This window comes from Streptomyces sp. f51 (assembly GCF_037940415.1).
GTDB lineage: Bacteria > Actinomycetota > Actinomycetes > Streptomycetales > Streptomycetaceae > Streptomyces.
Genome location: NZ_CP149798.1, coordinates 6,183,722 through 6,240,144, shown reverse-complemented (window position 1 = coordinate 6,240,144; position 56,423 = coordinate 6,183,722). Strand labels below are relative to the sequence as shown.

Annotated in this window: 49 protein-coding genes and 2 pseudogenes (1 of these 51 cut by a window edge); 18 read left to right on the top strand and 33 right to left on the bottom strand. The window is 72.9% G+C overall.

The genetic code is table 11. The features are described 5' to 3' along the window. The 4 genes from WJM95_RS27055 to WJM95_RS27040 all read right to left on the bottom strand — a co-directional run. Positions 1-738, bottom strand: partial view of a branched-chain amino acid ABC transporter permease gene (locus WJM95_RS27055; RefSeq protein ID WP_339135872.1) — the 5' portion only. Its footprint begins 351 nt before the window's first position; the window shows 738 of its 1,089 coding nt (coding positions 1-738); its start codon is at positions 736-738; its stop codon lies off the left edge, out of view. Between the two features lie 64 nt (positions 739-802). Next, positions 803-1,693: a branched-chain amino acid ABC transporter permease gene (locus WJM95_RS27050; RefSeq protein WP_339132407.1), complete on the bottom strand. Its 891-nt coding sequence runs from the start codon at positions 1,691-1,693 to the stop codon at positions 803-805. After that, entirely contained in the window at positions 1,690-2,475 is a 786-nt protein-coding gene (locus WJM95_RS27045) for an ABC transporter ATP-binding protein (RefSeq protein ID WP_339135870.1), read from the bottom strand. The genes WJM95_RS27050 and WJM95_RS27045 overlap by 4 nt, the downstream gene beginning before the upstream one ends. A 97-nt stretch (positions 2,476-2,572) precedes the next feature. Continuing rightward, complete coding sequence (locus tag WJM95_RS27040) at positions 2,573-3,379, bottom strand: ABC transporter ATP-binding protein (protein WP_339132406.1); 807 nt, start codon at positions 3,377-3,379, stop codon at positions 2,573-2,575. Positions 3,380-3,559: 180 nt separating this feature from the next. Here WJM95_RS27040 and WJM95_RS27035 point away from each other — a divergent pair. Continuing rightward, positions 3,560-4,790, top strand: a pseudogene (locus tag WJM95_RS27035) (helix-turn-helix domain-containing protein). 40 nt (positions 4,791-4,830) lie between these two features. On the opposite strand, the gene WJM95_RS27030 reads toward WJM95_RS27035, so the two are convergent. Next, positions 4,831-5,949: a glycerate kinase gene (locus tag WJM95_RS27030; RefSeq protein WP_339135868.1), complete on the bottom strand. Its 1,119-nt coding sequence runs from the start codon at positions 5,947-5,949 to the stop codon at positions 4,831-4,833. Positions 5,950-6,160: 211 nt separating this feature from the next. Between WJM95_RS27030 and WJM95_RS27025 the strand changes: the two genes are divergently transcribed. Together WJM95_RS27025 and WJM95_RS27020 are read left to right on the top strand one after the other, a co-directional pair. Next, complete coding sequence (locus tag WJM95_RS27025; protein WP_339132405.1) at positions 6,161-7,225, top strand: ADP-ribosylglycohydrolase family protein; 1,065 nt, start codon at positions 6,161-6,163, stop codon at positions 7,223-7,225. Positions 7,226-7,662: 437 nt separating this feature from the next. After that, entirely contained in the window at positions 7,663-8,154 is a 492-nt protein-coding gene (locus tag WJM95_RS27020) for an NUDIX hydrolase (protein ID WP_339132404.1), read from the top strand. A 139-nt stretch (positions 8,155-8,293) separates the two neighbouring features. Here WJM95_RS27020 and WJM95_RS27015 read toward each other — a convergent pair whose 3' ends face one another. Then, positions 8,294-8,581, bottom strand: a complete 288-nt coding sequence (locus WJM95_RS27015; RefSeq protein WP_339132403.1) for an SHOCT domain-containing protein — start codon at positions 8,579-8,581, stop codon at positions 8,294-8,296. Positions 8,582-8,834: 253 nt separating this feature from the next. Between WJM95_RS27015 and WJM95_RS27010 the strand changes: the two genes are divergently transcribed. Beyond that, a complete protein-coding gene (locus tag WJM95_RS27010; RefSeq protein WP_339132402.1) occupies positions 8,835-9,263 on the top strand; it encodes a hypothetical protein in 429 nt (142 codons plus the stop codon). Between the two features lie 133 nt (positions 9,264-9,396). On the opposite strand, the gene WJM95_RS27005 is transcribed toward WJM95_RS27010, so the two are convergent. Both WJM95_RS27005 and WJM95_RS27000 read right to left on the bottom strand, forming a co-directional pair. Continuing rightward, entirely contained in the window at positions 9,397-9,813 is a 417-nt protein-coding gene (locus WJM95_RS27005) for a DUF6325 family protein (protein ID WP_339135866.1), read from the bottom strand. 161 nt (positions 9,814-9,974) lie between these two features. Further along, complete coding sequence (locus WJM95_RS27000; RefSeq protein ID WP_339135864.1) at positions 9,975-10,619, bottom strand: GAP family protein; 645 nt, start codon at positions 10,617-10,619, stop codon at positions 9,975-9,977. Positions 10,620-10,983: 364 nt separating this feature from the next. Between WJM95_RS27000 and WJM95_RS26995 the strand changes: the two genes are divergently transcribed. Both WJM95_RS26995 and WJM95_RS26990 read left to right on the top strand, forming a co-directional pair. Beyond that, positions 10,984-12,402, top strand: a complete 1,419-nt coding sequence (locus WJM95_RS26995; protein ID WP_339132401.1) for a DUF2252 domain-containing protein — start codon at positions 10,984-10,986, stop codon at positions 12,400-12,402. A 13-nt stretch (positions 12,403-12,415) separates the two neighbouring features. Continuing rightward, positions 12,416-14,233, top strand: a complete 1,818-nt coding sequence (locus WJM95_RS26990; protein ID WP_339132400.1) for a glycoside hydrolase family 15 protein — start codon at positions 12,416-12,418, stop codon at positions 14,231-14,233. Here WJM95_RS26990 and WJM95_RS26985 read toward each other — a convergent pair. After that, positions 14,184-15,488: a chloride channel protein gene (locus WJM95_RS26985; RefSeq protein ID WP_339132399.1), complete on the bottom strand. Its 1,305-nt coding sequence runs from the start codon at positions 15,486-15,488 to the stop codon at positions 14,184-14,186. The genes WJM95_RS26990 and WJM95_RS26985 overlap by 50 nt on opposite strands. A 497-nt stretch (positions 15,489-15,985) precedes the next feature. Here WJM95_RS26985 and WJM95_RS26980 point away from each other — a divergent pair. From WJM95_RS26980 to WJM95_RS26965, 4 genes and pseudogenes are all read left to right on the top strand, one after another. After that, positions 15,986-16,609 (top strand): annotated as a pseudogene (locus tag WJM95_RS26980) (RNA polymerase sigma factor). Then, positions 16,602-17,615, top strand: coding sequence for a CU044_5270 family protein (locus tag WJM95_RS26975; protein WP_339132398.1), 1,014 nt, complete (start codon positions 16,602-16,604; stop codon positions 17,613-17,615). Before WJM95_RS26980 ends, WJM95_RS26975 begins: the two are co-directional and overlap by 8 nt. A gap of 245 nt (positions 17,616-17,860) precedes the next feature. Then, complete coding sequence (locus WJM95_RS26970; RefSeq protein ID WP_339132397.1) at positions 17,861-18,595, top strand: Sir2 family NAD-dependent protein deacetylase; 735 nt, start codon at positions 17,861-17,863, stop codon at positions 18,593-18,595. Between the two features lie 89 nt (positions 18,596-18,684). Continuing rightward, positions 18,685-20,112, top strand: a complete 1,428-nt coding sequence (locus WJM95_RS26965) for an alpha/beta hydrolase (protein ID WP_339132396.1) — start codon at positions 18,685-18,687, stop codon at positions 20,110-20,112. A 50-nt stretch (positions 20,113-20,162) separates the two neighbouring features. Here the strand turns inward: WJM95_RS26965 and WJM95_RS26960 are convergent, their stop codons facing one another. The 8 genes from WJM95_RS26960 to WJM95_RS26925 form a co-directional block, all read right to left on the bottom strand. Then, entirely contained in the window at positions 20,163-21,401 is a 1,239-nt protein-coding gene (locus tag WJM95_RS26960; protein WP_339132395.1) for a cytochrome P450, read from the bottom strand. 30 nt (positions 21,402-21,431) lie between these two features. Continuing rightward, a complete protein-coding gene (locus WJM95_RS26955; protein WP_339132394.1) occupies positions 21,432-22,823 on the bottom strand; it encodes an FAD-dependent oxidoreductase in 1,392 nt (463 codons plus the stop codon). Next, complete coding sequence (locus tag WJM95_RS26950; RefSeq protein WP_339132393.1) at positions 22,813-23,055, bottom strand: ferredoxin; 243 nt, start codon at positions 23,053-23,055, stop codon at positions 22,813-22,815. Before WJM95_RS26950 ends, WJM95_RS26955 begins: the two co-directional genes overlap by 11 nt. A gap of 109 nt (positions 23,056-23,164) precedes the next feature. Beyond that, positions 23,165-23,797, bottom strand: coding sequence for a hypothetical protein (locus tag WJM95_RS26945; protein ID WP_339132392.1), 633 nt, complete (start codon positions 23,795-23,797; stop codon positions 23,165-23,167). 139 nt (positions 23,798-23,936) lie between these two features. After that, complete coding sequence (locus WJM95_RS26940) at positions 23,937-24,422, bottom strand: methylated-DNA--[protein]-cysteine S-methyltransferase (RefSeq protein ID WP_339132391.1); 486 nt, start codon at positions 24,420-24,422, stop codon at positions 23,937-23,939. After that, a complete protein-coding gene (locus WJM95_RS26935) occupies positions 24,419-25,975 on the bottom strand; it encodes an AlkA N-terminal domain-containing protein (protein WP_339132390.1) in 1,557 nt (518 codons plus the stop codon). The genes WJM95_RS26940 and WJM95_RS26935 overlap by 4 nt, the downstream gene beginning before the upstream one ends. A 323-nt stretch (positions 25,976-26,298) precedes the next feature. Next, positions 26,299-27,228: a M48 family metalloprotease gene (locus WJM95_RS26930; RefSeq protein ID WP_339132389.1), complete on the bottom strand. Its 930-nt coding sequence runs from the start codon at positions 27,226-27,228 to the stop codon at positions 26,299-26,301. Further along, the gene (locus WJM95_RS26925) at positions 27,225-27,620 is read right to left on the bottom strand and encodes a BlaI/MecI/CopY family transcriptional regulator (protein ID WP_339132388.1); all 396 of its coding nucleotides are present in this window, start codon (positions 27,618-27,620) and stop codon (positions 27,225-27,227) included. Before WJM95_RS26925 ends, WJM95_RS26930 begins: the two co-directional genes overlap by 4 nt. 118 nt (positions 27,621-27,738) lie before the next feature. Here WJM95_RS26925 and WJM95_RS26920 point away from each other — a divergent pair, with 118 nt between their 5' ends. From WJM95_RS26920 to WJM95_RS26905, 4 genes are read left to right on the top strand one after another with little or no spacing between them, the layout of a single operon-like run. Then, positions 27,739-28,413 (top strand): DedA family protein, encoded by a 675-nt coding sequence (locus tag WJM95_RS26920; protein ID WP_339132387.1) that lies wholly within the window; start codon positions 27,739-27,741, stop codon positions 28,411-28,413. Further along, positions 28,410-29,033, top strand: coding sequence for a phosphatase PAP2 family protein (locus WJM95_RS26915; RefSeq protein WP_339132386.1), 624 nt, complete (start codon positions 28,410-28,412; stop codon positions 29,031-29,033). Before WJM95_RS26920 ends, WJM95_RS26915 begins: the two co-directional genes overlap by 4 nt. A gap of 9 nt (positions 29,034-29,042) precedes the next feature. Then, complete coding sequence (locus tag WJM95_RS26910) at positions 29,043-29,705, top strand: response regulator transcription factor (protein ID WP_339132385.1); 663 nt, start codon at positions 29,043-29,045, stop codon at positions 29,703-29,705. Beyond that, positions 29,702-31,129 carry a HAMP domain-containing sensor histidine kinase gene (locus WJM95_RS26905; protein WP_339132384.1) on the top strand — a complete coding sequence of 476 codons (1,428 nt, stop codon included), beginning with the start codon at positions 29,702-29,704 and terminating at the stop codon, positions 31,127-31,129. The genes WJM95_RS26910 and WJM95_RS26905 overlap by 4 nt, the downstream gene beginning before the upstream one ends. 72 nt (positions 31,130-31,201) lie before the next feature. Here the strand turns inward: WJM95_RS26905 and WJM95_RS26900 are convergent, their stop codons facing one another. The 3 genes from WJM95_RS26900 to WJM95_RS26890 form a co-directional block, all read right to left on the bottom strand. Beyond that, positions 31,202-32,050, bottom strand: coding sequence for a hypothetical protein (locus tag WJM95_RS26900; protein ID WP_339132383.1), 849 nt, complete (start codon positions 32,048-32,050; stop codon positions 31,202-31,204). Positions 32,051-32,119: 69 nt separating this feature from the next. After that, positions 32,120-33,040, bottom strand: coding sequence for a lysylphosphatidylglycerol synthase domain-containing protein (locus WJM95_RS26895; protein ID WP_339132382.1), 921 nt, complete (start codon positions 33,038-33,040; stop codon positions 32,120-32,122). A gap of 473 nt (positions 33,041-33,513) precedes the next feature. Next, the gene (locus WJM95_RS26890) at positions 33,514-35,019 is read right to left on the bottom strand and encodes a hypothetical protein (protein ID WP_339132381.1); all 1,506 of its coding nucleotides are present in this window, start codon (positions 35,017-35,019) and stop codon (positions 33,514-33,516) included. A gap of 233 nt (positions 35,020-35,252) precedes the next feature. On the opposite strand from WJM95_RS26890, the gene WJM95_RS26885 reads away from it, so the two are divergent. The 3 genes from WJM95_RS26885 (at position 35,253) to WJM95_RS26875 (ending at position 37,642) form a co-directional block, all read left to right on the top strand. Next, complete coding sequence (locus tag WJM95_RS26885) at positions 35,253-35,636, top strand: BlaI/MecI/CopY family transcriptional regulator (protein ID WP_339132380.1); 384 nt, start codon at positions 35,253-35,255, stop codon at positions 35,634-35,636. After that, a complete protein-coding gene (locus tag WJM95_RS26880) occupies positions 35,633-36,532 on the top strand; it encodes a M48 family metalloprotease (RefSeq protein WP_339132379.1) in 900 nt (299 codons plus the stop codon). The genes WJM95_RS26885 and WJM95_RS26880 overlap by 4 nt, the downstream gene beginning before the upstream one ends. 168 nt (positions 36,533-36,700) lie before the next feature. After that, complete coding sequence (locus tag WJM95_RS26875; protein WP_339132378.1) at positions 36,701-37,642, top strand: endonuclease/exonuclease/phosphatase family protein; 942 nt, start codon at positions 36,701-36,703, stop codon at positions 37,640-37,642. Between the two features lie 88 nt (positions 37,643-37,730). Here the strand turns inward: WJM95_RS26875 and WJM95_RS26870 are convergent, their stop codons facing one another. The 5 genes from WJM95_RS26870 to WJM95_RS26850 all read right to left on the bottom strand — a co-directional run bounded on the left by WJM95_RS26870 (position 37,731) and on the right by WJM95_RS26850 (position 43,726). Continuing rightward, on the bottom strand, positions 37,731-38,237 hold the full coding sequence (locus WJM95_RS26870; RefSeq protein ID WP_339132377.1) for an O-acetyl-ADP-ribose deacetylase: 507 nt from the start codon (positions 38,235-38,237) through the stop codon (positions 37,731-37,733). Beyond that, on the bottom strand, positions 38,234-39,643 hold the full coding sequence (locus WJM95_RS26865) for an NAD(P)/FAD-dependent oxidoreductase (RefSeq protein ID WP_339132376.1): 1,410 nt from the start codon (positions 39,641-39,643) through the stop codon (positions 38,234-38,236). The genes WJM95_RS26870 and WJM95_RS26865 overlap by 4 nt, the downstream gene beginning before the upstream one ends. Positions 39,644-39,935: 292 nt before the next feature. Then, positions 39,936-40,802: an inositol monophosphatase family protein gene (locus WJM95_RS26860; protein WP_339132375.1), complete on the bottom strand. Its 867-nt coding sequence runs from the start codon at positions 40,800-40,802 to the stop codon at positions 39,936-39,938. Between the two features lie 187 nt (positions 40,803-40,989). Then, complete coding sequence (locus WJM95_RS26855) at positions 40,990-42,810, bottom strand: gamma-glutamyltransferase (RefSeq protein ID WP_339132374.1); 1,821 nt, start codon at positions 42,808-42,810, stop codon at positions 40,990-40,992. 115 nt (positions 42,811-42,925) lie between these two features. Next, on the bottom strand, positions 42,926-43,726 hold the full coding sequence (locus WJM95_RS26850) for a DUF4232 domain-containing protein (RefSeq protein ID WP_339132373.1): 801 nt from the start codon (positions 43,724-43,726) through the stop codon (positions 42,926-42,928). Positions 43,727-44,118: 392 nt separating this feature from the next. On the opposite strand from WJM95_RS26850, the gene WJM95_RS26845 reads away from it, so the two are divergent. Beyond that, entirely contained in the window at positions 44,119-44,787 is a 669-nt protein-coding gene (locus tag WJM95_RS26845) for a hypothetical protein (RefSeq protein ID WP_339132372.1), read from the top strand. Between the two features lie 20 nt (positions 44,788-44,807). Here the strand turns inward: WJM95_RS26845 and WJM95_RS26840 are convergent, their stop codons facing one another. The 8 genes from WJM95_RS26840 to WJM95_RS26805 all read right to left on the bottom strand — a co-directional run bounded on the left by WJM95_RS26840 (position 44,808) and on the right by WJM95_RS26805 (position 56,370). Beyond that, positions 44,808-46,334, bottom strand: coding sequence for an NCS1 family nucleobase:cation symporter-1 (locus tag WJM95_RS26840; RefSeq protein ID WP_339132371.1), 1,527 nt, complete (start codon positions 46,332-46,334; stop codon positions 44,808-44,810). 127 nt (positions 46,335-46,461) lie between these two features. Next, the gene (locus WJM95_RS26835) at positions 46,462-47,484 is read right to left on the bottom strand and encodes a TIGR03842 family LLM class F420-dependent oxidoreductase (protein ID WP_339132370.1); all 1,023 of its coding nucleotides are present in this window, start codon (positions 47,482-47,484) and stop codon (positions 46,462-46,464) included. A gap of 18 nt (positions 47,485-47,502) precedes the next feature. Further along, entirely contained in the window at positions 47,503-48,903 is a 1,401-nt protein-coding gene (gene hydA, locus WJM95_RS26830) for a dihydropyrimidinase (RefSeq protein ID WP_339132369.1), read from the bottom strand. 196 nt (positions 48,904-49,099) lie between these two features. Next, positions 49,100-49,942, bottom strand: coding sequence for a nitrilase-related carbon-nitrogen hydrolase (locus WJM95_RS26825; RefSeq protein WP_339132368.1), 843 nt, complete (start codon positions 49,940-49,942; stop codon positions 49,100-49,102). A gap of 145 nt (positions 49,943-50,087) precedes the next feature. Further along, complete coding sequence (locus tag WJM95_RS26820) at positions 50,088-51,677, bottom strand: PucR family transcriptional regulator (protein ID WP_339132367.1); 1,590 nt, start codon at positions 51,675-51,677, stop codon at positions 50,088-50,090. 148 nt (positions 51,678-51,825) lie between these two features. Beyond that, a complete protein-coding gene (locus WJM95_RS26815; protein WP_339132366.1) occupies positions 51,826-53,109 on the bottom strand; it encodes an aspartate aminotransferase family protein in 1,284 nt (427 codons plus the stop codon). Next, positions 53,106-53,948, bottom strand: coding sequence for a nitrilase-related carbon-nitrogen hydrolase (locus WJM95_RS26810; RefSeq protein WP_339132365.1), 843 nt, complete (start codon positions 53,946-53,948; stop codon positions 53,106-53,108). The genes WJM95_RS26815 and WJM95_RS26810 overlap by 4 nt, the downstream gene beginning before the upstream one ends. A 238-nt stretch (positions 53,949-54,186) precedes the next feature. Next, positions 54,187-56,370 (bottom strand): hypothetical protein, encoded by a 2,184-nt coding sequence (locus WJM95_RS26805; RefSeq protein ID WP_339132364.1) that lies wholly within the window; start codon positions 56,368-56,370, stop codon positions 54,187-54,189. Between the last annotated feature and the right edge of the window lie 53 nt (positions 56,371-56,423).

The window sequence follows — 56,423 nt, the reverse complement described above, 5'->3', positions numbered from 1 at the left end:
CTGGAAGACCAGGGCGAGCAGCACCCCGGCCAGGCCCGCGTACATCGAGGACAGGACGAAGACGCCGGCGCGGTAGCGGGCGACGGGCACGCCGATCACCCCGGCCGCGATCCGGTGGTCGCGGATCGCGTTCATGGCCCGGCCGGGCCGCCCGCGCAGCACCCCGCGGGCGAAGAGGGCGCAGCCGAGGAGCAGCAGCAGGCCCACGTACCAGAGCTTCTCGGCCGAGCCGAACGGCACGTCGGCGACGACGAGCTCGCGGTCGTCGAAGGTGAGGCCGAAGAGGTTCAGCGGCGGTACGTCCCGGCCGTTGAAGCCTCCCGTCAGATCCCGGGCGTTGAACAGGACGTGCTGGCCGATGAAGATCAGGGCGAGGGTCGCGATCCCGAGGTAGGCGCCGCGCAGCCGTCCGGCGATCGGACTGAACAGGCCCCCGGCGATCCCGGAGACGGCCACGGCGAGGACGGCCGCGAGCCAGGCGGGCAGACCCAGGCCGACCGGCCCGTCGCGCCCGTCGGCGGCGAACACGCAGTAGCCGTAGGCGCCGACCGCGAGGAAGAACGCGTGGCCCATGGAGAGCTGCCCGGTCGCGCCGGTCAGGAGGTTCAGGCCGATCGCGCCGATCGCCGCCGCCATCGCGAACAGTCCGGCCTCCAGCCAGAAGCGGTCGACGTAGAAGGGCAGGGCGAGCAGCAGGACGGCGCAGGCCGCCCCGATCGCGGTCCGGGCGGCGGGCAGCCGGACGGCCGGGCGCCTGCGGGCGGGGCGGGACGCGCTGTCCGGCCCGTCGTGGGTGAGGACCTCAGACACGGGCGAGCTCCTTCGTGCCGAACAGTCCGGCGGGCCGGACGAGCAGGATCGCGACCATGACCACGTAGGGCGCCAGATCGCCGAGACCGCGCCCGAGGAAGGTGAGGTCGCTCTGGTAGCCGGTGGCCAGGGACTCGGTGACGCCGACGAGGAGTCCGCCGACCAGCGCGCCGGTCGTCGAGTCCAGGCCGCCGAGGATCGCGGCCGGGAACGCCTTGAGCGCGGCGAGCGAGGTGGCGCGTTCCAGTCCGGGGGTCGGGAAGACGGTCAGGAACAGGGCGGCGACGGCCGCGAGACCGCCGGCCACGGCCCACGCCCCGAGCGACACCCGGCCGAGCCGGACGCCCATCAGGGCCGCGGTCTCCCGGCTCTCGGCCGCGGCGCGCATCGCCACGCCCCAGGACGTGTACCGGAAGGCCAGCAGGAAGGCCGTGATGAGCAGCGAGGCCGTGACGAAGGCGGCGATCCGGGTGTGGGCGACGGAGACGGGTCCGACGGTGAGGACGGCGTCGCCCCAGGGGTCGCCGAGCGCCAGGACGTCGGTACCGATGCGGCGGGTCAGTTCGGTGGTGAGCAGGATGTCGACGCCGATGGTGACGATCGCGAGGACGCTCTGGTCGGAGCCGCGGTAGCGGCGCATCACCAGGAACTCCACGGCGGCCCCCACCAGGGCGGCGCCCGCGATCCCGGCGAGCAGGGCGGGCCAGAAGCCGATGTCGTCGTGGAGGGTGGCGGTGACGTAGCCGCCCGCGAGCAGCAGCGAGGCGTGCGCGAAGTTGACGACCTCGGTGGCCCGGAAGATGACGACGAATCCGAGGGCGATGAGGGCGTAGACGGAGCCCAACGACAGTCCGTTGAGCAGGAGTTCGGTGAAGGTGCTCATGACGGGGTCTCCTCCGGTTCGGCGCGTTCGCCCAGGTACGCGCGGACGACCGCCGGATCGTTCTGTACGTCGGCGGGGGCGCCGTCGGCGATCCGGCGCCCGAAGTCGAGTACGGTCACCGCGTCCGCGAGCCGCATCACCACCCCCATGTCGTGTTCCACGAGCACGATCGAGATGCCGAGGCTGTCGCGGACCCCCGCGACGACCGCGGCGGTACGGCGGCGTTCGCCTGTGGTCATGCCGGCGACGGGTTCGTCCAGGAGCAGGACCCGGGGTTCCATGCACAGGGCCCGGGCGAGTTCGGCGAGCTTCTGCTGCCCGTACGGGAGCGAACCGGCGGGCCGCGCCAGTTGCCGCTCCAGGCCCACGAACGCGGCGATCTCGCGAACGCGTTCACGGTGGCGCCGGTCCTCGCGGGCGGCGGAGGGCAGCCGCAGCCCGGCGGCGAGGAATCCGGCGCGGGTCAGCCGGTGGCGGCCGAGCATCAGGCAGTCCTCGACGGTGGCGTGCGGGGGCAGCGCGAGGTTCTGGAAGATGCGGGCCACGCCGAGCCCGGCGATCCCGTGGGGCGGCAGGCCGGTGAGCTCGTGCTCCCCGAGGCGGACACTTCCGGCGGCGGGCCGGCACACACCGGACAGCACGTTGAAGCAGGTCGACTTGCCCGCGCCGTTGGGACCGATGAGGGCGTGCACGGTGCCCGGCCGGACGGTGAAACTCACCGCGTCGAGAGCGGTCAGCCCGGCGAAGCGCACGGTGACGTCCCGGACGTCGAGCGAAGGGATGCCGGAGGGCACGCCCTCCCGAACGAGGCTCCGGGGCGCGGTCGTTGGATCCCCGGCGACACGGGCCGCGGTGAAGTCGCTTTCTTCCACGATGGGTTCACCCCTTCCAGCGGGACAGGGACGGGAGGCCGTGCGAGGTGGTCCCTCCGTCCGCGGCGGCGTCCTCGTCGACAACGCCGAGATAGCGGCGGCGCACCTCGTCGGAGGCGGCGAGTTCGTCCGCGGGGCCCGACAGGGTGACCTCGCCGACCTCCAGGACGTAGGCGGTCGACGCGAGCCGCAGGGCGAGGGCGGCGTTCTGCTCCACGAGCAGGACCGAGGTGCCCTGCTCGTTGATCTCGCGCACGGTGTCGGCGATCCGGGCGGCCATCAACGGGGCGAGCCCCAGGGAGGGTTCGTCGAGCAGCAGCACCTTCGGGGCGCCCATGAGCGCCCGCCCGACCGCGAGCATCTGCTGCTCCCCGCCGGACAGCAGTCCCGCCCGCTGCTCGGCCCGCTCGGCGAGCACGGGGAACAGCTCGTGCACCCGCCGCAGGGCGCGCGCCCTGCCGGCCCGGCCACCGGTGCCGCCGAGTGCCCCGGCGCACAGATTGTCCGCGACCGTCATCCGGCCGAACACCCGTCGTCCTTCCGGGACTTGGGACACCCCTGCGGCCACCACCCGGTCCGGCGGCAGCCGGTCGAGGGGACGGCCGCCGAGGGTGACCGTGCCGCCGGTGACCGCTCCCCCGTGGAAGGAGAGGGTCCGGCACACCGCCCGCAGCAGCGTCGACTTGCCCGCTCCGTTGGCGCCGAGGACCGTGACCACGGTTCCCTCGGGCACGTCGAGCGACACCTGACGCAGTGCGCGTACGGGGCCGTATCCGACCGACAGTTCCCGCACGAGCAGAGCGGAACCGCCCATGGCATCTCCCTTGTCCTCGCTCGGTGTGGCGCTCACCTCAGCACCGGCGGACACCCCCGTCCACGGGCCGCGGCGGATACGCGGCGGGAGCCCACCGGTGGCGCCCGCCGGTTGTGCACGCGCACAACACCGCGTGTCAGGGGCCCGTGCGACCCCGGGTCCCGGTGGCATCCTCCGGCCATGGGAGGGCGCAGACCGCGGACCGGTCATGACTGGAAGCTGCTCGCGGAGTCGTGTGCGGCTCTGCTGGAACGGCTGCCCGAGCTCGTCGACGAGCACGTCAGGCAGCTCACCGAGTACTCCCCCGTCTACGGACAGGTGCTGCCGTACGACCAGCAGTGGCGGGAGGCGGAGACCGCGATGCGCATCGGCATCAAGGCGATCTCCGCGCCGCGGGACTCACCGCGCCGCGATCTGGAGCACGCCGAGGAGGCGGGCCGGAGACGGGCCCACCAGGGGCTGCCGCTCGAACTCCTCGTGCACGCCTACCGGGCCGCGGGCTATCTGGTGTGGGACGCGCTGATGGAGAGCGCGGCAAGCCGTGAACCCGAGCGGCTCGGGGTGCTCATGCGGTGCGCCACGATGGTGTGGTCGGCCGTGGACGCGCAGGCCGCGACCGCCTCGGAGTCCTACCTCGCCACCGAACGGGAGCTGCGGCGGCGCACCGACGAACAGTTGCATGGCGCTGCTCGACGCCCTGCTGGAGGGCCAGCAGGCGCCGGGGCTCGCGGCACGGGCGGCGGCCGGGCTCGATCTGCCCGAGCACGGACCGTACGCCGTCGTCGTGCTGCGGACCGAGCGTCACGACGGACGGGACGTCTGCGTCCGGCCGGTGGTGGGCGCCGGGCTGCGGTTCATCTGGCGGATGCGGGCCGACTGCGAGATCGCGGTGGTGGCGCTGGACTCCGGGCAGGGCCTGGACGGGGTGGCCCGGCTGCTGGACGGCCGGCGGTCGGGCCCGGGCGGCATCTCGCCCGTGGTGTCGGGACTGGGCGAGCTGGGGCGGGCCCGGCGGTGGGCCGAACTGGCGCTGCGCACCTGTCCGCCGGACGCGACCGGTGTCGTACGCCTCGATCAGCGGATGCCCACGGCCCTGGTCGTGAGCCAGCCGGAGCTGGCCGGGCGGCTGGTGTCGGACGTGTTCGGCACCCTGCTGGAGCTCGAACCCGGTGACCGGGCGGTGCTGATCGAGACGCTCGACATGTGGCTGGCCTGCGAGGGGTCGGCCGGGCGCGCGGCGGGACGTCTGTACTGCCACAGGAACACCGTCTTCAACCGGCTGCGCCGGCTGGAACAGCTGACCTCACGCCAACTGGCCCGCCCCCGCGACCTGATCGAGATGACGCTGGCCCTGGACGCCTACCGGCTGGCGGGCGCCACGGCGGTCACGGGGACGGGGCCGGCACGGTGAACCCGGGGACCCCGAGGGCGCCGGGGCCGGGCCGGGCGGCTCAGACCAGGAAGTCCCGCCCGATGGTCTCCGCCACGCGTTCCAGGATCGGTCCGGCGTCGGCGATACAGGTCGCGATGTCGGGCTCGGCCTCGGTGAGCGGATACGCCCGGCGGATGCCGGCCCTGCCCAGCGCCTCGGGCGGGAGCGCGAGACGGCCGCAGACCGCGACGACCTCCTTGCCCCGCGCCCGTGCCGCCGCGGCGACCCCGGCGGGCGCCTTGCCGTGCAGGGTCTGCTCGTCCAGCGATCCCTCGCCCGTGATCACCAGCGTGGCCCGTTCCAGTGCGGGCGCGAAGCCGAGCACGTCGAGCATCACCTCGATACCGGGCCGGAAGCGGGCGCCGAGGACCAGAGCCCCGTAGCCGACCCCGCCCGCGGCGCCGGCGCCGGGCGCGGTGGCGTACCCGGCGGCCCCCGGCCCGATCTCCTTCTCCAGGACACCGGCGAAGTGGGCGAGGGCGGTGTCGAGCACCGCCACGTCGTCGGGACCGGCGCCCTTCTGCGGGCCGTAGACGGCGGGCGCTCCCTGGGGGCCGGTCAACGGGTTGTCCACGTCACTGGCGAGGACCAGGTCGACGCCGGCGAGCCGTTCGTCGAGGCCGGACAGATCGGCGGCGGCCAGCTCGCTCAGACCCGCACCGCCGGGAGCCACCGGCTCGCCCTCCGCGTCGAGGAAGCGCGCGCCGAGCGCGGAGAGCATGCCCGCCCCGCCGTCCGTCGTCGCGCTGCCGCCCACGCCGAAGACGATGGTGTCGGCACCGGCGTCCAGCGCGGCGCGCAGGAGTTCGCCCGTGCCGTACGTCGAGGACGAGAGCGGGGCGAAGACGCCCTCGGGCAGCCGTTGCAGCCCGCTCGCCTCGGCCATCTCCACGACCGCGGTCCGCCCGCGCAGCGCGAACGCGGCGGTCACCTCGTGGCCCAGCGGTCCGGCGACGCGCACCTCGCGCCGCTCGAATCCGGCCGCGACCGCCGCGTCGACGGTGCCGTCCCCGCCGTCCGCCACGGGCAGCGACTCGATCTCGGCGTGCGGCGCGGCCCGGCGCAGTCCGGCCGTGACCCGCTCCGCGACCTGCACGGCCGTCAGCGATCCCTTGAACTTGTCCGCCGCGATGAGCACACGCGGGGTCCGATCCACAGCAGCGTCCGCCACCTTGCATTCCCCTTGCTTCCTGGCCTTGCACACGTCAAGGCAGTCGCGCCGCTGCGACCATAACCGGCGCGGGCCCCCGCCGTCATGCCCCTGCCCGGCCCACGGACCGGCCCCGCGGGCACCCGGTCCGCCGCCGCCCCGGCGAGCGGCTCGGCCCGGAATTGGGTAGACCGGAGCCATGACCCCTGTGGGCACCGACATCGCCGACCGCGTCCTCGGGGGCTGGCTGGGCCGGATCGCGGGCAACATGCTCGGCAAGCCGGTCGAGCAGGGCGACCACTGGACGCGGGACCGGATCGACCGCTATCTGCGCCGGGCCGGGGCCCTGCCCCTGACCGACTATCTCCCCGGGCCCGCCGACGGCGACGCGGGCGAGTTCGAGCTGCGGCCCGAGTGGCGCAGTTGTGTGCGGGGCCGTATCCACGGCAGCTGCCGTGACGACGACGTGGACTACGCGATCCTCGGGCTCGACCTGCTGGAGACGCACGGCTTCTCGTTCAGCACCGAGCAGGTCGGTGACCTGTGGCTGGCCCGCCTCCCGTTCCTCCAGACGTTCACGGCGGAGCGCGCCGCCTACCGCAATCTCGCCCAGGGTCTGAGGCCGCCGGTGACGGCGACGTACGAGAATCCGTACCAGGAGTGGATCGGCGCGCTGATCCGGGCCGACGTCTACGGCTGGACGTCCCCGGGGCTGCCCCGGCGCGCGGCCTCGCTGGCCCGCCGTGACGCCGTCCTGTCCCACACCGGCAACGGTGTCTACGGCGCGATGTGGGCCGCGGCGCTGGTCTCCGCGGCCTTCACCGCCCCCTCCGTCCGGGACGCGCTGGACGCCGCGCTCGGCGTCGTCCCCGCGAGCAGTCGGCTCTCGCGCGCCGTGCGCCGGGTGATCGCTCTGCACGAGACCCGGATGTCCTGGGAGGAGACGCTCGCCACCGTGTCCGAGGAGACCGCGGGGATGGGCTGGATCCACACGGTCCCGAACGCGGCGGTGCTGACCGCCGGGCTGCTGTACGGCGACGGCGACTTCACCCGCACCATCACGCTGACGGTCCGGGGCGGTCTCGACACCGACTCGAACGGCGCGACGGCGGGCTCCGTCGCGGGCGTGCTGTGCGGGGCGGAGGCGATTCCGCCGCAGTGGAAGGACCCGCTGGAGGACACCGTCCGCAGCGCCGTGTTCGGCTTCGACGGCGTACGGATCACCGAGCTCGCGTCCCGCACGCTCGCCCTGGTCGAAGCCTGAGCCGGGGCGGGGCCGGGACCGCGGCCGTGGGCGACGCCCGAGCCGGCGATGACACCTGAACCGGTGGTGGCACGCGGGCCGTGGATGACGCCCGGGGCCGGTGGTGGCACCCGGGGCCGTGAGCGACGCCCAAACCGGTGGTGACACCCGACCGGTGGTGGCACGCGGGGCCGTGGATAACGCCCGGGGCCGGTGCTGGCACCCGGGGCCGTGAGCGACGCCCAAACCGGTGGTGACACCCGACCGGTGGTGGCACGCGGGGCCGTGGATGACGCCCGGGGCCGTGGGCGACACCCGAACCGGTGGTGACACCCGACCGGTGGTGGCACGTGGGCCAACGGGGCGCCCGGGCCAGTGGGGCGCGCGTGCCAGTGGTCCCGGGCCGGTGGGGGCGGTGGAGACCGGGAACCCGACGGTCCTCTCGTTACGCTTCCCACGTGACCACTTCGGACTTCGCCGCGTACATCGCCGGCCTGCCCCGCGTCCTCGTCGGGGCCGCCGCCCTCTTCCGTGACGCCGACGGGCGGGTCCTGCTCGTCGAACCGAACTACCGCGACGGCTGGACGCTTCCGGGCGGGACGGTGGAGTCGGACGACGGCGAGAGCCCGCGGCAGGGAGCGCGCCGTGAGACGGCCGAGGAGATCGGCCTCGACGTGGAGCTCGGACGGCTGCTGGCGGTCGACTGGGTCCTCGGTCCTGAGCGCCCGCCGCTGGTGGCCTACCTCTACGACGGCGGGGTGCTCGGCGAGCGGGAACTCGGCGCGATCCGGCTCCAGGAGGAGGAGCTGCTGTCCTGGCGGCTGGTGCCGCGCGAGGAGGTGGCCGCCCACCTCCTGGGCGCCTCGGGCCGCCGCGTCCTCACCGCGCTCGACGTCCTCGCGGAGGGCTCGGGCACCGCGGAACTGGAGAACGGCCACCGGGTGGGCTGACCGTGAGTCCGCCGACGGGCCACCGGTCCCGGCACGGCCCGGCGGCCGGGGGACGAGCCCCCGGCCACCGGGCCGGTGTTCACCATGTGTGTCCCCGTCGGGGCGCTGTCAGGGGGTCCTCGACGGGGGGCCTGTGCGATCAGCCGAGAATCCGGGCCTTCTGCGCCTCGAACTCGGCCTCGGTGAGCACGCCCTGGGCCTTGAGGTCCCCCAGCTGCTTCAGCTGATCGATCTTGCTGGTCATGTCGTCGGCCGGCGCGGCGGGCGGAGGCGGCGGCGGTGCCTGCTGCTCCTGGTACTGGTACTGCTGCTGTGCTTCCTGCTGCGCCCATCGTCCCTGCTGACGACGTGACACACGGTTCGAGACGGCGGTGGCCGTACCGGCCACCACGGCGGTGCGGGCGACCCCGCGGAGGAGACCTGGCACGGTGGTTCCTTTCCGGCACGAGACAAACGGAACGAGCCCGAAAGGGATTCCTTCCCCTGTGCGCGCCGAATTCCTCCCGGCGCCCCGGGCAGGACCATTGGAGCACCGAACGCATTCCCCCGCATCTCGATCCCGCCGCGGCCGGGCCCGCTTTCCGACGATCTGCCGGTCCGTCATTCCCGTGGCAAGCTGAAATGTGGGCCACCGACCGTCGCCCGGTCAGTGGCGAGGCCCTACGCAGGAGGAGCTCGCGATGACTACGACGGGTATGCACCGGCAGGGAACCGCCGGCAGTTCGGGGGCGTGGGTGTCCGGCTGGACCGCCTTCGCCGGAGTCATGATGATCTTCGGAGGCGCGATGGCGATATTCCAGGGCATCGCCGCCATCGCCAAGGACGACGTGTTCGTCACCACCCGCAACTACGTCTACACCTTCAACCTCACGAGCTGGGGCTGGATCCACCTCACCCTCGGCGTCCTGATCGTCCTCGCGGGCATCGCCGTGTTCCGCGGCATGCTGTGGGCCCGGATCGTCGGCATCACCCTGGCGGGACTGGCCATGGTCGCCAACTTCATGTGGCTGCCGTACTCCCCGGTGTGGGCCAGCGTGCTGATCGCCATCGACGCCTTCGTCATCTGGGCGCTGTGCGTCGGATCCGGCCGGGACGCCCGTACCGCGTAGCCGACCGCGGACTCTCCGGAAACTCGGGCCGGCGGCGGCCCCGCACCTCGGTGCGGGGCCGCCGCCGGCCCGTCACGGTCTCCGTTCGCCGTGTCACCGGCCGACGCGCACACGCCGGCCGGTGAGACGGCTGTCAGACGTCCGCGTCCTCCAGCGCCGCCAGCACGGCGGGCACCGGGATGCGCCCGGAGGCGACCATCTGGGCTCCCCCGCGCCGCAGCGCGGTGGCGAAGGGCGCCGCCCACACGTTCTCGTAGACCAGGATTCCGGCGGCGTTGCCGGGTTCCAGCGCCTTCCCGGCCTCCGCGATGTCGTCCTCGCCGAGGAGCCCGGAGGACACACCCTCGAACACGCTGAGGTCGAGGGTCCCGTCCCCGTCGAAGTCGGCGATCTCCATGCCGACCACGGATCCGTCCTCGTCCTTTCTCACGAACAGAAGGTCGAGAATCCGAATGACACCGCGGTCGACCAGATCGACCAGGATCGGAAGTCCCTCACCCGTCATTCGGTTACCGGGAAACTCCACGACGATATAGTCGATCGGCCCCATCTCGACGAATTCATCTTCGCTCACGGCTTCACCCCTGCATGGTCATGGTTTTGCCCTGCCCCAGGTCCCTGCCATTGCAGCACCGGACGGTAGCCGCCGCATTTCGGTACGACATGTCCCCCGGCCCCTGGAAACGGCGCCGTCCGGGCCGTTAGGGTGGTTCACGCGGTCAGCTGGTAGATGCTCTTGCCCACCAGCCACAGCCCGAGGAACAGGAACAGCGACACCAGCGCCTTGTCCTGGTGCCGTTCCATCCACGCGCGCAGCTTCCCGAGCCGGATGTGGGCCGTTCGCGGGGCGAAGGTCGCGTACAGCTCCATCGTCAGGAGGCTCGACGTGGCCAGCAGCACGTAGCCCATCAGGGCCGCGTACGACGCCGCGTGACCGAGGTCTGCGCTCACGACGGTGGAGGCGCCGGCCGCGATCATCCCCCACGGCTGGAGCAGCAGCGCGAGCCCGGCCGCCGTCCAGGGGGAGATCCGCTCGATCCGGGACATGAAACCGGAGTGCTTGGGCCGCTTGCCCATGTTGCGCCGGGTGCGCTCCGCGTAGAGGACGAGTCCGACTCCGATGGCGAGTTTGCCGGCGAGCGCGGCCGTGGACGGCGCGGATCTCGGGGGCGGCGGTTCTCCCCCGGTCATGAGCAGCACACCGGCGATGATCGCGACGAAGGAGGCCAGCCAGGTCAGGATGAAGGCGAGGCCCTTCCAGATCCCGTTGCGCGTCGAGAGCACCAGCACGAATCCGGTGATCGGCAGCGGGTCGAGGGCGATCGCCAGAGCGATGAGCAGCAGGTCAAGGACCATCGCCGCCCCCGCGTGGTCCCGCCCGGCTCCGCGCCGCCGTATCGCGCATGCCCTCATCGTCACCTCCCCCGGGCACGTCCACAAATCCGGTGATCCGGGGCGGACATCGGGCTCCGGTCGGCCCGACTCGCCGGACATATGACCCGGGGCTACCTTGGTGATCGGACCGGGCCCTCCCGCCACGACCCGCCTGCCGCCGGCCCGTACACCGTCGGCTCGCCCGCGCGTGGCCGACGAGCCGCACGCCGTCGGCCGCCCGCACGTCCCGACAGGAACTCCCTCCCGATCATCGGCGCGGTGCTCCCTCGCCGACCGCTCTCGCCGGCGCCGCGCGCGCCGGCGACCTCATCGCGGAGCGTCTGCAATGACCCCCAAGCACCCGGCCGGCAGCAATCCCCCGCACCACACCCCGGCGGAACGCGCCGCGCTCGGCAAGGCCGCCCGGTCGGCCGTGCCGCGCTCCAGTCACGCCGACTTCTCCCCGGCCTCGAAGCGGCCCGACCCGGTGGACATCGTGGAGGCGCAGTCCGCGACCCGGGTTCCCGAGCTCGTACCGATCCGCTACGGCCGGATGACCGAGTCGCCGTTCCGCTTCTACCGCGGGGCCGCCGCCATCATGGCCTCGGACCTCGCGGGCACTCCCCGCTCCGGGATCCGGGTCCAACTGTGCGGTGACGCGCACCTGTTGAACTTCCGGCTGCTGGCCTCGCCCGAGCGCCGGATGATGTTCGACATCAACGACTTCGACGAGACGCTGCCCGGCCCCTGGGAGTGGGACGTCAAGCGGCTGGCCGCCAGCTTCGTCATCGCGGGCCGGGCGAACGGCTACAGCGGCAAGGAGCGCGCCGACATCGTCCGTACGACGGTGCGTTCGTACCGCGAGTGGATGAGACGCTTCGCCGGACTCGGCAATCTCCCCGTCTGGTACACGCATTTCGACGAGGACTGGGTGCGGACGCACATCGCCGGGGAGCTGGGGTCGCAGGGCCGCAGCCGGTGGAAGAAGACGACGGACAAGGCGCGCAGCCGCGACAGTCTCCAGGCGTTCAACAAGCTCACGCACCTGGTCGACGGCAAGGCGCTGATCGCCGCCGATCCCCCGCTCGTGATGCCGTTGCAGGATCTGCTTCCCGACATGGAACGCGGCGCTCTGGAGAAGCAGCTCCGCAGGCTGATCGGGAGCTACGGCCGGAGTCTGAACTCCGACCGGCGGTTCCTGCTGGAGCAGTACCGGTTCGCCGACGTGGCCCGCAAGGTGGTCGGGGTCGGCAGTGTGGGCACCCGTTGCTGGATCATCCTCATGCTCGGCCGGGACAACCAGGATCCGCTGCTGTTGCAGGCCAAGGAGGCGGACGAGTCGGTGCTGGCGCAGTACGTCGGCGCGAGCGAGTTCCGGACGCAGGGCGAGCGGGTGGTCGCCGGCCAGCGGCTGATGCAGGCCACCAGTGACATCTTCCTCGGCTGGGAGCGGGCCGAGGGCATCGACGGCCGCCGACGGGACTTCTACGTACGGCAGTTGCGGGACTGGAAGGGCATCGCCGAACCGGAGCTGATGGTCCCGGCGGGCATGCGGGCGTTCGGCGAGCTGTGCGGTGCCACGCTGGCCCGCGCGCACGCGAGGTCGGGCGACCGCATCGCCGTCGCCTCCTATCTGGGCGGGGGTGACGTCTTCGACCGGGCGCTCGTCCCGTTCGCGGAGGCGTACGCGGACCAGAACGAGAAGGATCACCAGGCACTCGTCGACGCCGTCCGCTCGGGTCGTGTCACGGCCCAGGCGGCCTGAGAAGGAGGCCCGTATGGATCGCTATCCGCCCATCGCCGACCACGGCCTGATCGGGGACCTCCAGACCGCGGCCCTGGTGTCGTCCCGGGGAGTGATCAACTGGTTCGCGGCACCGCGCTTCGACTCCCCCAGCGTCTTCGCCTCGCTGCTCGACCACGACGGCGGCGGCTACTTCCGCCTCGCCCCCGATCATCCCGAGGGATCCTGGCGGCAGCTCTACTACCCGGACTCCGCGGTCGTGGTGACCCGCTTCATGTCACCGGACGGCGTGGGGGAGATCATCGACCACATGCCGGTCCTCACCGGTGCGACCCCCACCGACCGGCACAGTCTGGTGCGGGTCGTCCGGTCGGTGCGCGGCACCGTGCACTTCGGTCTGGAGTGCCGTCCGCGGTTCGACTACGCGCGGGCGGGCCACGAACTCGAACTGGCCTCCGGCACGGCCACGTTCAGGTCCCCGGGAGCGACCGCGTACCTCCAGGGCAACATCCCCTTCGAACGCGACGGCCAGGACGTCCGGGGCGGCATCACCCTGACCAACGGCGAGCAGGCGGCCGTGGTGTTCACGATGTGCGGGCCGGACGGCGAGGCCCCGCCGCCCCTCACGATCGAGGGAGTCACCGAGGGCCTGTGGAACAACGTCGACTTCTGGCAGAAGTGGGTCCGCACCTCGAACTACCGGGGCCGCTGGACGGAGATGGTGCACCGCTCCGCGATCACCCTCAAGCTCCTGACGTACGCCCCGACCGGGGCGCCGGTCGCCGCCGCCACGATGGGGCTGCCCGAGCAGATCGGCGGCGAGCGCAACTGGGACTACCGGTACACCTGGGTGCGGGACGGATCGCTGTCCGTGCGGGCGCTGCTCGACCTCGGCTTCGTGGAGGAGGCGACCCACTTCACGCGCTGGCTCGGCGACCGCCTGCGGGAGCGTGAGGGCCCGGACGACGAACCCCTCCAGATCATGTACCGGGTCGACGGCGACCCGCATCTGACCGAGGAGATCCTGGAGCACTTCGAGGGCTACCGCGGGTCGTACCCGGTCCGCGCGGGCAACGGGGCCTCGGGCCAGTTGCAGCTCGACATCTACGGCGAGGCCCTCTACGCGCTGGCCGAGGGCCGCGCCGTGCGGGAACAGGGCGGTTACCAGGGCTGGAAGGCCCTGGCCGGCATCCTCGACTGGCTCGCGGACTCCTGGGACCGCCCGGACGAGGGCATCTGGGAGACCCGGGGCGGGCGCAAGGACTTCACCTACAGCCGGATCATGTGCTGGGCCGCGTTCGACCGGGGTCTGAAGCTGGCCATGGAGTACAGCAGACCGGCCGACACGGTCCGCTGGACGAAGGCCAGGGACGCGATCCTCGAACAGGTGATGGCGCGCGGCTGGAACGAGAAGCACCAGGCCCTCGTCCAGCACTACGACAGTGACGTCCTGGACGCCTCCCTGCTGCTGGCCCCCCGCGTCGGCTTCGTCGCCGCGCGCAGCCCCGGCTGGCTGACCACCCTGGACGCCATGGAGCGCGTCCTCGTCTCCGACAGCCTCGTCTACCGCTACGACCCGCAGGCGTCCCCGGACGGACTGCGGGGCTCCGAGGGGACGTTCAACCTCTGCACGTTCCTGTACGTCGACGCGCTGGCCCGCGCGGGGCGGCTGCCGCAGGCCCGCTACACCTTCGAGAAGATGCAGACGTACGCCAACCATGTCGGCCTGTTCGCCGAGGAGATCGGCCCGAGCGGTGAGCAACTGGGCAACTTCCCGCAGGCGTTCACCCATCTCTCCCTCATCATGGCCGCGACGACGCTGGACGAGGCGCTCGACCGGCTGCGGCCCTGAACGGCGGGATGTCCGGGCCCTGCGGAAGCAGCTCCACGGTCACGAAGGAGACCACGGCGGCGAGCACGATCACCGGTACCGTTCCCGAGTTGCCCACCAGGAGGACGACCAGCACGACGCAGCTGACCGGCAGCCGGAGCGCGGCGGCGGACGCCGCGGCCATGCCCGCCGCCATGGCCGGCACGACGCCGAACCCCGGCAGGGGTGCCAGCAGGGCGCCCGTCGCGCCGCCGAGGAACAGCGAGGGGAACACCGGGCCGCCCCTGAGGGTGCCCAGGCACAGGGCGTACGCGAGGGACTTGAGGACCACCACGGCCACCAGGCTGCCGACCGACCAGGAGTGCGGGTGGGCGGCGAGCTGGGCGAGGGTGCTCTGACCCGACAGGGCCACCTCGGCCGGCGACCGTCCGGTGAGCGCCGCGTACAGCGCCGCGCAGCCGCCCGCGCCGAGCGCGCACAGGACCGTGGTGCGCAGGATGTGGGCGGACACGGCGCGGGCCGCGTACCGGCCGCCGACGATCACCCAGTGGATGCCGAACCCGATCACGAGTGCCATCAGCACGGACCAGACGACGTCCCCGGTGTCGAGGGTCGAGGGCGCCGGCAGTCCGATCTTGAGGCTGCCGGTCTGGAGTCCGGTCCAGCTGCCGAAGCCGGTGAACACGATGGCGCCGACCCCGCTGGCGAGCAGCGCGGGCAGCATCACCGCGAACAGCTGCGGGCCGCCCACCCCGGCGACCTCCATCAGGAGCACGGCGGCGATCAAGGGGCTGCCGAAGATCGCCGAGATGGCCGCGGCGGCGCCCGCGGCACCGAGCAGGGCCGTGCTCGCCCGGGTCGCGGGAGCCCGTACGAGATCCCGGAACAGCAGGGCCAGGCCGCCGCCGAGGGCGATCAGCGGGGACTCGGGGCCGAGCACGGCTCCCAGCGGAAGGCTGGCCAGGGCGGCGAGCGCGACCCCCGGCAGCGCGGAGGTCGACACCCCGCCCGCGTGCAGGCCCGAGGCGGGGATGTGTCCGCCGCGGCCCGGAAGCCACAGCACGATCAGGCCCACCAGCACCCCGGCCAGCAGCATCGGGGGAAGCGGCCACCACCACGGCGGGTCGGACCATCCGAGGTCGTGCGGCCACTGCTCCCACATCAGGTGCTCCAGCTCGTGGAGGAGCACCAGGAACCAGAACGCGGCCAGGGAGACCGGGACACCGATGAGGGCGCAGAACACCAGCGCGCGCCGGTAGGCGGGCTGGAGCAGCATGTCCCGCAGCTGCTCGGCCTCGGTGGGCTGGTTCCCGGGCTGCGCCTCGCCCCCGCTCCCCGTGGCGCGACCGGACTCCCCTGACTCCCCTGACTCTCCGGACTGCTCGGACTTCGGCTCGGTGATGGGTCTTCTCCTGCGTCCGCTCGGAGGGAAACACGCGGTAGGAGCGCGAGCGTAGCCACGGAAGCCGCCACCCCCACGCGGCCCACGCCCGACCCCCCGAAAACCCTCCGGGTGGACGCGAGCCCCCTCCGCGGCGGGGTGGTCGGCCGATGTGCCCGTGCTCGGACATCCGGTCGCTCCGGGCCCCGGAGGACCTCAAGCGCGGAACGGGGCGCCGGTCGGGCGTCGGACACCCGGCGGGCCCCACGGGCGGGAGGGCCGCGGCTCTGCCGTCGCCGGAATGGAACCCGATGTGGCCCACCGGCGAAAGACACGTGAAACTCGCACGAACCCAAGCCGTCAAGGCGTTCGAACGAACGAAAGGAGCCCCGATGGCCGTTGAGACCCCGGGCGTCCGCAGCTGCGAGGAGGATCGCGAGGACAGCGACGCCCGTGTGATCGCGCGGTCCCGGGACGAGCCCGAACAGTTCGCCGCGCTCTTCGACCGGTAAGCCGACGCCGTGCACCGTTACGTGGCCAGGCGGATCGGTCCCGAGACGGCGGAGGATCTGATGGCGGAGACGTTCACGACCGCCTTCCAGCGGCGCCACACCTACGACCTCAGCCGTGCTGACGCCCGCCCATGGCTGTTCGGCATCGCGACCAACCTCATGAGCCGGCACCGCAGGGCCGAAGCACGCCGTTTCAAGGCGCTCTCGAAGGTTCCGGCGCCTGTGCAGCACGAGGAGCCTGTCGCGGACCGCGCGGTCGCCGCCGTCGGCGCCGCGGCAGTGCACCAGGAACTGGCGGCAGCGCTGGCCAAGTTGTCCGCCAGGCACCGGGACGTCGTGCTGCTGGTGGCCTGGGGCGACCTCAACTACCAGGAAGCGGGCCAGGCCCTCGGGGTGCCGATCGGCACCGTCAGATCCCGGCTGAACCGGGCTCGCAGCAGATTGCGCCACGCACTGGGCGGTTCCGATCCGACAGCTTTCCGAGAGGCAGACGCCCATGCGTGACATCGAAGAACTGCGAGAACTGAGGGAGTACGACGCGGGGACTCCCCCGCTCGACGACGCCACCCGGGGACGAGTGCGCGTACGCCTGCTCTCCACGATGAACGCGGAGAACGGCCCCGCCGCGGCGGTACGCCACCGCCGCCCCGTCCTGCGCATCGCCCTGACCGGCGCGGTCGCGGCCGCGGTCGTCGGCGGTGTTCTGGTCACCGGACAGGACGACGACAGCGGCGATGGGAAGACAGCGGCACCGCCGGCGGCCAGTTCCCCGGTCATGCAGAACCTGAGCGTGCAGATCGTGCTCAACGGTGCGGCCACCTACGCCCGCCGGCACGAGCAGGCGGCCAGCCCAAGAGACGACCAGTTCATCTACACCAAGGAGATCATCAGGGAGACCGACGAGAAGACCGGCGCCGCCAAGACCTACACCGATGAGGACTGGAGGTCGGTGGACAACTCGAAGCCTTCCTGGATCATGGAGATCGGCAAGGGCTGGTGGTCTCGGCCGCCGCAGAAGAACGAGACCGTGTGGCCGCCGCAGGACTGGGGGACGCTGAAGAAACTTCCGACCGACCCCAGGAAACTGATTCTCAAGCTCGTGCACAGAAGGCCCGGCGACAAGGACGACTCGCTCAGCGGGATCACCGACGAGACGTGGTCGCTGGTCCAGTTCAAGCTCGCCGGGCTGCTCAAGCTGGTCCCGGTGATGCCCGAGGGGCTGCGCCCGGCGGCATACGAGGCGCTCGGCATGATCCCCGGGGTGAAGGCAGTGCCGAACCAGAAGGACGCGAAGGGCCGTACCGGCGTCGCCATCACCTATGACGACCCGACGCTTCCGGACGGATCGGCGTCCTTCGGCGGCTCCTTCATCTTCGACCCCAAGACCTACGCGTTCCTCGGCTTCCGTGACGCGCGCTCCTTGGTCAGGAACAAGCACAGGGTCGAGCTCACCCAGCTCTCCTACCTCGACAGCTGGGCCATCGTCGACAAGGCCAAGCAGCGGCCGTGACCGGAAGGCGGCCACGGGGCAGTCGCGTTGGTCGGGAGCAGCGGCGGTACCTCTGAGGGCGCCCGGGAGCGGAAGGTCCCCGGCCGTCCTCAGAGGTACACCGGCACTCGATCGATGGAAGAGCGTGCCCGAGCCGTCGAGCGGCGGACAACGGTCCGTCAACACTGCTCGATGATCCACGTCATCCCGTCCCGCGCCCGGATATCCGGTCGCTCCGAGCAGGCGCGCGCCGTACCTTCATGCCCATGAACAGGCCCCTCGTCGCCATCCTCAGCGGAGCCGGGATCTCCACCGATTCCGGGATCCCCGACTACCGCGGACCCGACGGGCTGTGGCGGAAGGATCCCGAGGCCGAGAAGCTCGTGACGTACGAGTACTACATGAGTGATCCTCAGATCAGGCGCCGGGCGTGGCTCATGCGGCGGGAGAGCGGTGCCCTGCGGGCCGAGCCCAATGCCGCGCACCGGGCCGTGGCCGAGCTGGAGCGCGCCGGGGTGCCCGTGCGGGTCATCACCCAGAACGTCGACGGGCTGCACCAGCTGGCCGGCATGCCCGCGCGCAAGGTGCTCGAACTCCACGGCACGGCACGGAGTTTCGTGTGCACCGAATGCCATGCGCGCGGACCCATGGAGGACGCCCTCGCCCGTGTCGACGCCGGTGAGGACGACCCGGCGTGCCTGAACTGCGGTGGCGTCCTCAAACCGGCCACCGTGATGTTCGGTGAACGGCTCGACCCCGTCGTCCTCGGCCAGGCCGCCGCCATCGCCAAGGCAAGCCAGGTGTTCATCGCCGTCGGCAGCAGCCTCCAGGTCCAGCCGGCCGCCGGCCTCGCCGGTGTGGCCGCCGACCACGGGGCCCGGCTCGTCGTCGTGAACGCCGAACCGACCCCGTACGACGATCGCGCCGACGAGGTCGTTCGCGAGCCGATCGGCATCGCGCTGCCGGAACTGCTGCGCCGGCTGCACACGGCGAACCGGTAGCCACGAACGCCTCGTGCGGAGGTCCGTTCGAGGTACCGTCGGGAGCGGCGGGCCGGTGGGCGGCAAGGCCTGCTCCTACGTTCGCTCTCATGACGAACGCGTACACAGACCATGCGCAGACGCTCACCCGACGGGGCGCGCTCGCCGGGCTCGCGGCGGGGGCGGGGACGGTCGCGCTGTCCGCGGCGTCAGCCGCCCCGGCGAGCGCGGCACCGCCGTTCGCGACCGAGCGTGACGCCCACCGTTCGGCCCCGGCCCCCGCGCCCGGCGCGTCGCCGACGCCCGGTGCCATGCAGTTGTTCACGGACCCGGGGCTCAATTTCAACGCGCTGCTCGCGCTCGGGGGCGCCGGGTTCGGCGCGGCCGAGGTCGGGGAGGTGCTGACCGCCGTCAACGCCATCAACGCCGCCGGGCCGAGCGAGCAGACCTACACCGCGGAGTTCCGCCGCTGGGGCGACCGGCTGACGGCCACCGCCTCGCCGCACGAGCAGACACACCGCGCCCACTCGCTGCGCGCCGCCCAGTACTACGGGCAGGCGCTGTTCTTCGTGCTCGGCTCGAAGACCCCGGGTGACGAGAAGAAGGTCTATCTGGCGGGGCGCCGGTCCTGGGACACCTTCGCGCGGCTGTCCACGCCGGCGGCGATCACCGGCCAGGTCCCGTACCGGGGCGGGACCTCGATTCCCGTCTGGTTCTTCCGCCCCGACGACTCGGGAAGGCCCCGGCCGACCGTCATCCTCACGAACGGGAGCGACGGCCCGAACGTCGACATGTGGACCTACGGGGTCTGCGCCGCGCTCGCCCGCGGCTGGAACGCGCTGGTCTACGACGGCCCGGGCCAGGGCCAGTTGCTCTTCGTCGACCAACTCGTCTTCAGCCCGCGCTGGGAGCAGGTGGTCTCGCCGCTCGTGGACTGGCTGGAGCGCCGCGGGGACGTCGACGCCCGACGGATCGCGCTGACCGGCCTGTCCATGGGTGGTGACCTCGCGCCACGCGCCGCCGCCTTCGAGCACCGGATCGCCGCTCTGGCCGCGCTGCCGGGCTGTCTCTCGCCGTTGCTGGGCTTCCCGGCGGAGCTCCGGGACATCGTGACGCCGGACAAGGCGGAGACCAACCGCATCTGGAACGAGGAGGTCGCCCCCGGGTTGTCGCCGTCCGAGCAGTTCGTCCTCAAGAAGCGCGTCGAGCCCTTCTCGATCCCTGCGATGCTCGCCGCCCGGCAGGGCCGGCTCTTCACCGACTTCTGGACACCGGCCCAGCGGATCATGGCACTCGACATCACCCGGATCGTGGGCCGCATCAAGTGCCCCACATTGGTCCTCGACTACGACGACGAGGCCTTCTACCCGGGCCAGCCACGCGAGTTCTTCGAACTGCTGCGCACCCGCAAGGAGTTCCGTCTGATGCGGGCGGCCACCGGTGCCCAGTTGCACTGCTCGCCGATGGCGCCGCAACAGCACTGCGAGGTGGTCTTCGACTGGCTGGAGGACACCCTGGGCCGGGGCGACCGCGGTTAGCCGGCGTCAGGTCGGGGCCGACCGCCGACCGCGCCGGCCCGAGGCGCCCGTCAGGGGCGGATCCCGTCGCAGGTCAGGTGCAGTCGGCGCGGTCCGCGGAGCACCGCGTTCCGCCGGTACGGGGGCGGGTCCTCCAGCAGCCGCGGGTTCTCCAGCCTCCGGGCCAGCTCGGCGAGGGCGAACTGGGCCTCCAGCCGGGCGAGGGGTGCGCCGAAGCAGCTGTGGATGCCGCTGCCGAGGCCGAGGTGCTGGATGTCCGGGCGGTCCGGGTCGAAGCGGCCCGGGTCCTCGAACCGCTGGGGGTCACGGTTGCCCGAGGCCAGGACCAGCCACAAGGAGGCGCCCTTCGGAATGGTGACGCCGCGGACCTCGATGTCGGCGAGGGTGGTGCGCTGGGGCACCAGCTGCACCGGCGGTTCGAAGCGCAGCAGTTCCTCCACGACGGGCACGGCGAGCCGCGGCTCGGAGCGCAGTCGCTGGAGGACATCGGGGTTGCGCAGCAGGGTGAGCATCCCGTTGGTGATCAGGTTGACCGTGGTCTCGTGCCCCGCGATCAGCAGCAGCGCCGCGGTGCTGAGCAGCTCCATCGTGGTCATCGCACCGTCCTCGCCCTTGGCCGCGGCGAGTTGGGAAAGCATGTCCTCGCCCGGGTTCTTGCGGCGTTCCTCGATCAGGCCGGCCAGGTACATGCCCAGCTGCATACGGGCGTCCTGCGCGCCCTTGCCGCGGTCGGCGGGATCGGCGTCCGGGTCGGGGTCCAGACTCGCGGCGATGGTGTCCGCCCAGGTGTGGAAGCGCGCCTCGTCCTCGCGCGGCACCCCGAGCAGGCGGCAGATCACCGTCACCGGGAAGGGGTACGAGAACTGTTCCACCAGGTCGATCCGGTCGGGGTCGCCGAAGCCGTCGATGAGGCCGGTGACGATGTCGTGGAGTTCCCCGCGCATCCCGTCGACCCGGTGCGGGGAGTGCGGCGGCCCGAAGGGACGGTTCGTCATGCGCCGCAGCCGGTCGTGCTCCGGCGGGTCGAGCCGCAGGAAACTCGGGGGCAGCGTGCTCTCCTCGGCGGGCGCCTCGGAGGCCAGCGGGTCGGCCGCGTTCGAGGCCAGGTTGCGGGCGTCGGAGCTGATCCGGGGATCGTGCAGCAGGCTGCGGATCTCGTAGTACGTGCTGATCACGTACGGCCCGTCGGCCTCGTGGTGGACCGGATTCCTGCGCAGCTCCTCGTAGATCGGGTACGGGTCGGCCCGGTTGGCGTAGTCCAGGATCTGGTGCAGCAGGGATTGCGTCATGGCGAGTCCTAGGGTCCTCGTGGCCTGCGGTCAGCGCGCGGGGGTGAACGTCATACGGCGGTCGGCCGGCGCGTATCCGCTCAGGGTCACGGTGGGGCCGTGGGTGGGGACCGAGGGGTCGGGGAAGTCCGCGTCGAGCGGCCGCCGTCCTTCCGGGCGCCGGTCGACCGTGGTGAACGGCGGCGGGAACGGCGCGGTGGTCTCGATCAGCTCCTGGTAGAACGGCAGCCACCGTCCCTGGTCGAAGGCGACGGCGCCGATGACGCGCCCCTGGTACCCGTAGACCCCGAGGAACCGGTGATCCGCCAGCGAGCCCTGGGAGATGAGGATCTCCGTCCCCATCGACGGGATGCCGACGGACTTGATGTTGACCCCGAACTGCGAGGACCAGAACGCCGGAACCTCCATGTGCGGCAGCCGGTCGGTGCTCTCGCTGAGCATGTTGTGCGCCGCGATCCGGCCCTGCGAGACGGCGTTGCCCCAGTGCTCCAGGGAGAGGAACTGATAGCCGAACAGGGCGTTCGGACAACGGGCGACGTCACCGGCGGCGTAGATGTCGTCGGTGACGATCCCGCGGATGTCGAAGGCGCGGCAACCGGCGTCGCAGGCGATGCCGCGGGGACCCGCGCCGAGCCCGGACCCGGCGAGCCATTCGGTGTTGCGCAGGGCGCCGAGCGAGACGATCACCACGTCGGTCTCCACGGTGGAGCCGTCGGACAGCCGCGCGGCGCGTACCCGTCCGGCGGCGTCGCCCTCCAGGGCGGTCACCATGACCCCGGTCCTCAGGTCCACCCCGTGGTCGCGCTGCATCTCGGCGGCGACCGCGCCGACGACCCCGCCCAGCGCGCCGACCAGGGGCGCGGCGCCGCGTTCGGCGACGGTGACGGGCAGGCCGCGTTCGCGGCACGCGGAGGCGATCTCCGAGCCGGTGAACCCGGCCCCGATGACCAGGACCCGCTCGGGGCCCGCGTCGAGCCGGCGCGCGAGCGCCGCACTGTCGTCGCGGGTGCGCAGCACGAAGACGCCGTCGAGTTCCGCCTCGGCCTCGTTCGGCCAGGGCCGTGCCCGTACGCCGGTGGCGATCAGGAGCCGGTCGTACGGGACCTCGTCGCCGTCGGCCAGCCGCACCCGTCGGGTGCCCATGTCCAGGCCGGTGGCCGCGGTGCCGAGGCGCCAGGTCGCGTCGAGCGAGCGGAGCCTGGGCAGTTCGGTGCGCTCGGCGCTCGCCCTGCCCAGGAGCACCTGCTTCGACAGCGGCGGCCGGTCGTACGGTTCCCCGGGCTCGTCGCCGATCATGGTCAGGGACCCGGCGAAGCCCTTCTCCCGCAGGGTCTCGGCGGCCCGCAGTCCGGCCAGCGACGCGCCGACCACGACGATGCGGCCCTCGCGCTTGAGGCGCTCCAGGGTTCCGTCACCGAGCACGGGACACCGCCTCGGCCGACGCGTCCGCCGTGCCGGGTGCCAGGGCGTCCACGATGACGGCGCCGACCGGGCAGGCAGCGGCGGCCCGTTCCAGCTTCTCGCGGTGCAGCTCGTCGGCGTCCGGGTCGTACAGCAGCGCCTCCTCGCCGTGCATGGCGAAGATCTCGGGGGCGAGGAACGCGCACTGGGCGTAGCCCTGGCAGCGGTTCAGATCGACGGCAATCCGTACCACGGGATCGGTCCTCTCCAAGGGCCCGGTCAACCCTCCTGCGACCACTGTCGACGGACCCGCCGGGGGCCGCGACGAGGGGGAGACCGTTCGGGTGAGCGGCGCGGCCGGATCAGGCCGGGGCCGCGGGCGGTGCCTCGGCGGGACGCCGTCCCGCCAGGATGTTCACGCTGAGGAGGAGCGCCCAGGCGGGGAAGACCAGTTCGGACCAGGGCACGGACGATCCCGCCACGAGCAGGGTCAGACCCGCCAGATAGCCGATGACGACGAGCGGGCGCGGCATGACGCCGAGCCGGCGGCCGATGGTCGAGGTCGCGATGACGAACACCGCCGCCATCCGCATGGCGTACGTGGTGAGCAGCGCGTAGGCGAAGTGGCCGCCGAAGGAGGTGCTCTGGCCGTTCTCGCCGAGCACGGTCCCGGCCGCGGCGGCAGCGCCGAACAGGGTGGCGACGAAGACGAGGCCGCTGCCGAGGAACACGGTGGCGACGAACCGGTCCTCGGCCCGGCCTGCCTGCTCGCGCAGGGCGCCCATGAACCACAGGAACGCGATCCCGGAGAACGGCACCAGCTCCAGCGCCGTGCGGACGCCGCTACGCTGCCCGGCGTCGAGGGTCACGGCGTCGCCGCCGCCCGGCAGAGCGACGCGCACCAGCACGATCGCCGCGGCCGTCAGGACGGCGAACACCACCCCCGCGGCCCCGGCGGCCCGGGGTGTCGCGAGGCGCTTGAACTTCCGCTCCATGGTCTCCCGCTCTCTGCCTGCTCCCCTTCGTACAGGGACCGGCGAATCGCGGGGGCGCGCCACCGGGGTCACTCGGGAGAAGAGCACGGTGCGCCATACGGGTCATGGCGCTGGGCCGGCGGTGTCGCGGGAGGCCGCGTCAGAAGAGTGCCGACCCGCTCTCGAAGTCGAGAAGGTGCCGCTTGCGGTCGAGGCCGCCGCCGTAGCCGGTCAGGCCGCCGCTCGCGCCGATCACTCGGTGACAGGGCACGATGATCCCGACGGGGTTCTTTCCGTTGGCCAGGCCGACGGCACGGGAGGCGCCCATGTTGCCGAGGGCCTCGGCGAGTTCGCCGTACGAGCGGGTCTCGCCGTAGGGAATCCGGCGCAGCTGGTCCCACACGCTGCGCTGGAAGGGCGTTCCGGTCAGGCGGAGTTCGACCGTGAACTCCTTCAACTCGCCCTCGAAGTAGGCGTTCAGCTGTTCCGTCACCTCGCCGAAGAGGGTGTCGTCGCGCTCGCCGAAGCTCTCCTCGGGGGGTCGGTGGCGCTGACCGACCATGTGGAGTCCACACAGGACGCCGTCGTCGTCGGCGACCAGGGTGAGGGGGTCGTAGGGGCTGTCGATGACGGTGTGCCGTTTCACGGTGCGTCCTTGCCGCGCGAGGTGCTGGAACTGTCCGAGGGGTTCGGGGTGCCGGTCGGTGCCGGCAGGAAGTTGATCGGGTGGCTGTCGGTGGCCCACAGGTACTGGACCGCGTAGGCCCGCCAGGGGCGCCAGGCCGCGGCACGGGCCGTCAGGGCGGCGGGAGTGGAGGGAAGCCCCAACTCCTGTGCGGCGCGCCGGATTCCGAGGTCGGTGGGGAGGAAGGCGTCCGGGTCCCCGAGAGCGCGCATCGCGATCACGTCGGCGGTCCAGGGGCCGAAGCCGGGGAGCGCGAGGAGCCTGGCCCGCGCCTCCGCCCAGTCGCTCTCGACTCCCAGGTGAAGTTCCCCTGAGGCGAGTTGACCGACCAGCGTGATGAAGGTCGTGCGACGGGTGCGGGGCATCGCGAGCGACTCGGGGTCGAGCGCGGCGAGCTGCCGCGGGGAGGGGAAGAGATGGGTGAGGCCGCCCTCGGGGTCGTCCACCGGGTCGCCGTACGCCGTGACCAGTCGCGCCGCGTGGGTACGTGCGGCGGCCGTGGAGACCTGCTGCCCGAGCACCGCCCGTACGGCGAACTCGGCCTCGTCGACCGTGCGCGGCACCCGGCGGCCGGGGGCCTTGTCGACCAGCGGCGCCAGCAGCGGATCGGTGCGCAGCTGGTCGTCGACCGCCACCGGATCGGCGTCGAGGTCCAGCAGGCGGCGGCAGCGGCTGATCGCGACGGACAGGTCGCGCAGGTCGCTGAGGGTCAGCCGGCACGCGATGTGGTCCGGCATCGGCGTCAGAGCGGCGACACCGTGCCCGTACGGCAGCCGCAGGGTCCGCCGGTACGCGCCGTCGCGCCACTCCTCCACTCCGGGTACGGCGGTCGCCGCGAGGTGTCCGAAGAGGTTGTCGGGGTTGAGCGGGGCGCGGAAGGGGAGCCGGAGATTCAGCACGCCCGGCAGACCGGGGGACGCGGTGGCTCCGGACCGGTTCCGCGGCAGACGGGCGCGCAGCTCGCTCGGGGACAGCGCGAAGACCTCGCGGACCGTGTCGTTGAAGGTGCGGATGGAGGAGAAGCCGGCGGCGAAGGCGATCTCGGCCATCGGCAGCGGTGTCGTCTCGATGAGCAGCCGGGCCGTTCGGGCGCGCTGGGCGCGAGCGAGCGCCAGGGGGCCCGCGCCCAGTTCGGCCAGGAGCTGGCGCTCGATCTGGCGGGTGCTGTAGCCGAGCCGGGCGGCCAGCCCCGGTACGCCGTCGCGGTCGACGACTCCGTCGGCGATCAGCCGCATGGCGCGGGCCACCAGGTCGGCGCGGTGGTTCCATTCGGGTGAGCCGGGGCTGGTGTCCGGGCGGCACCGCTTGCAGGCGCGGAATCCCGCCTGCTGGCAGGCGGCCGCGCTCGGGTAGAAGGTCATGTTCCGGGGCTTCGGCGGCACGACAGGGCAGCTGGGCCGGCAGTAGATCCTCGTCGTGGTCACCGCGGTGAAGAACCATCCGTCGAAACGCGCGTCCTTCGACTGGACGGCACGCACGCAGCGCTCCGTGTCCGTGTGCATCCCGTTCCGCATGCCTCAAGCATCGGGCACCCCGGGGGCAGGGGCTGGCGAGAATCCGACATCAACCTCGCGGGCCCGGCGACCCGCACAGGGGATCGAGGCGTGGCCACGGCGACCCGTACGGAGGGGCGTCGGTCCATGGGCCGCGGCGACCCGCACGGGGCAGCCGGCCGTACGGGCACGGCTACCGACCCGCACGGGGCCGCCGGCCGTGCGGGCACGGCTGTCGCGACGGCCACCAGTACCGTCGGGCTTCCGAGGGCTGCCGCACGAGGGGGATCCGACAGGACGGACCGTGCGGGGCCGCACCGGACGGACACCCGTCCGCGACCCCGTCAGCGCACCTCCTCGCCCTGCGCGATCTCCACCTGGTGGTGGAAGGCCACGACGCCCGCCCCGGACGCGCCGGCCGAGACGGCGGCGCAGGCGGCGAGCAGGACGGCGATCCAGGCGGCGGCGCGGGGGTGGTGCCGGGGAGCGGAGAGAAGGGCCGCGACCCGCTGGGGGACGGGCCCGGCGGTGGCCGCGGGGGCGAAGTCGGGGCGCTGGGAGCGGGCCTCGCCGGTGGCCAGGGCGGCGCGGGCGATGGCCCGTGCGATCAGCCTCCGGTCGCCCACGGCGAGTGCCGCGGCCTCGTCCGCGGCACGCTCCGCCGCGAGCGCGACGGTGGCGCGGACCTTGCGCAGCCCCGGGTGGCAGTGGGCCGCGAGTTCGGCGACGACGAGGAAGCGGTGGTGGCCGCCCGCGTTGTGGGCCCGCTCGTGGGCGAAGAGTGCCTCGCGCTCGTCGGCGCAGAGGCTGCGCAGCATCGCGGTGGTGACGACGATGCGGTGCGGGCGGCCGGGAAGCGCGTAGGCGTCGGGGTGCGGTGACTCGATGACGCACAGGTCGCCCGCGGCGGGACGGCGGTCCGCCTGGCTGCGGGCGGAGCGGAAGGCGCGCGACTGGCGCAGGGCGGAGCGGACGACGGTCCAGGCGCCGAGGGTGAGCACACCGGTCGCCGCGGCGGCGGCGGGCAGCACGACGAGGTCCGAGGCCGTGCGCAGCGGATGGACGAGGTTGCCGAGACCGGCGAGCAGGGGCACCTTGAGCAGTCCCGTCAGGACGAGCGCGCCCAGCGAGGCGACGGACGCCCCGGCCAGCACGACGAGCGCGAGGGTCACCGACCACAGCGCGGCCACCGGGGTGAGCCGGTCGAGGCAGCGGCGGGCCAGCGGTCCCAGGGCGAAGGGGACCAGAAGCGGCACCAGGAGGAGAAGGATCATCCCTCACCCGGTCCCGGGCGCGCGTCGAGGTCCGGCTCCAGCAGGTCCCGCAGGAGCCGCTCGTCGTCGGGGCTGAGCTGGGCGACGAAGCGGGCCAGCGCGGTCTCCCGGTCGTCGTCGCGGTCCAGCTCGGTGTGCATGCGGCGAGCGGTGAGGCCGTGCGGGTCCTGGACGGGGACGTACGCGTAGCCCCGCCCGAGCCTCTCGCGGCGGACGATCCCCTTCTCGTGCAGCCGGGAGAGGATCGTCGTCACCGTCGTGCGGGCCAGACCGGAGTCCAGCTCGCTCTGCACGCGTCCGGGCGTGAGCGGCACGCCCGCGGCCCACAGAGCCGCCATCACGCTGGCCTCCAGCTCTCCCGCAGGCCGGCGTTCGTCCTTGTCACTGCTCATGGGAACGATCCTCACCCCACCATCGTCTACAGTTCAGTAGACCGTCTACAGAATTGTAGTCAGTCGGGTCCGGCTTTCGACCGTGCCCGCCCCTACCAGTATGAGAGGGTCCGCGACGATGGCTGCACCATTGTTCACAGCGTCCGACCTCGCCGTGAATATTCTCTCCGCGCAGTCCCTGCTCGCCGCCTTCGGTGTGCTGGGGGTGGGCGTGGTGATGTTCGCGGAGACCGGCCTGCTGATCGGCTTCTTCCTGCCCGGTGACTCCCTGCTGTTCACGGCGGGCCTGCTCTGCACGGGTTCGGGGCAGCACGGCCTGAAGCTGTCGCTCCCCCCGTTGCTGATCGCGGCGGCTCTGGGCGCCCTGATCGGCGCCCAGACGGGTTATCTGATCGGCCGGAAGGCGGGCGGCGCGCTGCTCGCCCGCGGTTCCTCCCCCCGCCTCCAGTCGGGGGCGCACCGCGCGGAGGAGCTCCTCCATCGGTACGGCCACGCCAAGGCGATCGTGCTGGCACGCTTCGTCCCCGTCGTGCGTACGGTGCTGAACCCGATGGCGGGCGCCCTGGGCGTGCCGGTGCGGACCTTCACCCTCTGGCAGGTGGTCGGCGGCCTCGTCTGGAGCATCGGCCTCACCCTCGCGGGCTACGCGCTGGGCTCGTCCATCCCGAACGTCGACAAGTACCTGCTCCCGATCGTCGCGGTCATCGTCCTCGTGTCCCTGACCCCGCTCGCCGTGGAGCTGTACCGCTCGCGCCGCCGGGGGACCCCGAGCAAGGAGGAGGTGCAGGGATGATCCTGGCTCTCGACGGATCGGCCATCGACGGCTCCGCCTACCGGTACGTGACCGGTCTCGCGCATTCCTCCCCCTCCTGGCTCGACAGCACGGTGTCCCTCTGGTCGACGTACGGCCTCGGCCTGTTCGCCGTGCTGATGGTGCTGACCTGGTGGCGCGCCCGGCGCGAGAGCCCCGGGGCCGCGCTGCTCGCGCTCGCCGTGCCCGTCGTCGTGGTCCTGGCGTACGTGGTGGACCTCGGCGTGAAGCTGCTGGTGCGCGAGGACCGTCCCTGCCAGAGCCTGCGGGTGGCCACGCTCGAGGCGTGCCCGGCCCACGGCGACTGGTCGTTCCCGAGCAATCACGCGGCGATCGCGGCCGCGGCGGCCGTCGCGCTGTTCCTCGTCTCGCGCCGCGTCGGCACCGTCGCCATCGTGGCCGCCGGGGCGATGGCCGCCTCCCGGGTCTGGGTGGGCGTGCACTATCCGCACGACGTGGCGGCCGGTCTGCTCGTCGGCACACTGGTCGCGATGACGACGGTCGCGGCCGTACGAAGGCTGCCCGACGTGTCGGGACACCCGCTGGCAGCGTCACGGCTCGGGGTCCTGCTCCTCGCTCCCCGGCTCGCGAAGAGCGGGTGAGCGGGCCGTATGCGCCGAACGGTCCTGGTCGTCGAGGACGACCACGCGCTGCGTGACGTCCTGCGGCGCGGGCTGCGGGACGAGGGCTTCGACACCGTGCCGGCGCCGGACGGCGCCACCGCGCTGCGGCTGGCCGGGGACGGCATCGACGCGGCCGTCCTCGACGTCGGGCTGCCCGACGCCGACGGCCGGGACGTGTGCCAGGCGATCCGCGCCAACGGCTTCCTCTCCCCCGTGATCTTCCTGACGGCCCACCACCACCTCACCGACCGGCTGGCCGGCTTCTCGGCCGGGGGCGACGACTATCTGCCCAAGCCGTTCCATCTGCCGGAGCTCGCCGCCCGGCTGCGGGCGGCCCTCAAGCGCGCCGGACCGGGTCCGTCCGACACCACCGGCGACCTGGTCCTTGACCCGGTCGCGCACAGCCTGACCGTGCGGGGCGAGCGCGTCGCGCTGACTCCGACGGAGTTCCGGCTGCTGGCGGCGCTGATGGCGGCGTCCGGTGCGATCGTCGGCCGTCGCGAGCTGACCCGGGCCGGCTGGCCCGAGGGCGCCCAGGTCAGTGACAACACGCTCGACCAGTATCTGACCCGGCTGCGCCGCAAGCTCCGGGACGGCGGCAGCGAGCTGACGGTCACGACCGCGCGGGGCATCGGACACCGGCTGTCATGACGCCGGATCCCGTACCCGCGCGACCGGCCGCCGCGGCCGGTTCCCGGGCCCGGGCCGGACGCCGGCGCGTGTTCGCCGCATGGCGTCCGGCCACGCTGCGCGGCCGGCTCTCGCTGGTCGCGCTGACCACCGCCACCCTGCTGATGGTGATCCTCACGGTCGCGTTCAACACCGTCGTACGGCGTCACCTCCAGCACCAGGCCGACGACGAGCTGCGCACCCGGGGCACCGCCGTCGCCGCGACGCTCGACACCAGCGGCGGCCGGCCCCGCGTCCTGGAGACCCCGGGCGAGGAACTGCTCGACGCGAACGTGTGGATCTACGCGGGCGGGCGGCTCCTGGAGAAGCCCACGTCGGCCACGGACACCGGCCCGCTCACCCGTGCGGCCGGCGCGCTCGCCGCACGGGGCGGGACCCGCTGTGTCACCGCCGACGGGCAGGGACCGGTCCGGCTGTGCGCGCGGACGGTGCCGGGGGACGGCACGGGCGCCACCGTCGTCACCGCCCTCGACCTGTCCCCGTACCTCGGTTCGGCCGACACGCTGCTGTTCGCCTCGCTGGCGCTGGACGCCTTCATGCTCGCCTGCACCTACGCGCTGACACGTCTCGCGGTGGGGCGCGCCCTGAGGCCCGTACGCACCATGACCGACCAGGCCACCCGGTGGAGCGCCGTGGCCTCGGAGGAGCGCTTCGGGAGCGTCGCCCGGCCGGACGAGCTCGCCCGGCTCGGCGGGTCGCTCGACGCTCTCCTGGACCGTATCCGGGCCCTGCTGCGCCATGAACGGCAGCTCACCCAGGAGCTGTCGCACGAGCTGCGCAACCCCCTCGCGCGGATCATCGCCGAGCTCGACTGGTGGCAGTCACGGCCGCGGTCCGCGGAGGAGACCCGGATCACCCAGGAGGCCATCTCGGACGCCGCCCGGTCCATGCGCACGATCTGCGACACGCTGCTCGACGACGCCCGGGACAACGCCTCCGCCGCTCCGGGCACCACCGAGGTCCTCCCCGTGCTGCGCCGGCTCGCGGACCGCGCGGGCTCGACGAGGCCCGAGGTGCGGATCGGTGTCACCGGGCCGGAGGCGGGTCTGCTCGCCGGGGTGCCGGACGCCCTGCTGGAGCGCATCGTCAGCCCGCTGCTCGACAACGCCGTGCGGCACGCCTCCACCCGGGTCGAGATCCGGGCCGGCGCGCGGCCCGGCGGCGTCCGCGTGGAGGTCGGCGACGACGGAGCGGGCGTACCGGCGGCGTTCGTGCCTCAGCTCTTCCAGCCGGGCCGCCGCGCCGATCCCGGGGACGGACACGGCGGAGCGGGCCTGGGGCTGCCGCTCGCGCGACGCCTGGCCCGCTCCGCCGGGGGCGAGGTCCACCACGAGCAGGCACGCGCGACGGGCGCGACCTTCGTGGTCGCGCTTCCGTCCGGCTAGCCGGACGTGGCCGGGCCGCCGCCGGAAGGTCTCTCGCGGCGGCGGCCCGTCGTGGTCGGCCGGCCCGGGGGGTCAGCCCGCCGGGAGGGTGGACCGGTCGGCGTCCGTGACATCGCGACGGGTGACCGAGAGGTAGACGACCAGCCCGAGGATGACCGCCAGGAACAGCACGCTGGTGACCACGGTGCCGAGGCCCAGGCCGCCGTCGCCGGTCGGCTGGGAGAGGTAGTCGCCGATCGACGCGCCCAGCGGACGGGTCAGGATGTACGCGATCCAGAAGCTGAGCACGGCGTTCAGGCCGAACGCGAAGTGCGCGACGGCCACCGCGGCGATCGCGAGGGCGAACAGCACGGCGGAGACCCAGTACCCGAGGGCCATGCGCTCGGCCACCAGGTCACCGGCAGCGGTGCCGAGGGCGAAGGTGAACAGCACCGCCAGCCAGTAGTAGGCCTCGCGGGACAGCGTGTCGACGCTGTGGATGGACAGCGTGCCCTCACGGCGGTACCAGATGAAGAACGTCACGGCGAGGGCGACGGCGAAGACGGCCGTGCTGGTCTCCAGCGGCACACCCATGTTGTCGGTCAGGTTGTCGCTGATCAGCGTCCCCACGACGCTGATCAGCGCCACCGCGAGCCAGTACACGCCCGCCCGGTAGCTCTTCGTCCGGAACTGGACCACCAGGACGACCGCCAGCAGCGTGCTCATCAGCAGGGAGACACCGGTCAGGCCGAGGCCCAGCTTCTCGTTCAGGAGGTCGGCGGCGGTCTCACCGACCGTCGTGCACAGCACCTTGATGATCCAGAAGTACGCGGTGACCTCAGGCACCTTGTTCCAGCGAACGCGCGGCCCGGTGGCATCCGGGGCGCCGGGGCGGCCGTAGGACTCGGGAGTCCCATGGGTCTCTCTTGTCTCATAGCTCATGAGACACGAGGCTGACAGCGGAAGTCTGAACATATCCTGACTACTCACGACCCGGGGGATTCTCCCCGTTCACAGCACCCGGCGGCGGATCAGCAGGCCCAGGGCCACGAGACCGGGGATCAGCGGGAGCCACACGGTGAGCAGCCGGTAGCCGATGACCGTGGACGCGGCCGCGTCGGCGGGCGCCCCCGCGAGGGTGAGGGCCATCACCAGGGCCGCGTCCAGCGAGCCGAGGCCACCCGGGGTGGGCAGCAGGACGGCGGCGCTGCTCGCGGCGAGATAGGCGAGGGCCACCCGGGCCGGGGACTGCGGCAGGCCGATGGCCTGGGCGACGGCGACGACCACGGTGGTGTGCAGGGCGGCGAAGGCGAACGAGCCGCCCCAGAGGGCGGCGGCCCGCGCGGGGATCTCGTGCACGGCCCGGACGTCCAGGATCACGCGGCGCACGGCCCGCCGCAGCGGTCCGGCGAGGAGGGCCGCGGCGACGGCGACCGTCACGGCACCGGCGGCCCAGGCGGCCACGGTCCAGGCGCCCGGCGTCAGTCTCGGGAGCCGGAGCGCGCCGGGACAGCTCAGGGCGAGTCCGCCGATCAGACCGGCGCGTACGACGGTTCCGGCGCAGGCCTTGACCGCGAGCGCGGTCGCGGAACGGGCCAGCGGCAGTCCGCAGCGGGTCAGGAAGCGCAGATTGACGGCACCCGCGCCGAGCCCCGAGGGCAGCAGATGGTTGGCGGAGGCGGCGGCGAACTGGACCGTCACCAGCCGTCCGGCGGGCAGCGGCTCGGGCACCGCACCCTGCTGGGCGAGGGCGGAACACCCCCAGGTCGCCAGGGTGGCCACGGCCGCCACCAGCAGCCAGCCCCGGTCGGCGTGGGTGAGCCGGCCGGCACCGGCCTCCAGCACCGGCCAGTGCCGGTGGGCGAGAAACGCGGCGCACACCAGTACGAGCAGCGAGAGCCCGGCGTGCCGGCCGACCCGCCCGTCCCGCACGGCCAGTCGCCGCCCGACGGTCCTCCATCCGCCGCAGGCCACGGCGGGGGCCGGCGGCCGGCTCGGCCCGGAGCCCGGTGCGGGCTGTGACGCACCCGGGACGTCGGCCGTCGGTACGCAGAACACGGCGGATGCGCCGGACATGGCGACCGGGCCGGACCCGGCGGACGTGACAGAGGGGCCGGACGTGGCGGACGGGCCGGACATGGCGGATGCGGCGGGCATGGCGGGTGGTGTGGAAGTGGCGGATGTGCCGGACATGGCGGACGCGCCAGACGTGGCGGGTGCGGCCGTCGTGTCGGGTGCGGCCGTCGTGTCGGGTACTCGCGCGGCGCCGGACGCCCGGCTCCCGCCCGGAACCCGTGTCGCCGCGGCCGCGGGTTCACCGCGGGCGGACCGGCCGGGCCCCGCCGCGCGACCCCGGAGGTCCGGCCGCGTCCGCTCCGCCGGTGGGGGCGGCTTCGGCGGAAGCGTCACGGCGTACCGCTCCCCGCTCCCGGAGAGACGTATATGTCGACGTCACCGGCGTGATGCGCTGCCCAGGCGCGGGCGTACGCGGGCGGCTCGCCTCCGGGAGACGTGATCACGGCGACCGGCATGCGCAGGGCCGAACGCGCGATGCTCGCGTCGGTGGCGTTGGCGTTGTGACCGCCGGTCGCCACGGAGGAGCAGCCGGCGTAGAAGGCGATCGGGACCGACTCGTGGCCGCTCAGCGCGCAGGGCGGCCGCACCCCGAGCCGGTGCAGTGCCGCCGCCGTCACGGCCCAGCCGTGGTGGCCGGCGGTGGTGCGCCGCACCGTGGCCTCCAGTACCGCGAACTGCACGGCCAGATGCCCGGCGAGACCGACGGCCACCAGGGTCACGATCACCGGCCGCCATCGCCCGGCGGGGACGGTGAGCAGATGGACGAGGGCGTCGGCGACGGGGATCGCGACGAGGGCGTAGAGGGGCAGAAGGAAGCGCGGGGCCGCGTACCCGATCATGAAGAGGTACGGGATCCCGGCCGTCGTGGCGCAGGCCAGGAGCAGCAGGGTGGGCGCCCGGCGACGGGCCCTGACCGCGATCACCAGGCCGAGGACGGCGATCAGCGGCAGGACGAACCACCACACCATCACCGTGGGGTTCGGCATCGAGCCGGTGCACGGGCGGCACAGCACGCGTCCGCCGAGGCTGCGCATCTGGTCACCGATCGCGATGTTCCAGCCGAGGCCGCCCTGGATGCGCGAACCGTCGGACAGCCGCTGCCCCAGGCCGCCGTAGCTGACGTACGCCTCGACGATCCACTCGGCCGCCCCGGCCAGCAGGCCCGCGACGAGCGCGAGCAGCGGCCGGGCCCGCCGCCACCGCGGGACCGCCACGGCGAGGAAGAGCAGCGGGAGCGTCACCCAGACCGCGTCGGGTGGCCGCATCCACGCCATCAGCGCGGCGGCCAGCCCGGTCCCCCACAGCGCCGCCCGGTCGCGTCCGCCGGCCTGGGCCCGCAGGAAGCACCCGACACAGACCAGGGCGCCGATCGCGACCCAGTAGTTGGGCATGGCCTGGGGCCCGTAGAAGAGGGTCACCCACAGCGTCGCGAACACGGCGCCCGCCAGGGCCAGGACCCGCACCGGGAACAGTCCGAGCCACACCCGCAGGGCCACGAACAGGCCGAGTCCGGAGAGCACGGAGAGATAGACCCGCAGCAGGGTGGTGGAGGACGACCAGGAGGTCACCGGCGCGACGAGCAGGGAGACTCCGCGGGCCCGGGGCGCGCTGAAGAACGCCGCGGGTGCGTGCGGGGAGACCTGGCTGACGTACACCGTCTCGTCCCAGCCGAGGCCCATCCAGGGGTGCACGAGGAGCAGTTGGGCCAGGACGAAGCCGACCGCGACCAGGGCGAGAGGGCCGAGATCACTCCGGCGCCGGGCAGCACGGGCCGTCCGGTCCGACGGTCGGGGCCGCCGGGCGCCGATGAGCGGCACGTTCTGGGTCTTGGCCATCGTCCACCCTTCAGCCCTACACACTGTAGGGTTTCATCACCCTACAAGACGTAGGGTGGGGCCGGGAGCCGTGGGAACACGGACAAACTATCGCTCAGCGGAAGAAGGCGCCGAACGGGACGGCCATTCGAGGAGATACCCGGGGGCGGTATCCGTTCCGCGAGACGCCCCGGGGCGCACACCCCCGGACCGGCACCGTTCCGGTCTTGACTACGCGCTGTAAGGTGACGGGCATGGCTGGCACAGGTCCCCATGGAAGGGCGGAACGGCGCAGCGCGGGCGAACTGGAGAGTGAAGTCCTCGCCGCCCTGTGGGCCACCGACGACGCGCTGACACCCGCGGAGATCCAGGCCGAGATCGGCGGCGGACTCGCGTACAACACGGTGCACACCATCCTCAAACGTCTGTACGACAAGGGCCTCGTGCTCCGGGACGTTGACGGCCGGCGCGGTGCGTACCGCCCCGCGAAGAACGCGGCCCAGCTGACCGCCGAGGCCATGCACGAGGCGCTCGACCGCGGACCCGACCCGATCGCGGCCCTCCAGCAGTTCGTCACCGGGCTCAGCCGTCAGGAGGAGGAGGCCCTGCGCGACCTCCTCGGAGGGAACGGGCCATGAGGATCGACGTCTACGTCCCGCTCGTCCTGGCGCTGCTGCTCACCTCCGTCGCGCCGCTCGTCGGCAGGCGGGTGTCGCCGGGCCTGGCGACGCGCGTGCTCGTCGCGGCCGCCGTACTGACCGCGGCGGCGTCCACCTGGGCACTGCTGCTGCTCGCGACCACCCTGGTCGACCAGGCGCCCGCGGTGATCGCCGAGGCCGGGGAGGAGGGCCGGGCGCTGCCCGAGCCCGTTCCGGAGACCGTCGCCGTACTGGCGGTCGCCGCGCTCGCCGTGATCACCCACCGGCTCGTGCGTGTCGTACGTGCGCACATGGCGACGCGCCGCGTCCTACTCAAGCTGTGCGAGGGGCACCCGCCGGACAGCGAGCTCGTGGTCGCGGCCTCGCCGACCCCGCACGCCTTCGCGATCCCCGGGAAACCGGGCCGGATCCTGGTCACGGCCGCGATGCTGGGCGCGCTGGAGCCCGCCGAACGACGGGTTCTGCTCGCCCACGAGCGCGCCCATCTGACGCACCGGCACGCGGCGCTGTCCACCGCCGTCGCCCTGGCCGCGGCGGCGAACCCGCTGCTCGTGCCGGTCCGCGACACCGTCGTCTTCCTGCTGGAACGCTGGGCCGACGAGGAAGCCGCCAGCAGCGTCGGCGACCGGCGCACCACCGCCCGCGCCCTGGCCCGCGCCGCCCTCGTCTCGCAGCGCGCCCGTCCTGGATGCGCGCTGCACTTCTCCGAACACGCCGTCACCCGCCGGATCGCGGCACTCCAGACCGCTCCCCCGCCGGTCATGCGGTCCGTCGGAGTCGCCGTGCTCGCGCTCGGCGCCCTCCCGGCGCTGGGCGCGGCCGACGCCACGAGCGATCTGCTCCGACTGCTCGCGGAGACACTGCCCGGGCTGTGACCCCTCCGGGGCGCGATCCGGCCCGCGCCCCGGCCGGGACCTCGACCCACCCGGCACACCCGGCACACCCCAGCCGACCCCGGTTCACCCGGCACGCGACCACACCCGACTCCGCTCCCCCAGGAGTCCGCTCCGTGACTCACGCCCCAGCCGAGTACCGTCGCGCTCATGACACCTTCCGAGGCCGCTCACGTCGGTTCCCCGCGTTCCGGGCCGGTGCGGTTCGCGACCTTCAACGTGCTGCACGGACGGACGCTGGTGGACGGCCGACCCGTTTCCCTCCCGGGCGCGGGCGGCCCCGAGGTACCACTCGTGCGGGCCGTGGCGTCGCTGGACGCCGACGTGGTCGCGCTCCAGGAAGTGGACCGGTTCCAGGAACGCTCGGGCGGGGTGGACCAGGCGGCGGCCGCGGCCGAGGGGTCAGGCGCACCGCACTGGCGCTACGCGTCCGCGTTCCACGGCACGGCGAGGACCGGCGGCGGCTGGGTTCCGGAGCGCTCCGTGCCCGGCCTGCGGGTGTACGGGCCGCGCGCGACCGAGGCGGGCGACCGTGTCCCCTCGCACGGCATCGCCCTGCTGTCCCGGCTGCCCGTACGGCACTGGAGGGCGCGCCGGCTGGCCCCGGCGCCCGTCCCCATGCCGCTGCGGACGCCCGGCCACCGCGGACTGACCGTGTCCAGGGACCAGCCACGGGCCGCGCTGGCCGCCGTACTGGAGGGAAGCCGCGGGCCGTTCACGGTGGTGGCCGTGCACCTGTCGTTCGTGCCCGGCTGGAACCTCCTCCAGCTGCTCGCCGTCCGCGCCTGGATCGCCGACCTGCCCGGGCCCCGGGTGCTGCTCGGCGACTTCAACCTGCCCGGAGCGCTGCCGCGGACGGTGCTCGGCCCGGCCGGACCGGCCCGCGGCGGCCCCGGATCGGCCCCCGGCGGGCCGCTGCCGCGCGGCTGGCGGGACATGGCCCGTACCCCCACGTATCCCGCGCACCGCCCCGTCGTCCAGCTGGACCACGTGCTGGCCACCGGGATCGCGGCGGGCGCGGCCGTCGGAGCGCACGCTCCCGCCACACCGGTCTCGGATCACCGGCCGCTGGTGGTCGACCTGCCCCTGTGACCGGGAAGGCCCACCTGCGCCGAGCCGTCGGTGGGGGCACCGGCCCCCCGGCCCGTTCGGGCGAGCCCGGCCGACGTCGGGCCGGGGGTCAGAGCTGCCCGGCGAAAGCGTCGTAGGCCCGTTCGTCGAAGAGCACGAAACGGACCTCCTCGACCTCGGTCCCGGCCGCCCGGACGGTCTCCACCGCGATGCGCGCCGCGTCGTCCATCGGCCAGCCGTAGATACCCGCGGAGACGGCGGGGAAGGCGACCGTACGGGCGCCGAGCTCGTCGGCGACCCGCAGCGACTCCCGGTAGCAGGAGGCCAGCAGCTCCGACCGGTCGTCCTCCTGGCTGTACCGGGGACCCACGGTGTGGATCACCCAGCGCGCGTCGAGGTCGCCCGCGGTCGTGGCGATCGCGCGGCCGGTCGGCAGGCCCTTGCCGTAGTGCCCGGCGCGCAGCTTCCGGCACTCGGCCAGGATGGCCGGGCCGCCGCGGCGGTGGATGGCCCCGTCGACGCCTCCGCCGCCGAGCAGCGAGGAGTTCGCCGCGTTGACGACGGCGTCGACGCTCTGGCGGGTGATGTCGCCCCGCACCAGCGTGATCGTGGTCATGACTCCATCAGCCTCCTCCACACGGCCTTCGCCGCGTTGTGCCCCGACATCCCGTGTACCCCGGGACCGGGCGGGGTGGCCGAGGAGCACAGGAAGACGGCGGGGTGCGGGGTGCCGTACGGGGACAGGGACAGTCTGGGGCGCAGCATGAGCTGGAGTCCCGAGGCGGCGCCGCAGGCGATGTCCCCGCCCACGTAGTTGGCGTTGCGGGTGGCGAGGACGGGCGGTCCGGCGGTGGCGCGGGCCAGCACCCGGTCGCGGAAGCCCGGCGCGAACCGCTCCAGCTGGCGCTCGATGGCGTCGGTGAGGTCTCCGGTCCAGCCGTTCGGGACATGGCCGTAGGCCCAGAAGACCTGCTTGCCCTCGGGGGCGCGGGAGGGGTCCACGACACTCGGCTGCACGGTGATCAGGAAAGGCGCGTCGGGCGCCCGGCCCTCGCGCGAGGCCGCCCGCAGCGCGGTGCCGATCTCCGCCCGGCTCGCCCCGATCTGGACCGTCCCGGCGACGCGGGCCCGCTCGGCGGTCCACGGCACGGGCCCGTCGAGGGCGTAGTCGATCTTGAAGGCGGCCGCTCCGTACCGATAGCCCTCGTAGTACCGCCCGAAGCCCGCGATCCGGGCCAGCGCCGTGGGCGAGGTGTCGAAGACGTACGCCCGCGCCGGGGGCAGGTCGTCCAGGCGCTTGACCTCGTAGTCGGTGTGGACGGTGCCGCCGAGGTCCTTGAGATACGCGGTGAGCGCGTCCGCGATGGACTGGGAGCCGCCGCGCGCGACGGGCCAGCCCCTGGCGTGCGCGGCCAGTGCGAAGACCAGGCCGACCGCGCCCGTGCCGATTCCCTCCAGCGGAGCCATGACATGCGCCACCAGGCCCGCGAACAGGGCTCTGGCCCGCTCGTCGCGGAAGCGGCGCATCAGCCAGGTCGACGGCGGCAGCCCGGCCAGACCGAACCGTGCGAGCGTGACGGGGTCCCGGGGCAGCGAGGTCAGCGGCAGCGACATGAAGTCGTGCGCCAGGGTGTCCCACTTGCTCAGGAACGGCGCGACGAGCCTGCGGTACGCGCCCGCGTCCCGGGGTCCGAAGGAGGCCGCGGTCTCGGCCACGGACCGCGCGAGCACCGCCGCCGAGCCGTCCGGGAACGGGTGCGCCATGGGGAGTTCCGGGTGCAGCCACTCCAGGCCGTACCGCTCCAGGGGCATCGCGCGGAAGGCGGGTGAGTTGATTCCGAGCGGATGCGCCGCCGCACAGGGGTCGTGCCGGAAACCGGGCAGGGTCAGCTCCTCGGTGCGCGATCCCCCGCCCACCGTGTCGCGTGCCTCGAACACGGCCACCGAGAAACCCCGGCGGGCCAGCTCCACGGCAGCCGTCAGTCCGTTCGGCCCCGCACCCACCACGACCGCATCGAGCATCGACGGCACCTTCGGACTCCTTTGTCAGCCGACGGCCACTGGGGATCAGGATATGCCGGGGGACTGACGGCCTTGGCGGTACGGGGTGTTGGAGGCCGACGCCCCGTACCGCGCGCCTGCCGGCGGCGGGGAGACACGGACCGCGCGCGCCGTGAGACGGACCGCGCGGGCCATGAGCGGTGGCCCGTGCCGGACGTGGGCCCGGGGGCCGTGCCGGACGTGGGCCGCGGGCCGTGCCGGACGTGGGCCGCGGGCCGTACCGGACGTGGGCCGCGGGCCGTCGGCCTCCCGCTCAGGCGCCGGTGGCCACCCACGCGGGCTGTGCCGTCAGCAGAGCGGTCACCCGGCGGGCCGTGGCCTCGTCCCGGGCCGCCGTGAACGGCAGGGCGTTGCCCCCGGTGACGCGGAACGGCTCGCCGTCGAGCGTCAGATGGGCACCGCCCGCCTCCTCGACCAGCAGCAGCCCCGCCGCGTGGTCCCAGGCCGCTTCCCACGAGAAGGCCGTGGCATCCAACTCGCCCCGGGCGATGGCCAGATACTCGAGGCCCGCCGAACCGCACGGGCGCGGATCGACACCCTCGGTCCACAGTCCGAGGAGGGCGCGCTTCTGCTCGTCCGTGGTGTAGTCCGGGTGGGAGGTCGCTATGGCGAGGTCGCGGCTGGGCTCGGGCGAGCCGGAACGCAGCGGCACACCGTCGAGAACGGCACCCCGGCCCCGTATCGCGGTGGCGAACTGGCCGCGCGCGGGCGCGTACGTCCACGAGGCCCGGACCACGCCGTCCAGCACGAGCGCGACCAGCGTGCAGAACCCGGGGTCGCCGTGCACGAACTGCCGGGTGCCGTCGACCGGGTCGACGATCCAGACGGGTGCCGTGCCGCGGATCGCCTCGTAGACGGCCGGGTCGGCGTGGACCGCCTCCTCGCCGACCACGACGGAGCCCGGCAGCAGTTCGGTGAGGGCGGCGGTGAGGTACTTCTCGGCCAGGCGGTCGGCGTCCGTCACCAGGTCGTGCGGGCCAGACTTCTCGTCGATCTCGTCGGCGGAGAGCTGCCGGAAGCGGGGCATGATCTCCGCGGCGGCGGCCGCCCGGATGGCGTGTTCCACGTCGGAGGCGCGCTGTGCGAGAAACTCGTCGATGGTTTCGATGTCTTCGATCATGGCTCCATGACAGCACGCGCCACTGACAATCCCCACCCCTCCGGGGTACTCAGGGTGGAATCACCATGAATTCCCGGGGCGGAACGATCACCGCCGCGGCCGGCACCGGCGCGGGTGGCGGCCACCGCGGCTGTGGCCGGCGTGGCTTTGGTCACGGTGGCTTGGGTCACGCACCTGCGACCGCCCCTCACCGCCCGACCGCGTACCCCTGCATCCCGCGCGGATTGGCTCCCGCCGACAGGACGCCGGTCGCCGGGTCGCGGGCCACCGCGCACAGCCGCCCCTCGGACCAGGCGCGGGCGACCGTGACGTCGTGCCCCCGGCGGCGGAGTTCCTCCACGACCTCGGCGTCGAGACGGGACTCGACGGTGAGGCTGCCCGGACGCATGCCGCGTGGGAAGAAGGAGCCCGGGAAGCTGTCGTTGTGCCAGTTCGGGGCGTCGATCGCGCCCTGGACGTCGAGTCCGCCGCGCACCCGGGGGCGCAGCGCCACGGACAGGAAGAAGTGCGTCTGCCACTGATCCTGCTGGTCGCCGCCCGGGGTGCCGAACGCCATGACCGGGACGCCGTCCCGCAGGGCCACGGAGGGGGTCAGCGTGGTGCGCGGCCTGCGGCCCGGGGTGAGGGAGTTGGGCAGCCCCTCCTCCAGCCAGGCCATCTGGAGCCGGGTGCCGAGGGGGAATCCCAGTTCCGGGACGACCGGGTTGGACTGGAGCCAGCCGCCGCTGGGAGTGGCGGCGACCATGTTGCCCCAGCGGTCGACGACGTCCAGGTGACAGGTGTCGCCCCGGGTGCCGCCGTCGGACGCGGGTTCGGGCTCCCCGGCCGGGCGGGCCATGGTGGGCTCACCGGCGCCCGGCACCGCGAGGGCGTCGAAGCCGGGCTCCCCCGCGGCCGCCACGCACGCGTGCGCGCTCAGCCGCGGCTCCCGGCCGCCGGGACGTCCGGGGCGCAGTTCGTACGACGCCGTGTCCCCGACGAGTGCCCGCCGGGCCGCGTTGTAGGGCTCCGAAAGGAGTTCGGCGAGCGGCACCTCGGCCGCGTCCCCGTACCAGGCCTCCCGGTCGGCCATGGCGAGCTTGCTGCCCTCGACGAGCAGGTGGACGTACTCGGCGGAGCCGTGGCGGGGCAGTTCGGGCGGGAGCAGTGCCAGCTGCTGGAGGAGGACGGGGCCCTGGCTCCAGGGGCCCGCCTTGCACAGGGTCCAGCCCCGCCAGTCGTACGTCGCCGGGGCCTCGTAGGTGGCGGACCAGCCGGCCAGGTCGGCGGCGGTCAGGGTGCCGGTGTGGCGCGCGCCGCTGGTGTCCATGGTGGGCCGCGCGGCCTGCCGCACCAGGGCCTCGGCGATGAACCCGGAGCGCCACACCTCGCGGGCCGCGTCGATCTCGGCCACCCGGTCCCCCGCTCCGGAGACCTCGCCGAGCAGCCTTCGCCAGGTCGCGGCGAGGGCCGGATTGCGGAACAGCTCGCCGGGGCGCGGCGGCCTGCCGTCCGGCAGGTACACCTGGGCCGACGAGGTCCACTCCGTCTCGAACAGCGCGCGTACGGCGTCCACCGTCTCGCCGACGCGTTCCACGGGCGCGTGTCCGTCCTCGGCGTATCCGATGGCGTACTTCAGGACGTCGGCGAGCGACTTGGTGCCGTGGTCGCGCAGGAGCAGCATCCACGCGTCGAACGCGCCCGGCACGGCGGCGGCGAGGGGGCCGGTGCCGGGGACGAGGTCCAGACCGAGGCTCCTGTAGTGGGCGACGGTGGCTCCGGCGGGTGCGACGCCCTGCCCGCACAGCACCCGCACGGGGCCCTCCGCGGGGGCCAGGACGATCGGGACCTCGCCCGCGGGCCCGTTGAGGTGGGGCTCCACGACGTGCAGGACGAAACCGGCCGCGACGGCGGCGTCGTAGGCGTTGCCGCCGCTCTCCAGGACGGCCATCGCGGACTGCGAGGCGAGCCAGTGCGTGGAGGACACCATGCCGAAGGTGCCCTGGAGGGTGGGTCGGGTCGTGAACATGCCTGCCACCTCACGGTACGGAGCGATCGGCTTCGGTCCCGACTATGGCATCCGCACGGACCGGGACGGCAGGGCGGGCGGACACACGTCCCGGGGTACCCGTGGCGGTCGACGTTCAGGACACGGGCGTCCAGGGCGTGGATCCGAGTGTGTTGCCGGGGCCGATGTCGAGGGGTTCAGGCAGCCACAGGGTGACGGCCCGCTGTCCCTTCCGGGGTGCGATCCGCAGATACGTCCCGTCCTGGGCGGCCGTACGCCAGTACACGGACGCCCGCGCGCTCTCGCCGGGGTGGAGGGTGAAGGGTTCGGGGCCGGGGTCGGGGGGTGCCATGAACACCTTGTCCGTCCCGGCCACGGCGTGCACGCCCGTGATCGGGGCGCCGTCGCCGTCGAGCACCTGGAGGACGGCGGGGTAGCCGTTCACCTTGTACGGGCGCTTGCCGCAGTCGGTGAGGGTCAGGGTCAGGCTGCGCAGGCCCATGGCGGCGTCGCCGGGTCCGGTGCCCAGGCGCAGGCCGGAGGCCGGGCAGCCGCGGGCAGCCTGCGTCGGCACGGTCTTCGGCGGCGACGTCCTCGGCGAAGGCACCGGCACCTCGATGACGAGGGAGCCGTCGGTGGAGGTGCCGGACGGGTCCGGGAGGTGAGCGGCGTCGGTCCCTACGACGCTCGGGACCGGGTCCGGGACGGCAGTCCGCCCGGGGTCGCGCTCACGGTCGATCTCCGCGGACAGGCCGCACCCGCTGGTGACCGTCGCGACCAGGCACAGGAGCAGGAGCGGGCCCGTCCACGCCCTCCCGAGGACGGCGGCACGGGCGGGAACAGCGCGCGCAGGTAAGGAGACGGTGCGGACTTCGGACCGGGCCGCGGGTCCCGCGGGGGCCGTCGCGCGGGGCCGTCGCCGGTTCGTCGCGATCATGCGCCGATCATGGCACGGAAGCTCTCAGGAGGGCATCGCTCCGCCCGCCCTCGCATCCACTCCAGCTCCCGACTCCCTTATGCGCGAGGCCAGTTGAGGAGGACGGCGATCGGGCTCCCGCCCCCTCGCACCCTCGGGACCCGGTCCCCGGCACCGCCGGGTCCGGGCACGGAACGACCGCCATGCGACGGCATATGGAAAGAGCGGCGATCATCGGATCGAACAAAACAGACATCCTGCCGCACCTTCAGTCATTCGACGCCAAGGTGAGTCGGTGTCATCACACGGGCATGCCGCCCGTCGGCCCTTCCGCACCATCGCGTCTCGTGTGACACTGGCGTCCCGTCCGCAGTGCGGACCTCCTCCGCACCATCCCCCACGAGAAGTGCGCTTTGGGTTCTCTTCCTCTGCCGCTCGCGCTCGCCGCGCGCCTTTTGCCGGTCGCTCTGCTCGCCTCCGCGGGCTGGGCCCTGGCGACCGGCCCGTCCGAAGCGACCCCCAACGCCGAGGACAAGTCGTCACAGAAACAGACCTCCGACTCACCGTCGGCTCCTTCGGCGTCTGCTGCCGTCAAGACCTTCGCGGCGTCGCCCGCCCCGTGCGGCGGTATCCAGGTCGCGACGATCAAGTCTCTGGTCCCCGGCGCCAAGACGGCCGGCCAGGAGATCGCGTCGACCGACAAGGCGGTGCGCCGCACCTGCTCGTGGAACGCCCTGAAGGGCTTCGACTACCGCTGGCTCGACGTCTCGTACGAGATCAAGGATTCGGACGCCGCGGCGGAGAAGGCCTACAAGGAACGTGTCGCCGACAAGAGCGGCGGCGGGGCGGTGCCTGGTCTCGGTGACGAGGCCTACTCCGTGGTCAACCTCAGCACGGAGGACAAGCAGGACACCCGCGAGGGTGTGGTGATCGTCCGGGCGTCCAACGCGCTGGTGGTCGTCACGTACAACGGCAGCGACTTCGAGACCAAGAAGGCGCCCGGCACCGACGAGATCAACAAGGGTGCCATCAAGGCCGCGAAGGACGCGACGGCGACGCTGAAGGGCGGCCAGAAGGCCTGACCGCCCTCCGTCCGCCGCGGTCAGGCGGCGGCCGTGTCCTTCCCGCGTGACAGCATCAGGCCCAGGTACAAGACCATCGACGTGCCGAGGCCGACCGCCCATCCGTAGTCGGCGAGCGATTCCAGCGCCGGGATGGGCCGTCCGTCGATCAGGGGATGGAAGTCAGCGCCGCCGACGGCGAGGACACCGCCGGTGACGAAGGCGACCACGGCCCGCCAGTTCCAGCCGCCGACGTACCAGTACCGCCCGCCCGTACGGTAGAGATCGGCGAGGTCGAGCCGGGTGCGGCGCAGGATCCAGTAGTCGGCGATGAGGATGCCGGCGACCGTCCCCAGCAGACCGCCCACCAGGCCGAGCCAGGTGAAGATGTAGCCCTGGGGGTCGGAGTACAGCTTCCAGGGGAAGATCAGCACGCCGAGGACACAGGTGGCGAGCGCGCCGGCCCGGAAATTGATCTTCCGCGGGGCGATGTTGGAGAAGTCGAAGGCAGGGGACACGAGGTTCGCCGCGATGTTCACGGACAGCGTGGCGACCAGCACGGTGACCAGCGCGAAGACGATGCCGACGACGTTGTCGGTCTTCGCGGCCAGCTGGACCGGGTCCCAGATCGCCTTGCCGTACACGGCCTGCGAACCCGAGGTGACCATGACGGACAGGAAGGCGAAGAGGGTCATGGTGGTGGGAAGCCCCAGCGCCTGCCCGAGTGTCTGCGCCTTCTGGCTCCTGCCGTAGCGGGTGAAGTCCGGGATGTTCAGCGACAGGGTGGACCAGAAGCCGATCATGCCCATGAGCGAGGGCCAGAACAACTTCCAGAAGTCCCCGCCCCAGCCGAGCTTCGAGGGCTGGTCGAGCAGCGGACCGAAGCCGCCGGCCTTGCTGCTCATCCACCACAGCATCACGCCCGCGCCGACGAGGACGAAGGGCGCGGCCCAGTTCTCGAACCGGCGGATCGTCTCCATCCCCCGGTAGATGATGGCGACTTGGAGCACCCAGAAGACGGCGAACGACAGCCACATGGTCCAGGCGTGACCGCCGATCTCGGAGGCGTTGGCCCAGCTGTCGCCGAAGAGCTTGCCCGCGAGGAAGTAGATCGCCTCGCCGCCGATCCAGGTCTGGATACCGAACCAGCCGCAGGCCACCAACGCCCGTACGACAGCGGGGAGGTTGGCGCCGCGGACGCCGAAGGAGGCGCGGGCGAAGACGGGGAAGGGGATGCCGTACTTGGGGCCCGCGTGCCCGGTGAGCAGCATCGGGACCAGCACGATCAGGTTGGCGAGCGCGATGGTGAGGACGGCCTGCTTCCAGTCCATGCCGACGGCGATCAGGCCCGAAGCCAGCGTCCAGGAAGCGGTGTTGTGGGCCATGCCGACCCACAGGGCCGAGAAGTTGTACGTGGTCCAGGTGCGCTTCTCCACCGGGACCGGCAGCAGGTCGTCGTTGGCGTAGGGACCGGTGGGCGCGGGTGCGTCGGGCGCGATCTCCACCCGGCCGTCGGGGAGCGTGACTTGTCCGGCGGGCGGGACGCCCGGGGAGACTATTTCTGTCATGAGCAGGCCAATCAATGAGGAGTGACGGGAAAGGCCGTGCGGGGACGACTCGGGGGGGTGCGCGGGGTGCGCCCTGATCCCCTTCCCGGGACGGCGGGAAGGGGAGACTGAGGGGATCGGCCTTCGGTTACGGCCCGTTGACGCCGGGGATGACCCGAGCTCCGTACGCGTCGATCGTGGCCTCCTGCGCGTCGTGCATGTCGTAGACCGCGAACTGGTCGACGCCCAGCGCGCGCAGCGCGTTCAGCTTCTCGATGTGCCGCTCGGCGGGGCCGATCAGACAGAACCGTTCGACGATCTCGTCGGGCACGAACGCGGTGTCGGGGTTGTCGGCCCGTCCGTGGTGGGAGTAGTCGTAGCCCTGACGGGCCTTGATGTAGTCCGTGAGTTCGTCGGGTACGGCCGCCGAGTGCTCACCGTACTTGGAGACCAGGTCGGCGACGTGGTTGCCGACCATGCCGCCGAACCAGCGGCACTGCTCGCGCGCGTGGGCGAGCGCCTCGGGCGAGTCGTCCTCGGTGATGTAAGCGGGCGCGGCCACGCAGATCTTCACCTCGTCGGGGTCGCGCCCGGCCCCGGCCGCCGCTTCCTTCACGGCCTTGACCATGTACTCGGTGAGATAGAGGTCGGCGAGCTGGAGGATGAAGCCGTCGGCCTCCTCGCCCGTCATCTTCAGGGCCTTCGGGCCGTACGCGGCCATCCAGACCGGAAGGTCCGCACCCGGCTTGACCCAAGGGAACTTGACGACCGTGCCGCCGAGGTCGGCCTCCTCGCCCCGGCCGAGCGCGCGGATGACCTTCATCGCGCCGCTGATGCGGGCCAGGGTGTTGGGCTTGCGTCCCGCCACGCGCATCGCCGAGTCGCCGCGCCCGATCCCGCAGACCGTGCGGTTGCCGTACATGTCGTTGAGGGTCGCGAACGTGGAGGCGGTGACCTCCCAGGTGCGGGTGCCCGGGTTGGTGACCATCGGGCCCACCGTCAACTTCTCGGTGTTGGCCAGGATCTGACTGTAGATCACGAACGGTTCCTGCCACAGCACGGCAGAGTCGAAGGTCCAGCCGTACGTGAAGCCGTTGGCCTCGGCCCGCTTCATCAGGTCGATGACACGGGAGGCCGGGGGGTCTGTCTGAAGGACGAGTCCGAAGTCCATGGCGCCACTCCTGGTCGCTCAGAGAAGGTACTGACAGGTGGAACGGGGGGTGTAGACACCGTGGCCCGCCCGTCCGGTGAACTCCCGGTCGGTGATGACCATTTCGCCGCGCGACAGCACGGTCTCGACCCGTCCGGTGACGCGCCTGCCCTCGTACGCCGAGTAGTCGACGTTCATGTGGTGGGTCTCGGCCGACAGGATCTGCTCGGCGTGCGGGTCGTAGATGACGACGTCGGCGTCGGCGCCGGGGGCGATGGTCCCCTTCTTCGGGTACAGGCCGAACATCCGGGCCGGCGTGGCGCAGGCGATCTCGATCCAGCGCCGCCGGGAGATGTGCCCGTCGACGACGGCCTGGTGCAGGAGATCCATGCGGTTCTCCACGCCGGGAAGGCCGTTGGGGATCTTCGAGAAGTCGCCGCGGCCGAGTTCCTTCTGGCCCACGAAGCAGAACGGGCAGTGGTCGGTCGAGACGACCTGGAGGTCGTTGGTGCGCAGGCCGCGCCACAGGGCCGCCTGGTGCTCCTTGGGCCGAAGGGGCGTGCTGCACACGTACTTGGCGCCCTCGAAGTCCGGCTCCGCGAGGTTGTCGGTCGACAGGAACAGATACTGGGGGCAGGTCTCGCCGAAGACGTTCAGGCCCTCGTCGCGGGCGCGGGTGAGCTCCGCGACGGCCTCGGTCGCCGAGACGTGCACGACGTAGAGCGGGGCGCCCGCGACCTGGGCGAGTTTGATCGCACGGTGGGTGGCCTCGGCCTCCAGGAGCGCCTTGCGCACCTCGCCGTGGAAGCGCGGGTCGGTCTCGCCGCGGGCCAGCGCCTGTTCGACGAGCACGTCGATCGCGATGCCGTTCTCGGCGTGCATCATGATGAGCCCGCCGTTCTCGGCGGAGCGCTGCATGGCGCGCAGGATCTGGCCGTCGTCGCTGTAGAAGACGCCCGGGTAGGCCATGAACTGCTTGAAGGAGGTGACCCCTTCCTCGACCAGCAGGTCCATCTCCTTGAGCGTCTCCTGGTTCACGTCGGAGACGATCATGTGGAAGCCGTAGTCGATGGCGCAGTTGCCGTCGGCCTTGGCGTTCCAGGCGTCGAGGCCCTCGCGCAGGGAGCGGCCGACGCTCTGGACGGCGAAGTCGATGATGGTGGTCGTGCCGCCCCAGGCGGCGGCCCGGGTGCCGGTCTCGAAGGTGTCGGAGGCGAAGGTGCCGCCGAAGGGCAGCTCCATGTGGGTGTGGGCGTCGACACCGCCCGGAATGACGTACTTGCCGGTGGCGTCTATGGCACGCTCGGCCGTCCACGACTGGGCCGCGGGCGTGCCCGTCGCGGCGAGGGCGGCGATCCGGCCGTCCTCGATCAGGACGTCGGCGTGGATCTCGTCGGACGCGGTGATGACGAGACCACCCCGGATGACGGTACGGCTCATGCTCCCTCTCCTTCCGGTCGTACGTGCGCTGAGGACGTTGTGGGGCTCTCGGGGGCCGGCGCCGGCACCGGGTGCCGGCGAGGGGGCCCGTGGGGTGGTCCGCGGGACGGCGCGTGCCGGGTGCCGTGCCGCGGGTCCTGCGCTCGGATCGCGGGACCCGCGGCACGGACGGACGGAGCGCGCCCCGTCCGGACGGTCAGGGCGCGGTCAGCGGCCCGTACGCGCCCGGGGCACGGTCGCGGTAGAACTGCCAGCGGTCGCGGACCTCGCGGAGCTTGGCCAGGTCCAGGTCGCGGACGACGAGTTCGCTCTCCTTGTCGCTCGCCACCTCGCCGACGAACTGCGCCTCGGGGTCCACGAAGTAGGAGGTCCCGTAGAAGTCGTTGTCGCCGTACTCCTCCTGCCCGACCCGGTTGATCGCGCCCACGAAGTACTCGTTGGCGACGGCCGCGGCCGGCTGCTCCAGCTGCCAGAGGTAGCCGGACAGTCCGCGCGAGGTGGCCGACGGGTTGAAGACGATCTCCGCACCCGCGAGACCGAGCGCGCGCCAGCCCTCCGGGAAGTGCCGGTCGTAGCAGATGTAGACGCCGATCCTGCCGACGGCCGTGTCGAAGACGGGCCAGCCGGAGTTCCCGGGCCGGAAGTAGAACTTCTCCCAGAATCCGGGGACTTGGGGAATGTGGGTCTTGCGGTACTTGCCCAGGTAGGAGCCGTCGGCGTCGATCACGGCCGCCGTGTTGTACAGGACGCCGGGCTGTTCCTCCTCGTACATGGGCAGCACCAGGACGAGGCCCAGTTCCTTCGCCAGCGCCTGGAAGCGCCGGACGACGGGACCCTCGGGGATCTGCTCGGCGTACGCGTAGAACTCCTTGTCCTGCACCTGGCAGAAGTACGGTCCGTAGAACAGCTCCTGGAAACACAGGACTTGGGCGCCCTGCGCGGCCGCGTCGCGGGCCGCCTGCTCGTGGACCTGGATCATCGATTCCTTGTCGCCGGTCCATGCGGTCTGGAAGACGGCGGCGCGGATCACTCTGCTCATCGGGACCTCCGGTCGCTCGGTGTGCGAGGAGACTAGAAAGTCCTGGCCGGTTCTTTGAGTTGCACCGTGTCACGTCCGAAGCGCTGTGCCGTTCCACGGTGTCACCTCCGCGTTCTCCCGTGTTGCGCCCGAGTGGTTCCGTGTTTCACCGCTGTTGCGCGTCGTGCGCGAGCAGCGCGATGTGGACGGAGGCGGCCTGTTCGAAGTCGTCCAGGTCGACACCGAGGCGGGCCTGTATGAGCTCCAGACGGCGGTAGAGCGCCGGCCGGCTGACGTGGTGCAGCTCCGCGGTGCGCGACTTGTTGCGGCCGGTGGCGAGGTACGTCCGCAGGACGGGCAGCAGCCGAGGGTCCGCTCCGGGACCGCACAGCAGGCCGTCCAGTTCCCGTTCCGCGAAGGACTGGACGTGCGGGTCGTCCCGGAGCAGCCGGACCAGACCGCGCAGATGGACGTCCCGGAGCCGGACCAGCGCGGGCCGGTCCTGGTCGGCCGGGGTGTCGGTGGCGGCCTCGGCGACATGGAGGGCCTCACGCAGCCCGAAGGGCACGTCGTCCCAGGCGGTACGGGGTGCGGCGGCGGCCACGGTCGCGGGCACCCCGGTCTCGTGCCGCAGCCGCACGGCGAAGTGCTCGGCGAGCGCCTCCGCGTCCTGGTCGCGCGGGAGACTGAGCAGCAGCGCGGTGGCTCCCTCGGACAGCTCGGCGACGAGCCCCGGCAGGCCGAGCAGCCGCAGTACGCGGTCGAGTTGGGCTGGATCGCCGCCCCGTACGACGAGCGGCACGAAGGTGCGGCGGTTCACCGGGAGCCCGGCGGCGCGCGCCCTCGGCAGGAGCTGGCGGGCCGGTACGACACCGCTCACCAGGTCGGTCAGCAGGCCCTGCGCAGACTCCTCCTCCCAGGAGTGGGCGGGTCCCGCGAGCAGGCGGTGCAGGATCAGGGCCTCGGCCGCGCGGTCGGCGAGCAGCCTCCCGGTCGCCGCGTCGCCCCGGTGGCCGCACAGCACGATGCGGCCCCATCGCTCCCCCCGCCCGCCGAGTTCGGCGCGGATCCATCCGTCGCCCTCGCCGCCTCCCCCGGTGCCGGAACAGCCTGGGTGGTACCCCCATGCCTGCCGGGCGATGCGGTCCCAGTCCCGCAGCACGTCGTCGACGGCGGAGCGCTCGCCCGCGGTGGCGAGGACCCGGTGGGCGAGGTTGGTGACGACGACCGGGCAGGCGGCGTGCACCGCGATCTCGTCGAGCAGGCGCTGGAGCGGGGCACCGGTGGTGATCAGCCCGGTGAGAGCGGTGCGTACGGCCTCGGACAGGCTCACGGCCGCGAACTTCTGCCGCACCAGCCGGGACTGGACCTCCTCGGTCAACTCGGCGAAGGGGAAGGGGCGGTGGAGCACCACCATCGGCAGTCCGCAGCGCTCGGCGGCCCGCCGCATCACGTCCGGGGGCGCCGGGAAGGCCCGGCCGAGTCCGAGGACGACGGCCGCGGCCTCGGCCCGGTGCAGCGAACGGATGTACTCGGCCTGCGCGTCGGGGTCACCCGCGAGCAGCACACCGGTGGTCAGGACCATCTCGCCGCCGCTGAGCATGACGCCCACATCGGCCGCCTCGGCGACGTGCACCCAGCGGACGGAGCGGTCGAGGTGGCCGGCGCCCGCCACCACCTCCGGCTCTCCGGCGAGCACCCGGTCCAGGGCGAGGACCTGGCGCACCGAGAGGGCGGGTTCCAAGGCGGTGGTCATGGCGGCGTTCCCCTTTGTCCGTGGCTCGGTTCGCCTCGGGGCGCTGCGGGCGGCCTCGGGGACCCGGCGCGCGGCGGGACCCTCAGGTCTTCTCGCGCCGGGCCTCGGAGACCACCGCCCCTTCGGCTCACCCGCCCTTGCTCGTCCGTTACTGGGCCCGCCTCAGGGCTCGTTCGAGGATCGACGCGCCCTCCTCCGCCTCCGCGACGGTGAGGGAGAGCGGTGGGGCGATGCGCAGCACACTGGTGTCGTGACCGCCGCCCTTGCCGATCAACAGGCCTTCCTCGCGCGCCGCTTCGAGCACCGCCGCGGCTGCCTCGGGGTTCGCCCGGTCGGTGCCCGGCTCCACCAGCTCGATGCCGATCATCAGCCCGCGGCCGCGCACCTCGCGCACGCCGTCGAACTGCGCGGCGACCGCGCGGAGCCGTTCGATGAGCAGGCCGCCGACGCGGCGGGCGTTGCCCTGGAGGTCGTGCTCCAGGAGGTAGGTGAGATTCGCGAGCCCCGCCGCCATCGTGACCGGTGAACCGCCGAAGGTCGAGATGGAGTTGGAGTCGAGGCTGTTCATGATCTCGGCGCGGGCCACCACACCGCCGATGGACATGCCGTTCCCGATGCCCTTGGCGAAGGTGAGCATGTCGGGCGGACCGGAGGCGGCGTGGGCCTGCCAGCCCCAGAAGTGCTCGCCCGTGCGGCCCCAGCCCGTCTGCACCTCGTCGGAGATCCACAGGACACCGTGCTCGTCCAGGACCTCGCGGAAGGCCGCGTAGAGGCCGTCGGGCGGCGCGGTGAAGCCTCCGACGCCCTGGACCGGTTCGGCGATCAGCGCGGCGGGCGGGCGGACATGGCCGAGCAGGTCCTTCAGGTCCTCGACACAGGCCGCGACGAAGGCGGCGTCGTCCAGGTCGGCGTAGGGGCCGCGGGTGCGGACGCCGCCGTGCACGTACAGCGTCTGGAGCGGCGACAGGGAGGTCGGTGACCAGCCCTTGTTGCCGGTGATCCCGACCGCGCTGAACGACCGGCCGTGGTAGCTGTTGCGCATGGCGAGGATCTGGTTGCTGCGCCGGTGGGCGGTGGCCAGCAGCAGGGCCGTGTCGTTGGCCTCGGTGCCGGAGGTGGTGAAGAAGACGCGCGCGTCGGGGATGCCGGACAACTGGGCGACGCGCTCGGCGAGTTCGACCATCGGCCGGTTGAGATAGAGCGTCGAGGAGTGGATGATCCGGCCGGCCTGCTCGCTGATCGCCTTCGTCACCTCGGGCAGGGCGTGCGCGGTCATCGTGGTGAGGATGCCGCCGAAGAAGTCGAGGTACTTGTTGCCCTTGGAGTCCCAGACGTACCGGCCCTCGCCGTGGGTGATCTCGATCGGGTCCTTGTAGTAGACGGCGAGCCAGTCGGGCAGGACGGCCTGGTGGCGGGTGTACAGGTCGGTCATGGCTGCACCAGCCCTTCGTAGGCGTCGGGGCGGCGGTCTCGGTAGAACGCCCACTGCCGGCGTACTTCCTCGATGAGACCGAAGTCCAGGTCGCGGACGAGGAGTTCCTCGGTCTTGTCGTTCGCCGGCGCCCCGACGAACTGTCCGCGCGGGTCGACGAAGTACGAGGTGCCGTAGAAGTCGTTGTCGCCGTACTCCTCCTGGCCGACCCGGTTGATCGCGGCGATGAAGTACTCGTTGGCGACCGCCGCCGCGGGCTGTTCCAGCTGCCAGAGGTGGGCGGACAGACCGCGGGAGGTGGCGGAGGGGTTGTAGACGAGCTGGGCGCCGTTCAGGCCGAGCTGCCGCCAGCCCTCGGGGAAGTGCCGGTCGTAGCAGATGTAGACGCCGACCCGGCCGACCGCCGTGTCGAAGACGGGCCAGCCGAGGTTGCCGGGCTTGAAGTAGTACTTCTCCCAGAACCCCTTCACCTGCGGGATGTGGTGCTTGCGGTACTTGCCGAGGTAGGTGCCGTCGGCGTCGATCACGGCCGCGGTGTTGTAGTAGAAGCCGGACTGCTCGACCTCGAACACGGGCACGACGATCACCATGCCGGTCTCGCGCGCGAGCTCACACATCCGGGTGACGGTGGGCCCGTCGGGGACCGGCTCCGCCCACGCGTAGTGCTCCGGCTCCTGGACCTGGCAGAAGTAGGGGGCGTTGAAGACTTCCTGGAACCCGATGACCTTCGCACCCTGCCGGGCCGCCTCACGGGCGTGTTCCTCGTGCTTGGCGACCATGGATGCGGTGTCGCCGGTCCAGGTGGCCTGGACCAGGGCGGCACGTACGACGTTGCCCATGAGCTGCTCCTTCGACGGGACGTCAGAGAGCCTCTACGCCCGTAGACAAAGGCTGTAGAGGCTCGAAAGTAAGCCCCCCGGACAGCCTTGCCAAGACCATCGTCGTTAACCCGCTGAGTCGATCACGTTTCTGACCCTCACGGGTGAGTGACGTGGCCGGTGGAGCCGGAGGTACGGCCGATCGGGGGGCGCGCGGGCGCACGCGCACGCGGGCGCGCGCGGGCACCCGGGCCGGACGTCAGGTCGTGAACCCGGCGACGCGCAGGGCGTGGACCAGGTCCCACTGGCATTCCTCGGACACGCCCCGGGCCGCCCGCAGCAGGAGCGGTACGAGGAGCTCCGGGTCGGCGTCGACGCTACGAGCGGCCTCCTCGGGCGTGCGCACCCGGACGTACGCGTCGAGGAGGGCACCGATCTCGCGGCCGCGGCCCTCGTCGGCGAGGCCGAGGACGGCCGCGCCGATCTCGGGCGCGGGCCTGACGGCGCCCTGGCGCAGCATCTGGTGGCCGTCGTCGGTGCGGCCGGCGGCGGTGAGCGCGTCGGCCGCGGCGACCAGACGGCCGGCGGGCAGCGAGGCGGCCTCCCAGAGCAGGGTGGCCCAGTCCGCGTCGAGCCCGGCGCGGTGGAGTTCGGCGGCGAGCAGGGGGAAGCGGGCGGGGGGCCAGTACGCGGCTTCGACGAGCAGGGCGTGCGCCTCGCCGCTGCGGCCCTCGCTCCGCAGCCGCGTGAGGGCCGCGACGGTCCCCGCGGTGGCCCGCCGCGCGTCCTCGTCCGGCGGCTCCGGCGCGGCCGTCGCGCGCGGATGCACGGGTTCCTCGGCGGCCCCCGCGAAACGCGCGCCACGGGGTGTACGTCCGCCCGGCGCGGGCGCGGCGGGCAGTACCGGAGCGGGCTGGGGTACGGCCGCGGGCGCCACGTCCGCCTCCACCATCCCGGCGAACCGCGCGCCGCCGCGCCGACGCCGCTTGGACCGCCTCGCCGGGGACGGCTGGACCTCGGGCGGGGTCCCGTCGTACGCCGGGGCGGGCGCGGCGGCCGGGCCCTGGTGCCACGCTCCGCTGGACCGGGGGTCCGCCGACAGGGGGTCCGCCCCCGGAGTGTCCGTCGGCAGGGGCTCGGGGCGCCGGTCGCGGGTCGGCGCGTGGGGTGCGGTCCGGGACATGGACGGTGCGGCGCCGTCCGGCGCGAGGCCCGTGGGACGGGGGTGGTCGTGGCCGCCCGGAACCTGGTCGGTGGACGGCGGTCGGGGCCCTGCCGGTTCGGTGTCCGCCGCAAGCGGAGCCGCCGTCCGGACCCGCTCGGCGGCCGTCGCGGGGGACCCGCCGCCCGGCCCCGTGTCGGTCCCCGTCCCGTGCCGAGTCCCGCCGTACATGGGCACGCGCCCGGGAGCACTGCCGGCCGAGCCGGTACCTGCTTCGGCGCCGTGCACGCCCGCTTGCGTATCCGGCCGTGCGCCGGAGCTCGTGCCGGGCGCACCCGTCTCCCGGCCGCGCAGGCCACCTTCCCCGCCGAACCCGCTTTCCGTGCCCCGCGGGGCACCTGCCCCGCCGAACCCGCCTTCCGCACCCACCGGGGCACCTGCCCCGCCAGGCATGTCCCCCGCGCCCCGTGGGACACCTTCCCCTCCGGACGCGTCCTCCGCGCCGCGCAGGGCACCTCCCCCTCCATGCAGGCCCGCCGTATCCCGCGGGGCACCTTCCCGTCCGGGCAGGCCCGCCACCTCCCGTGGGGCACTTCCCCATCCGGAGGCGTCCGGGGACAAATCCCGGCCCGGCCCGGACCCTCCCGACGGATGATGTCCGGCCGGGTGCTCCCCCGACGCGTCCGCCCAGTTCTCCGGCTGCCGCGTCCAGGCGCCGCCCCCGGTCGCCGTGGACGCAAAGCCCGGCGCGCCCTGCGCACGGGCGTGCAGGGCGTGGCGGTCGACGTTGTCCATGCGGTGGCGCAGCTCGGCGCAGCGGGCGATCGCCCGTTCGTGGTCGTCCTCGGCCCAGGCGAGGTCCACGCCGATCGCGTCCGCCTCCTCGCGGGAGGCCGCCGACGCGATCCGCCCGTCCAGCTCGGCCCGGCGTTCGGCGGCGTAACGCCGTTCGCGGAGCATGACGTCCAGACGGTCGCCGAGGGCGTCCCTGCCACCGGGACGGACGTCGTACGCGGCCAGCGACGCCTCGTACAGCGCCCGGGCCCGTGCCGACTCCTGGGCGGCGGCACGCTCCCCGTAGCGCGCGAGGACGTCCTGGAGGAGCGCCTCCACGACGTCCCACGGTGGCACCTCCCGGCCTTCGAGACAGGCCCGCATCCCTTCGGGGTCGCGGTGCCAGAAGACTCCGTACCAGCCGCCGCCCCGGTCGAGCCGCCCCACCAGCCCGTTCAGGTACCGCGCGAACTCCAGTACCTGTACCGGGAGTTGTCCTACGTTCATTACCCAACTCCCCGCCCGACGTGAGCACTTCGACCCGACAGGTAACACCAGCC

What these genes read in the sequence shown, in the direction of transcription:
- WJM95_RS27050 (WP_339132407.1), bottom strand. Translation starts at nt 1,693, where the DNA reads ATGAGCACCTTCACCGAACTCCTGCTCAACGGACTGTCGTTGGGCTCC.
- WJM95_RS27040 (WP_339132406.1), bottom strand. Translation starts at nt 3,379, where the DNA reads ATGGGCGGTTCCGCTCTGCTCGTGCGGGAACTGTCGGTCGGATACGGC.
- WJM95_RS27025 (WP_339132405.1), top strand. Translation starts at nt 6,161, where the DNA reads ATGACCCCTGTGGGCACCGACATCGCCGACCGCGTCCTCGGGGGCTGG.
- WJM95_RS27010 (WP_339132402.1), top strand. Translation starts at nt 8,835, where the DNA reads ATGACTACGACGGGTATGCACCGGCAGGGAACCGCCGGCAGTTCGGGG.
- WJM95_RS27005 (WP_339135866.1), bottom strand. Translation starts at nt 9,813, where the DNA reads ATGGGGCCGATCGACTATATCGTCGTGGAGTTTCCCGGTAACCGAATG.
- WJM95_RS27000 (WP_339135864.1), bottom strand. Translation starts at nt 10,619, where the DNA reads ATGGTCCTTGACCTGCTGCTCATCGCTCTGGCGATCGCCCTCGACCCG.
- WJM95_RS26995 (WP_339132401.1), top strand. Translation starts at nt 10,984, where the DNA reads ATGACCCCCAAGCACCCGGCCGGCAGCAATCCCCCGCACCACACCCCG.
- WJM95_RS26990 (WP_339132400.1), top strand. Translation starts at nt 12,416, where the DNA reads ATGGATCGCTATCCGCCCATCGCCGACCACGGCCTGATCGGGGACCTC.
- WJM95_RS26985 (WP_339132399.1), bottom strand. Translation starts at nt 15,488, where the DNA reads ATGCTGCTCCAGCCCGCCTACCGGCGCGCGCTGGTGTTCTGCGCCCTC.
- WJM95_RS26975 (WP_339132398.1), top strand. Translation starts at nt 16,602, where the DNA reads ATGCGTGACATCGAAGAACTGCGAGAACTGAGGGAGTACGACGCGGGG.
- WJM95_RS26970 (WP_339132397.1), top strand. Translation starts at nt 17,861, where the DNA reads ATGAACAGGCCCCTCGTCGCCATCCTCAGCGGAGCCGGGATCTCCACC.
- WJM95_RS26965 (WP_339132396.1), top strand. Translation starts at nt 18,685, where the DNA reads ATGACGAACGCGTACACAGACCATGCGCAGACGCTCACCCGACGGGGC.
- WJM95_RS26960 (WP_339132395.1), bottom strand. Translation starts at nt 21,401, where the DNA reads ATGACGCAATCCCTGCTGCACCAGATCCTGGACTACGCCAACCGGGCC.
- WJM95_RS26945 (WP_339132392.1), bottom strand. Translation starts at nt 23,797, where the DNA reads ATGGAGCGGAAGTTCAAGCGCCTCGCGACACCCCGGGCCGCCGGGGCC.
- WJM95_RS26935 (WP_339132390.1), bottom strand. Translation starts at nt 25,975, where the DNA reads ATGCGGAACGGGATGCACACGGACACGGAGCGCTGCGTGCGTGCCGTC.
- WJM95_RS26930 (WP_339132389.1), bottom strand. Translation starts at nt 27,228, where the DNA reads ATGATCCTTCTCCTCCTGGTGCCGCTTCTGGTCCCCTTCGCCCTGGGA.
- WJM95_RS26925 (WP_339132388.1), bottom strand. Translation starts at nt 27,620, where the DNA reads ATGAGCAGTGACAAGGACGAACGCCGGCCTGCGGGAGAGCTGGAGGCC.
- WJM95_RS26920 (WP_339132387.1), top strand. Translation starts at nt 27,739, where the DNA reads ATGGCTGCACCATTGTTCACAGCGTCCGACCTCGCCGTGAATATTCTC.
- WJM95_RS26915 (WP_339132386.1), top strand. Translation starts at nt 28,410, where the DNA reads ATGATCCTGGCTCTCGACGGATCGGCCATCGACGGCTCCGCCTACCGG.
- WJM95_RS26910 (WP_339132385.1), top strand. Translation starts at nt 29,043, where the DNA reads ATGCGCCGAACGGTCCTGGTCGTCGAGGACGACCACGCGCTGCGTGAC.
- WJM95_RS26905 (WP_339132384.1), top strand. Translation starts at nt 29,702, where the DNA reads ATGACGCCGGATCCCGTACCCGCGCGACCGGCCGCCGCGGCCGGTTCC.
- WJM95_RS26900 (WP_339132383.1), bottom strand. Translation starts at nt 32,050, where the DNA reads ATGAGCTATGAGACAAGAGAGACCCATGGGACTCCCGAGTCCTACGGC.
- WJM95_RS26890 (WP_339132381.1), bottom strand. Translation starts at nt 35,019, where the DNA reads ATGGCCAAGACCCAGAACGTGCCGCTCATCGGCGCCCGGCGGCCCCGA.
- WJM95_RS26885 (WP_339132380.1), top strand. Translation starts at nt 35,253, where the DNA reads ATGGCTGGCACAGGTCCCCATGGAAGGGCGGAACGGCGCAGCGCGGGC.
- WJM95_RS26880 (WP_339132379.1), top strand. Translation starts at nt 35,633, where the DNA reads ATGAGGATCGACGTCTACGTCCCGCTCGTCCTGGCGCTGCTGCTCACC.
- WJM95_RS26875 (WP_339132378.1), top strand. Translation starts at nt 36,701, where the DNA reads ATGACACCTTCCGAGGCCGCTCACGTCGGTTCCCCGCGTTCCGGGCCG.
- WJM95_RS26870 (WP_339132377.1), bottom strand. Translation starts at nt 38,237, where the DNA reads ATGACCACGATCACGCTGGTGCGGGGCGACATCACCCGCCAGAGCGTC.
- WJM95_RS26865 (WP_339132376.1), bottom strand. Translation starts at nt 39,643, where the DNA reads ATGCTCGATGCGGTCGTGGTGGGTGCGGGGCCGAACGGACTGACGGCT.
- WJM95_RS26860 (WP_339132375.1), bottom strand. Translation starts at nt 40,802, where the DNA reads ATGATCGAAGACATCGAAACCATCGACGAGTTTCTCGCACAGCGCGCC.
- WJM95_RS26855 (WP_339132374.1), bottom strand. Translation starts at nt 42,810, where the DNA reads ATGTTCACGACCCGACCCACCCTCCAGGGCACCTTCGGCATGGTGTCC.
- WJM95_RS26850 (WP_339132373.1), bottom strand. Translation starts at nt 43,726, where the DNA reads ATGATCGCGACGAACCGGCGACGGCCCCGCGCGACGGCCCCCGCGGGA.
- WJM95_RS26840 (WP_339132371.1), bottom strand. Translation starts at nt 46,334, where the DNA reads ATGACAGAAATAGTCTCCCCGGGCGTCCCGCCCGCCGGACAAGTCACG.
- WJM95_RS26835 (WP_339132370.1), bottom strand. Translation starts at nt 47,484, where the DNA reads ATGGACTTCGGACTCGTCCTTCAGACAGACCCCCCGGCCTCCCGTGTC.
- hydA (WP_339132369.1), bottom strand. Translation starts at nt 48,903, where the DNA reads ATGAGCCGTACCGTCATCCGGGGTGGTCTCGTCATCACCGCGTCCGAC.
- WJM95_RS26825 (WP_339132368.1), bottom strand. Translation starts at nt 49,942, where the DNA reads ATGAGCAGAGTGATCCGCGCCGCCGTCTTCCAGACCGCATGGACCGGC.
- WJM95_RS26820 (WP_339132367.1), bottom strand. Translation starts at nt 51,677, where the DNA reads ATGACCACCGCCTTGGAACCCGCCCTCTCGGTGCGCCAGGTCCTCGCC.
- WJM95_RS26815 (WP_339132366.1), bottom strand. Translation starts at nt 53,109, where the DNA reads ATGACCGACCTGTACACCCGCCACCAGGCCGTCCTGCCCGACTGGCTC.
- WJM95_RS26810 (WP_339132365.1), bottom strand. Translation starts at nt 53,948, where the DNA reads ATGGGCAACGTCGTACGTGCCGCCCTGGTCCAGGCCACCTGGACCGGC.
- WJM95_RS26805 (WP_339132364.1), bottom strand. Translation starts at nt 56,370, where the DNA reads ATGAACGTAGGACAACTCCCGGTACAGGTACTGGAGTTCGCGCGGTAC.